Source organism: Butyrivibrio sp. MB2005, assembly GCF_000424285.1.
GTDB lineage: Bacteria > Bacillota > Clostridia > Lachnospirales > Lachnospiraceae > Butyrivibrio.
On record NZ_AUJP01000012.1, the window covers coordinates 115,343 to 173,013 of the forward strand.

51 protein-coding genes and 1 riboswitch (2 of these 52 running past the window's edge) are annotated in these 57,671 nt (G+C 43.6%); of the genes, 48 read left to right on the plus strand and 3 right to left on the minus strand.

Annotated features, from left to right (window positions below; translation table 11 throughout):
- The 18 genes from G610_RS0108270 to G610_RS0108355 form a co-directional block, all read left to right on the plus strand.
- Positions 1–2,847 carry the 3' portion of a ligand-binding sensor domain-containing diguanylate cyclase gene (locus tag G610_RS0108270; RefSeq protein ID WP_026524423.1) on the plus strand. 957 nt of this gene lie to the left of the window's left edge, so only the last 2,847 of its 3,804 coding nucleotides appear in the window; its start codon lies beyond the left edge, outside the window; it ends in the stop codon at positions 2,845–2,847.
- 101 nt (positions 2,848–2,948) lie between these two features.
- Positions 2,949–4,781, plus strand: a complete 1,833-nt coding sequence (gene aspS / locus G610_RS0108275; RefSeq protein WP_051197859.1) for an aspartate--tRNA ligase — start codon at positions 2,949–2,951, stop codon at positions 4,779–4,781.
- A 214-nt stretch (positions 4,782–4,995) separates the two neighbouring features.
- Entirely contained in the window at positions 4,996–5,274 is a 279-nt protein-coding gene (locus G610_RS0108280; protein WP_026524425.1) for an AtpZ/AtpI family protein, read from the plus strand.
- 23 nt (positions 5,275–5,297) lie between these two features.
- Positions 5,298–5,714, plus strand: a complete 417-nt coding sequence (locus G610_RS0108285; RefSeq protein ID WP_026524426.1) for an ATP synthase subunit I — start codon at positions 5,298–5,300, stop codon at positions 5,712–5,714.
- A 9-nt stretch (positions 5,715–5,723) separates the two neighbouring features.
- Positions 5,724–6,485, plus strand: a complete 762-nt coding sequence (locus G610_RS0108290) for a F0F1 ATP synthase subunit A (RefSeq protein WP_026495812.1) — start codon at positions 5,724–5,726, stop codon at positions 6,483–6,485.
- A gap of 102 nt (positions 6,486–6,587) precedes the next feature.
- Positions 6,588–6,869, plus strand: a complete 282-nt coding sequence (gene atpE / locus G610_RS0108295) for an ATP synthase F0 subunit C (protein ID WP_026495813.1) — start codon at positions 6,588–6,590, stop codon at positions 6,867–6,869.
- 50 nt (positions 6,870–6,919) lie between these two features.
- Entirely contained in the window at positions 6,920–7,423 is a 504-nt protein-coding gene (gene atpF / locus G610_RS0108300) for a F0F1 ATP synthase subunit B (RefSeq protein WP_026495814.1), read from the plus strand.
- Positions 7,420–7,959 (plus strand): ATP synthase F1 subunit delta, encoded by a 540-nt coding sequence (gene atpH / locus G610_RS0108305; protein WP_026524427.1) that lies wholly within the window; start codon positions 7,420–7,422, stop codon positions 7,957–7,959. The genes atpF and atpH overlap by 4 nt, the downstream gene beginning before the upstream one ends.
- Positions 7,960–7,989: 30 nt before the next feature.
- Complete coding sequence (gene atpA, locus G610_RS0108310; RefSeq protein WP_026524428.1) at positions 7,990–9,510, plus strand: F0F1 ATP synthase subunit alpha; 1,521 nt, start codon at positions 7,990–7,992, stop codon at positions 9,508–9,510.
- 20 nt (positions 9,511–9,530) lie between these two features.
- Positions 9,531–10,388, plus strand: coding sequence for an ATP synthase F1 subunit gamma (gene atpG / locus G610_RS0108315; protein ID WP_026524429.1), 858 nt, complete (start codon positions 9,531–9,533; stop codon positions 10,386–10,388).
- Positions 10,389–10,403: 15 nt separating this feature from the next.
- A complete protein-coding gene (atpD, locus tag G610_RS0108320; RefSeq protein WP_026495818.1) occupies positions 10,404–11,801 on the plus strand; it encodes a F0F1 ATP synthase subunit beta in 1,398 nt (465 codons plus the stop codon).
- 227 nt (positions 11,802–12,028) lie between these two features.
- Positions 12,029–12,430 (plus strand): ATP synthase F1 subunit epsilon, encoded by a 402-nt coding sequence (gene atpC, locus G610_RS0108325; protein WP_026495819.1) that lies wholly within the window; start codon positions 12,029–12,031, stop codon positions 12,428–12,430.
- Positions 12,431–12,606: 176 nt separating this feature from the next.
- The gene (locus G610_RS0108330; protein WP_051197860.1) at positions 12,607–13,968 is read left to right on the plus strand and encodes an MATE family efflux transporter; all 1,362 of its coding nucleotides are present in this window, start codon (positions 12,607–12,609) and stop codon (positions 13,966–13,968) included.
- A gap of 86 nt (positions 13,969–14,054) precedes the next feature.
- A complete protein-coding gene (locus G610_RS22120; RefSeq protein WP_026524431.1) occupies positions 14,055–15,707 on the plus strand; it encodes a BspA family leucine-rich repeat surface protein in 1,653 nt (550 codons plus the stop codon).
- Between the two features lie 235 nt (positions 15,708–15,942).
- Positions 15,943–16,578: a DUF4867 family protein gene (locus G610_RS0108340; RefSeq protein WP_026524432.1), complete on the plus strand. Its 636-nt coding sequence runs from the start codon at positions 15,943–15,945 to the stop codon at positions 16,576–16,578.
- A gap of 63 nt (positions 16,579–16,641) precedes the next feature.
- On the plus strand, positions 16,642–17,670 hold the full coding sequence (locus G610_RS0108345; protein WP_026524433.1) for a LacI family DNA-binding transcriptional regulator: 1,029 nt from the start codon (positions 16,642–16,644) through the stop codon (positions 17,668–17,670).
- Positions 17,671–17,956: 286 nt separating this feature from the next.
- Positions 17,957–19,435, plus strand: coding sequence for an L-fucose/L-arabinose isomerase family protein (locus G610_RS0108350; protein WP_026524434.1), 1,479 nt, complete (start codon positions 17,957–17,959; stop codon positions 19,433–19,435).
- Between the two features lie 480 nt (positions 19,436–19,915).
- Positions 19,916–20,887, plus strand: a complete 972-nt coding sequence (locus G610_RS0108355; protein WP_026524435.1) for an NAD(P)-dependent oxidoreductase — start codon at positions 19,916–19,918, stop codon at positions 20,885–20,887.
- A 101-nt stretch (positions 20,888–20,988) separates the two neighbouring features.
- Here G610_RS0108355 and G610_RS0108360 read toward each other — a convergent pair whose 3' ends face one another.
- Together G610_RS0108360 and G610_RS0108365 are read right to left on the minus strand one after the other, a co-directional pair.
- Positions 20,989–21,924 (minus strand): hypothetical protein, encoded by a 936-nt coding sequence (locus G610_RS0108360; RefSeq protein ID WP_155830990.1) that lies wholly within the window; start codon positions 21,922–21,924, stop codon positions 20,989–20,991.
- 122 nt (positions 21,925–22,046) lie between these two features.
- Complete coding sequence (locus G610_RS0108365; RefSeq protein WP_035797237.1) at positions 22,047–22,367, minus strand: helix-turn-helix domain-containing protein; 321 nt, start codon at positions 22,365–22,367, stop codon at positions 22,047–22,049.
- Between the two features lie 384 nt (positions 22,368–22,751).
- On the opposite strand from G610_RS0108365, the gene G610_RS20260 reads away from it, so the two are divergent.
- The 10 genes from G610_RS20260 to arcC all read left to right on the plus strand — a co-directional run bounded on the left by G610_RS20260 (position 22,752) and on the right by arcC (position 32,983).
- Positions 22,752–23,327, plus strand: coding sequence for a Uma2 family endonuclease (locus G610_RS20260; RefSeq protein ID WP_051197862.1), 576 nt, complete (start codon positions 22,752–22,754; stop codon positions 23,325–23,327).
- Between the two features lie 215 nt (positions 23,328–23,542).
- Positions 23,543–24,769 (plus strand): UTP--glucose-1-phosphate uridylyltransferase, encoded by a 1,227-nt coding sequence (locus G610_RS0108375; RefSeq protein WP_026524438.1) that lies wholly within the window; start codon positions 23,543–23,545, stop codon positions 24,767–24,769.
- 26 nt (positions 24,770–24,795) lie between these two features.
- On the plus strand, positions 24,796–25,812 hold the full coding sequence (gene galE / locus G610_RS0108380; RefSeq protein ID WP_026495829.1) for a UDP-glucose 4-epimerase GalE: 1,017 nt from the start codon (positions 24,796–24,798) through the stop codon (positions 25,810–25,812).
- Between the two features lie 9 nt (positions 25,813–25,821).
- A complete protein-coding gene (locus G610_RS0108385; protein ID WP_026495830.1) occupies positions 25,822–26,100 on the plus strand; it encodes a hypothetical protein in 279 nt (92 codons plus the stop codon).
- Between the two features lie 218 nt (positions 26,101–26,318).
- The gene (locus G610_RS20265) at positions 26,319–28,136 is read left to right on the plus strand and encodes a S1C family serine protease (protein ID WP_051197863.1); all 1,818 of its coding nucleotides are present in this window, start codon (positions 26,319–26,321) and stop codon (positions 28,134–28,136) included.
- Positions 28,137–28,298: 162 nt separating this feature from the next.
- Positions 28,299–28,688, plus strand: a complete 390-nt coding sequence (locus G610_RS0108400; RefSeq protein WP_026495831.1) for a hypothetical protein — start codon at positions 28,299–28,301, stop codon at positions 28,686–28,688.
- An 85-nt stretch (positions 28,689–28,773) separates the two neighbouring features.
- Positions 28,774–29,295, plus strand: coding sequence for a hypothetical protein (locus G610_RS0108405; protein WP_026495832.1), 522 nt, complete (start codon positions 28,774–28,776; stop codon positions 29,293–29,295).
- A 30-nt stretch (positions 29,296–29,325) separates the two neighbouring features.
- Positions 29,326–30,057 carry a DUF975 family protein gene (locus G610_RS0108410; protein WP_026495833.1) on the plus strand — a complete coding sequence of 244 codons (732 nt, stop codon included), beginning with the start codon at positions 29,326–29,328 and terminating at the stop codon, positions 30,055–30,057.
- Between the two features lie 23 nt (positions 30,058–30,080).
- Positions 30,081–31,997, plus strand: coding sequence for a glycoside hydrolase family 2 protein (locus tag G610_RS0108415; protein WP_026524440.1), 1,917 nt, complete (start codon positions 30,081–30,083; stop codon positions 31,995–31,997).
- A 50-nt stretch (positions 31,998–32,047) separates the two neighbouring features.
- On the plus strand, positions 32,048–32,983 hold the full coding sequence (arcC, locus tag G610_RS0108420) for a carbamate kinase (protein WP_026524441.1): 936 nt from the start codon (positions 32,048–32,050) through the stop codon (positions 32,981–32,983).
- Here the strand turns inward: arcC and clpX are convergent.
- Complete coding sequence (clpX, locus tag G610_RS0108425) at positions 32,973–34,418, minus strand: ATP-dependent Clp protease ATP-binding subunit ClpX (protein ID WP_026524442.1); 1,446 nt, start codon at positions 34,416–34,418, stop codon at positions 32,973–32,975. The genes arcC and clpX overlap by 11 nt on opposite strands.
- A gap of 146 nt (positions 34,419–34,564) precedes the next feature.
- Here clpX and G610_RS0108430 point away from each other — a divergent pair, with 146 nt between their 5' ends.
- The 20 genes from G610_RS0108430 to dusB form a co-directional block, all read left to right on the plus strand.
- Positions 34,565–35,920, plus strand: a complete 1,356-nt coding sequence (locus G610_RS0108430; RefSeq protein ID WP_026524443.1) for an MATE family efflux transporter — start codon at positions 34,565–34,567, stop codon at positions 35,918–35,920.
- A gap of 98 nt (positions 35,921–36,018) precedes the next feature.
- Positions 36,019–38,403 carry a Tex family protein gene (locus tag G610_RS0108435; RefSeq protein WP_026524444.1) on the plus strand — a complete coding sequence of 795 codons (2,385 nt, stop codon included), beginning with the start codon at positions 36,019–36,021 and terminating at the stop codon, positions 38,401–38,403.
- Positions 38,404–38,538: 135 nt separating this feature from the next.
- Positions 38,539–38,632, plus strand: a riboswitch (SAM riboswitch).
- Between the two features lie 150 nt (positions 38,633–38,782).
- Positions 38,783–39,979 carry a methionine adenosyltransferase gene (gene metK, locus G610_RS0108440; RefSeq protein ID WP_026524445.1) on the plus strand — a complete coding sequence of 399 codons (1,197 nt, stop codon included), beginning with the start codon at positions 38,783–38,785 and terminating at the stop codon, positions 39,977–39,979.
- 193 nt (positions 39,980–40,172) lie between these two features.
- Entirely contained in the window at positions 40,173–40,718 is a 546-nt protein-coding gene (locus G610_RS0108445) for an RNA polymerase sigma factor (RefSeq protein WP_026524446.1), read from the plus strand.
- Complete coding sequence (locus tag G610_RS0108450; RefSeq protein ID WP_026524447.1) at positions 40,715–41,086, plus strand: hypothetical protein; 372 nt, start codon at positions 40,715–40,717, stop codon at positions 41,084–41,086. The genes G610_RS0108445 and G610_RS0108450 overlap by 4 nt, the downstream gene beginning before the upstream one ends.
- A 20-nt stretch (positions 41,087–41,106) precedes the next feature.
- Positions 41,107–41,712, plus strand: a complete 606-nt coding sequence (locus G610_RS0108455) for a hypothetical protein (RefSeq protein WP_026524448.1) — start codon at positions 41,107–41,109, stop codon at positions 41,710–41,712.
- Positions 41,705–42,028 carry a LiaF transmembrane domain-containing protein gene (locus G610_RS20270; protein WP_051197868.1) on the plus strand — a complete coding sequence of 108 codons (324 nt, stop codon included), beginning with the start codon at positions 41,705–41,707 and terminating at the stop codon, positions 42,026–42,028. The genes G610_RS0108455 and G610_RS20270 overlap by 8 nt, the downstream gene beginning before the upstream one ends.
- Positions 42,029–42,286: 258 nt before the next feature.
- Positions 42,287–44,023, plus strand: coding sequence for an ABC transporter ATP-binding protein (locus tag G610_RS0108465; protein ID WP_026524449.1), 1,737 nt, complete (start codon positions 42,287–42,289; stop codon positions 44,021–44,023).
- 3 nt (positions 44,024–44,026) lie between these two features.
- Entirely contained in the window at positions 44,027–47,551 is a 3,525-nt protein-coding gene (locus G610_RS0108470; RefSeq protein ID WP_026524450.1) for a DNA polymerase III subunit alpha, read from the plus strand.
- Between the two features lie 105 nt (positions 47,552–47,656).
- The gene (pfkA, locus tag G610_RS0108475; protein ID WP_026495845.1) at positions 47,657–48,625 is read left to right on the plus strand and encodes a 6-phosphofructokinase; all 969 of its coding nucleotides are present in this window, start codon (positions 47,657–47,659) and stop codon (positions 48,623–48,625) included.
- A 106-nt stretch (positions 48,626–48,731) separates the two neighbouring features.
- Positions 48,732–49,703, plus strand: coding sequence for a GNAT family N-acetyltransferase (locus tag G610_RS0108480; RefSeq protein ID WP_026524451.1), 972 nt, complete (start codon positions 48,732–48,734; stop codon positions 49,701–49,703).
- A 57-nt stretch (positions 49,704–49,760) separates the two neighbouring features.
- The gene (gene nagA, locus G610_RS0108485; RefSeq protein ID WP_026524452.1) at positions 49,761–50,894 is read left to right on the plus strand and encodes an N-acetylglucosamine-6-phosphate deacetylase; all 1,134 of its coding nucleotides are present in this window, start codon (positions 49,761–49,763) and stop codon (positions 50,892–50,894) included.
- A 10-nt stretch (positions 50,895–50,904) separates the two neighbouring features.
- Entirely contained in the window at positions 50,905–51,705 is an 801-nt protein-coding gene (locus G610_RS0108490) for a TrmH family RNA methyltransferase (protein ID WP_026524453.1), read from the plus strand.
- Between the two features lie 3 nt (positions 51,706–51,708).
- A complete protein-coding gene (gene proC / locus G610_RS0108495; RefSeq protein ID WP_026524454.1) occupies positions 51,709–52,503 on the plus strand; it encodes a pyrroline-5-carboxylate reductase in 795 nt (264 codons plus the stop codon).
- Positions 52,504–52,589: 86 nt separating this feature from the next.
- Positions 52,590–53,729, plus strand: coding sequence for a cell wall hydrolase (locus G610_RS0108500; RefSeq protein WP_026524455.1), 1,140 nt, complete (start codon positions 52,590–52,592; stop codon positions 53,727–53,729).
- Positions 53,730–53,856: 127 nt separating this feature from the next.
- Positions 53,857–54,849 carry an ornithine carbamoyltransferase gene (gene argF, locus G610_RS0108505; RefSeq protein WP_026524456.1) on the plus strand — a complete coding sequence of 331 codons (993 nt, stop codon included), beginning with the start codon at positions 53,857–53,859 and terminating at the stop codon, positions 54,847–54,849.
- Positions 54,846–55,673 carry a biotin--[acetyl-CoA-carboxylase] ligase gene (locus tag G610_RS20275; protein WP_051197870.1) on the plus strand — a complete coding sequence of 276 codons (828 nt, stop codon included), beginning with the start codon at positions 54,846–54,848 and terminating at the stop codon, positions 55,671–55,673. Before argF ends, G610_RS20275 begins: the two co-directional genes overlap by 4 nt.
- Positions 55,674–55,727: 54 nt before the next feature.
- Positions 55,728–56,537 carry a type III pantothenate kinase gene (locus G610_RS0108515; protein ID WP_026524457.1) on the plus strand — a complete coding sequence of 270 codons (810 nt, stop codon included), beginning with the start codon at positions 55,728–55,730 and terminating at the stop codon, positions 56,535–56,537.
- Entirely contained in the window at positions 56,537–57,118 is a 582-nt protein-coding gene (locus G610_RS23475) for a DUF6145 family protein (RefSeq protein WP_242829627.1), read from the plus strand. The genes G610_RS0108515 and G610_RS23475 overlap by 1 nt, the downstream gene beginning before the upstream one ends.
- Positions 57,118–57,671 carry the 5' portion of a tRNA dihydrouridine synthase DusB gene (gene dusB / locus G610_RS0108525; protein ID WP_026524458.1) on the plus strand. 475 nt of this gene lie beyond the right edge of the window, so 554 of the gene's 1,029 nt are visible here — the first part of the coding sequence; the start codon lies at positions 57,118–57,120; its stop codon lies beyond the right edge, outside the window. Before G610_RS23475 ends, dusB begins: the two co-directional genes overlap by 1 nt.

Sequence of the window (57,671 nt, forward strand, 5' to 3'; positions counted from 1 at the left end):
AAAGAAGGCAATATCTATGTGGGTACAGCAGTAGAACTTTGCAAAATAACCAAGGATGGCAAAGTCAGTGATTTTACGAATGCCAAGCTCAATGGTGTAAGAAGCCTTAGTTGCAATGATAATGGGGTTATTGCAGGCGTAACTACAGGCGGAACATTGTTTTTTATAAGGGATGGAGAAATAGTATACAAAACGATCTATCCCGGCTTTGATGTTTACTATACTGAGGTTGCTGCGGGAAGGGGGAATACCTTTCTTGTAGGAACCAGTGACAATTATGCTGTTCTTGCCACCTTTAAAAATGATGAGGCAGAGTTCGGAAAAAAATTTACCATAAGTAATGGCGCATATTTCAATAAGCTTAAGTATTCGGAAAAGGATAACGGTTATTTTTATTGCTGTGAAAACGGCATTGGTTTTATTACAAACGAAGGAAGAGAGACAGATCTTTCTTTGGAGGAATTTGTAAGCTCGGCATCAGATGTAGTTATAGACTATCAGGGGGACATCTGGTTTGCTTCAGCTAAGCAGGGTATTGTGAGATATGCATGGAATCCTTTCCAGGATATGTTTACCAAGGCCAAGGTTCCGGCGGAAGTTGTTAACTGCGTGCATATAAAAAAGGGACTGATGTATGTTGGAACCAATTCAGGCCTTATCACCATCGATCTGAAGACCTATTATGCGGTTCCCATTGATCATCCTGAGCTTTTTGAGGACGTCAGGATCAGAGATATCCTTGAAGACGAAAAGGGCAATCTGTGGATTAGCACCTACGGAAAAAGCGGGCTTATTGAGCTTCGCGATGATGGCACGGTTAAGCTGTTTAATGAGAACACAGAAAACACAGAAGGTGGAAGATTCAGGACATCATTGGAACTGTCGGATGGAACAATAGTTGCTGCCACTACCACGGGGCTTAATTACATAAGAAATAACCGTGTTGAAAAGACCATGGGAGAGGAACAGGGTATTCAGGCTCAGATTCTCAGTATGGTTGAGATTGCTGACAAGGATATTCTGGCAGGAACCGACGGCGATGGAATATATATCATAAGGGACGGCGAGATAATAAATCATTACAAGGAGGAATCAGGACTTGATTCCCTTGTTGTCATGAAGATAATTCCCTGCGGAGAAGGCGAATATATCTATGTTACCAGTAATTCCCTTTATTATTACAAGGACAATGAAGTAAAGAAATTAAATAAATTCCCATACAGAAACAATTATGATGTGCATTTTACAGATGCCGGAGATGCCTGGGTTACATCCAGTGCCGGTATTTTCGTGGTGAATAAAGAGGACCTTTTAGAGAACGAAGAATACAACTATACACTGCTTAATAAGAGTAAGGGCTTGTATTCATCACTGACAGCCAATTCCAGAAACGCGGTCTACGGCGATTATCTCTATTTGTGCTGCTCAGACGGAGTGCGCAGAATTCCTGTAAAAATGGAAAATCTCTTTGATGATAATTACAAGATCACTATTGGAAAGGTACTGGCAGGAAGCGAAGAGATTAAGGAGAATGCAAAGGGAGAATATATAATTCCCGCTATATCCGGAAGAATACAGTTTGATGTTGCGGTTCTTAACTATACCCTTTCAAATCCGCTGCTTCACATTTACCTTGACGGAATACAGGATGATGGAATCACCTGCTCTCAGAAGGATATACAGTCTCTAAGTTACATGAATCTTCCTTACGGTGATTATGGTCTTCATGTTGAGGTCCTTGATACCACAGGAAGTGAGGTAATACGTGAGGAAGTCTTCAAGGTCAGGAAGGACTCACAGCTTTTTGAAAGACCATATTTCAAGATATATCTTTTCTCTGTTTGTGTGCTGTTTGTTATTTTTATCGTATGGCTTGTTGGAAATATCCGCGTAGGAATAAACAGCATTGAGAGATGGCAGAAGGAAGCCAAGATTGATCCCATGACGGGTTTCTTTAACAAGGGATATTCACAGCAGGAGCTTGAAAAAATAGTTGCTAAAAAGCGCGGAATCCTCATGATGATCGACCTTGATAATTTCAAGCTTGTAAATGACCTGCATGGACATGATATGGGCGATAAGGTTTTGACCAAGTTTGCAGAGCTGGTACGTTCATGCATACGAGAAGATGATTTTGCCGGAAGAATCGGCGGCGATGAGTTTGTGGTTTTCATTCATGGTGCATCGGATGAAGGTGCTGTTGCCGAGAAAGCCAGGTATTTAAACGAAGAAATTGTGCTTACGGGCAGGGAACTTATGGGAGAGGATTTCAATATTCCCATAAGTGTTTCCATTGGTGCGGTCCTCATTCCAGATGAGGGTACTGAGTATACAGAACTTTTCAGAAAAGCGGATAAGGCTCTTTACAGCGTGAAGCAAAACGGAAAGCATGGATATATGGTATACAAGAAAGCCGGCGTAAGCGCCATGGAGGGTGAAGAGATCACAGCTGCCGGCCTTGCGGGTCTTAGAATGATCCTTGGCGAAAGAGGCGAGCAAAAAGGTGCTTATCTTGTGGATTTTGAAAAGCTTCAGATGGTCTACAGACTGTTTGTGCGCATGTCCAAAAGAACCTTTGTAAATGTGTGGATAGTGCAGTTCGCAATCCTCAGAAAGGACGGAGGCTCTGTGGAAGAGTCCATAATGGAAAAATTCATAGAGGTACTGTCCCTTAACCTTAGAAGTAATGATGTGGTTGCGGCAAATGGCAAAAACAAAGTCATTATTATAATGACGGATACAAGTTCAAGGGATGGCATGACGCCTGTTGAGCGTATCGTTAATAAGTGGGATCAGATCCAGGGACACGATGATTATGTGCTCAGTTATGAAACAGAGGATATGTAAATACGCAAAAATTCCTTCCTATGTTTTATAAAAACTTGTATGACAAAATGAAAAGGTATAAAATATTTCAGTGATTTTATTTAGAAGGAGTTTTTGAGATTATGCAGTCACGTACAAATACATGTGGTGAACTCAGACTGTCTGATGCCGGCAAGCACGTTAAGCTTGTTGGTTGGATGGAGAATCTTCGCGAAGTAGGCGCGGAGCTGGGATTCATCGTTCTTAGAGATTTTTATGGCACAACCCAGATCGTCATCGAGAGCGAAGATATGATGAAGATCGCTAAGGGTATCAACAAGGAATCTACTATTTCCGTAGAAGGCGAGGTTAGGGAGAGAAGCTCCAAGAATCCCAAGCAGGCTACAGGTGAGATAGAGGTTGTTCCCGAGAAGATCGAGGTTCTTGGTCGTTGCCGTTACAACGAGCTTCCTTTTGAGATCAACAGAAGCCGTGAAGCTGACGAGTCAGCAAGACTTAAATATCGTTATCTTGACCTTAGAAATCCTGAGGTTAAAAAGAATATCATTCTTCGTAGCAACGTTATCGCTGCTCTTAGAAGCTCAATGATCGAGCATGATTTCATGGAGATAACAACACCAATCCTTACGGTATCTTCTCCCGAAGGCGCAAGAGACTATCTTGTACCTGCAAGAAAGCACCCCGGCAAGTTCTATGCACTTCCCCAGGCGCCGCAGCAGTTCAAGCAGCTCCTTATGACTTCAGGAATTGATCGTTATTTCCAGATCGCACCCTGCTTCCGTGATGAGGACGCAAGAGGAGACAGATGTCCCGGTGAGTTCTATCAGCTTGATATGGAGATGGCTTTTGCAACTCAGGAAGATGTATTCGAGATCTGTGAGGACGTTCTTCCTCCTATCTTTGCAAAATATGGTACATACGACAGAGCATCAGGTGCTCCTTTTGCACGTATCCCTTATCGTGAAGCCATGGAGAAATATGGCTCAGATAAGCCCGACCTTCGTATCGACCTGACTGTTCAGGATGCTACAGAGGTTCTTATGGATTGCGGATTTGGTCCTTTTGCAAGCACAGTTTCTGCTGAGGCAGCAGAGGCAAGTGAAGGTGCACTTAAGGCAGGAGATGCTACAGATGTAAGAATCAAGGCTGTTGTAATCTCTGACTTTAAGGAGAGCCGCAAGTTTATCGATAAGACAATCGGTGATGTAGAGGTTCAGGCAGGCGTTAAGCCTTACTGGTTCAGAATAGATGAGAACGGCGAAGTAGTTGGCGGTATCGCTAAGTTCGTTCAGGAAAATAAGGACGCTGTTATTTCTGCTCTTGGCCTTAAGGCAGGAGACCTTGTGGTTCTCAGCTCAGGTAAGCTCCTTCAGGCTCAGAAGACAGCAGGCGTTGTTGTTAAGACCTTTGGCGCAGCTGTTCCCGGACATATGGACAAAGAGCAGTACTCATTCTGCTGGATAGTAGACTTCCCTATGTACGAGATCGGTGAGGAGTCAGGCGAGCTTGAATTCTGCCACAATCCTTTCTCAATGCCTACAGGCGGAATGGAGACACTTCTTAAGGCAGAGCGCGGCGAGATCGATCCTCTTGATATCCTGGCTGATCAGTATGACCTTGTATGTAACGGTATCGAGCTTTCATCAGGTGCTGTCAGAAACCATGATCCTGAGATCATGATCAAGGCATTTGAGCTTGTTCGTCTCGGTGAAGAAGATGTTAAGGCTAAATTCCCTGCTATGTACAATGCATTCTGCTATGGCGCACCGCCGCACGCCGGAATTGCTCCCGGTGTAGACCGTATGATAATGCTTCTTTCAGGCGAGCCTACCATCAGAGAGGTAATACCTTTCCCTATGAACAAGAACGCTCAGGACGTTATGATGGGTGCTCCCGGAGAGGTTACAGAGAAGCAGCTTGAAGAGCTTCACATTAAGACAGTTGTCGAAGAATAATATATAATTCAGACTACTTTAGAGGTTCCGATTTTGGGACCTCTTTTTATACCCTTTTTCAAAAGTAAAATGTTTGTAAAATCGACCATAAAGAATTGTTTTTTCTGACTAATGCTTGTATTATTGAAATATATGTTGCGGTATTTCGCACTTTTATTAAAAATGTATTGCACTTTTGGGAAAACGCCCAAATTGTCTATAAGAAAAGGTCTCAATGATTAAGAAAACAACCGATTTATCCAAACTTTTCACACAGTTCGCTATGGTGGGTCAGCTGGGATTGTCACTTGTGACACCGCTTCTCATCTGTATTTTTGCGTGCTACATGCTGACAACTAAGGTTGGAGCACCCGGGTGGATTTATATCATCGGCTTCTTTTTCGGGCTTGGGGGATCTATGACGACGGCATATAAGGTCTATCTTGAGATCACCAAGAAAAACGAACCCAAGAAACGTCCGGAGAATGAAGTGTCATTCAATAAACATGTATAAGAAAGAGAGAAAAAAGTTTTGTTATGGTAGTTCAGGACGCAGTTAAGAAGGAGACTACTTTTATTGCTGTGGGGACAGCGGTAGTGAGCCTGCTTGTTATTGTAGTATTTTTTATTTTGCATCAATTGGTGCCTGGTTACGCACCTTTTGACTATACGGTCTTCTTAGGAGCGATCGGTGGCACGATCGTGGCTGTTGGCAACTTCTTCTGGATGGGGCTTACAGTGCAGAAGATCACGGGGATGAGCGAAGAGGAGACAGACAGAGCGCGAAGCACAATGGCGGTCAGCCTGCGTTATCGCACGATGCTGCAGCTTTTGTGGGTGGTATTGTCTATCTTCGTACCGGCCATCAATCTGGTTACCGGTGTGGCACCTCTTTTCGTTCCCAGTATTTTAATAAAAATTCGCGGGATTCTATCTGCGAGGAAAGGAAGGTGAAAATAAAGTATGAACTTTGAAGTAGCCGGCAGTAAGATCTTTTACACCATTCACACCGGCATACCGGTTCTCGGCGATTTTACCATCAATGAGACGCTGGTTGTAAGCTGGATTGTAATGGCGATCATAACGCTGCTGTGTATCTTCCTGACGAGAAACCTTCAGGTCGAGAATATTTCAAAGCGCCAGGCGATTGCAGAGATGATTGTTGAAGCAGCGCACAATCTGGTTCGGAGCAATACGGGCGGCACCAAGTTTGACTGGCTGATTCCGTTAGTATCCACGATATTTGCCACAAGTATCGTATCGAACCTCATTTGCCTTGTGGGTCTTCGAAGCCCCACAGCCGATCTTTCCACAGAAGCGGCATGGGCCATTGTCGTGTTTATTATCATCACTGCATGCAAGATCAAAGCGGGAGGATTCCTTGGTTATCTGAAGGGATTCACAACGCCTATAGCTGTAATGACACCGTTCAATATTTTGTCAGAGTTGGCAACACCTGTAAGTATGGCTTGCCGTCACTTTGGTAATATCCTTTCAGGTATAGTTATTGACGGACTTATCTACGCAGCTCTGGCAATTGCTTCATCCGCATTATTCGGACTTATACCCGGTGTAGTGGGTGATGTACTTTCAAATATTCCGATTCTGAGCGTCGGTCTCCCGGCAATCCTGGGCGTATATTTTGACTGGTTTACAGGATGTATGCAGGCGTTTATTTTCTCAATGCTGACGATAATGTATATCGCCAATGCAGCAGAGGGATAATTAAAAATCAAATCAAATAAATGGCCCCAAGCCTTCTCCCTGGGGAGAAAGTGGCACGAAGTGCCGGATGAGGGGTATATAAAAAACTAGGAGGATTTAAACATGAGTGATTTTCAGATTTTAGCAAAAGGTATTGCACTTGCAGGATGCGGTATTGGTGCAGGATGTGCACTGATCGCCGGTATCGGACCTGGTATTGGTGAAGGAAATGCCGTTTCTAAGGCTCTTGAAGCTATCGGTCGCCAGCCTGAGTGTAAGGGTGACGTAACAAGTACCATGCTTCTTGGTTGTGCTATCGCAGAGACAACCGGTATCTATGGTTTCGTTACTGGCCTTCTGCTTATCTTCGTAGCACCGGGCACATTCATGAACTATCTGAACTAATTACAGATCAGTAGTTACAGCCCCGAAGTAGAAAGTATGGAGGAACACGAATGGGCACACAGGACTTAGTTACAATCGTTCCGTGGAATTTCATAGCTCAGATCTGCAACCTCTTCATTCAGATGTGGCTTATCAAAAAATTCCTTTTCAAGCCTATAAATGAGGTCCTTGAAAAGAGAAGACAGCTCACAGAGAACGAGCTTAAGCAGGCAAGAGAAGCCAAAGAGAAGGCTGACACAATGAAGAAGGAATATGAGACCAGCTTATCCTCAGCTCAGGCAGAAGCAGCAGAGATCGTTGCAAATGCCACAAAAGAAGCTCAGGGCAAGGCTGACAGCATCGTAAAAGAAGCTGAGCAGCAGGCTAAAGGTATCATGGAAAGAGCAGAAGCTGATATCGAACAGGAAAAGAAGAAAGCCATCAATGAGGCTAAGGACACCATCGGCGGACTTGCAATGGATATTGCAGGCAAAGTCGTGGAGAAGGAAATCAACGAGAACGATCATAAGAAACTTATTGATGAATTCATTAACAATGTAGGGGAGGCGTCATGACCAAGGCTGGAGATTTATACGGACAGAGTCTGTATGATCTGGCGCTTTCGGAAAACCTTACGGATGATATCTTAAGTCAGATGGAATCGGTCAAAGAGATTTTCAAGGAGAATCCGGACTATGTAACTCTTTTATCAGAGCCTTCAGTTCCGAGAAAAGAGAGAATAAAGCTTGTAGATGAAGCTTTTGACGGACAGCTCCAGCCGTATCTGCTGAACTTTATAAAGATCCTTATTGAAAAAGGTCTTTTGAGACAGTTTTCGGCTTGTGTAAAGAGATTCAGAAGCAGCTATAACAAGGATCACGGAATCGCTGAGGCGACTGTGATCAGCGCTATAAAACTTGACGATAGTCAGGTGAGCGCACTTAAGTCAAAGCTTGAATCCATAAGCGGCAAGAAAATTCTTTTAACCCAGAAAACCGATGAAGCTGTTCTTGGAGGAATCCGGGTGGAGATCGAAGGAAAGCTCTATGACGGAACCGTTCAGGGCCGACTTGATGAACTCCGCAGAAAGGTCGACGAGACAGTCCTATAAGTAAGAATAAAACCCACGGAGGCTTTTAGAATGGAATTAAAACCAGAAAAAATATCCGAGGTGATTCGAAGCCAGATCAAAAACTATCAAAATGCGATCATTCAGAATGAGACCGGAACAGTTCTTACCGTTGGTGACGGTATTTCAAGAGTATCAGGACTCCTGAACTGTATGTCAGGAGAACTTCTTGAGTTCGAGAACGGCACATTCGGAATGGCTCAGAACCTCGAAGAGACAGTAGTATCTGCGGTTCTGTTCGGCGAAGATGTTGGTATCAGCGAAGGACAGACCGTTAAGCGTACCGGACGCGTTGTTTCCGTACCGGTAGGCGATGCAATGATAGGACGTGTTGTAAATGCTATCGGACAGCCGATCGATGGCGCAGGCCCTATCGAATCAGATGATTATAGACCTGTTGAAATTAAGGCACCCGGCATCATCGAGAGACAGCCCGTTAAAGAGCCGCTTCAGACCGGTATCAAGGCTATCGACTCCATGATTCCCATCGGACGCGGACAGCGTGAGCTGATTATCGGTGACCGTCAGACAGGTAAGACCACTATCGCTATAGATACGATCATCAACCAGAAGGGTAAGGATGTTATCTGTATCTACGTAGCTATCGGTCAGAAGAGATCAACAGTTACAGGCCTGGTTGCAGAATTGCAGAAAGCCGGCGCTATGGAGTACTCCATAGTTGTTGCTGCTACAGCATCAGAGCCCAGCCCGCTGCAGTACATCGCTCCTTACACAGGATGTACAATGGGTGAGTATTTTATGAACAAGGGTAAGCACGTGCTGGTTATCTATGATGACCTTTCCAAGCACGCAGTAGCATATCGTGCACTGTCACTGCTTATCCGCAGACCTCCGGGACGTGAGGCATATCCCGGTGACGTATTCTATCTGCACTCAAGACTTCTTGAGAGAGCAGCTAAGCTTTCCGATGAAAACGGCGGCGGCTCACTTACAGCCCTTCCTATCATCGAGACTCAGGCCGGTGACGTATCTGCTTACATTCCTACAAACGTTATCTCCATCACAGATGGTCAGATATTCCTTGAGACCGAGCTTTTCCACTCTGGTATCATGCCGGCGGTTAACCCCGGTATCTCAGTATCACGAGTAGGTGGTAATGCTCAGATCAAGGCCATGAAGAAGGTTGCCGGAACCCTGAAGCTTATCTATTCACAGTACAGAGAGCTGCAGAGCTTTGCTCAGTTCGGTTCTGACCTTGATGAAGACACCAAGTCACGTCTTGCACAGGGTGAAAGAATCGTTGAAGTACTGAAGCAGGATAAGAGTTCACCTGTTGCCGTAGAGAAGCAGGTAGCCATTCTGTACGCGGTTATCAACAACGTTCTTACAGAAGTTGCTGTTACTGATATAGCTGAGTACGAAGCAGGCCTCTTCGATTTCCTTGATTCAAATCCTGACGGAAGCGATGTTATGAAGACAATCCGCGAGACAGGAAAACTTGAATCAGATACCGAAGAAAAGCTTAAGAACGTACTTAAGGCTTATACCGATAATTTCCTTAGCAGGAAATAACAATCACGGAGGAATGATACATGGCTGCTAATATGAAAGCTGTGAAGCTCCGGATAAAAAGCGTACAGAGCACCATGCAGATCACAAAGGCGATGCAGCTGGTTGCAGCAAGTAAGCTGAGAAAAGCTAAGGAGAAGGCAGATAATTCCAAGCCCTACCTTGGAACCTTGCTGGACACCTTAAGAGACATCGCTGACGGTAACCAAGATTTCCAGTCACCTTATACCAAGGTGGGAAGCAATGATAAATGGTTATACGTTGTAATCGCAGGTGACAGAGGACTTGCAGGAGGATACAACTCCAACCTGTTTAAGTTCATGGAAAGCGAGACAAAGGGACGCGACATCGAGGTATTTCCCATTGGTAAGAAATCAGTGGAATACTTCAAACACAGAAATGTTCCGATCTTCACTGAGGAATTTTCAGAGGTTGCCAAGGTAACCATTTCTGACTGCTTCTCAGTGGCAAATCTTTTATGTAAAGCATATAAAGAAGAAAAATTCGGACATATTTTCCTGTGCTATACGGATTTCATATCCATGATGTCACAGGTACCAAAGGCCAGTCCGATACTGCCGCTTTCAGACCTTAAGGTTGAGGATGGAGAACCTAAAAAGTCGAAATCCCTGATTCTGTACGAACCGGATAGTGAGACTGTTTTCAATACAGTTGTTCCGGAGTATTTGGCGGGAGTGCTTTATTCGAGTATCAATATCTCTGTTGCGAGTGAACTTGCAGCGAGAAGAACTGCGATGGAAGCAGCTACCGACAACGCAGAAGAAATGATAGAAACACTTAGTTTGTACTATAACAGAGCACGACAGGCAAGCATCACGCAGGAAATCACGGAGATCGTTGCCGGTGCCGAAGAGCCGTAAAGGAGAAAACTCACAATGAGTGAAAAACATGTTGGAAAGGTAATACAGGTAACAGGACCTGTCCTTGACATTCGTTTTGGCGAGGGTGAGCTGCCGGATCTGCATAGTGCTATTGAAATTCAGAATGGAGATACAACTCTTGTTGCTGAGGTAGCACAGCAGATAGGTGATGATGTAGTTCGTTGTATTGCAATGAGCTCCACGGACGGACTTGTTCGTGGAACCGACGCTGTTGATACAGCGAATCCTATATCTGTTCCGGTAGGTGATGAATGCCTCGGACGAATTTTCAATCTTCTCGGTGAGCCGGTTGATAACCAGCCTGCACCGCAGACACAGGAGAGATGGCCTATTCACAGACCCGCTCCCTCCTTTGAGGACCAGGTTCCTGCAACTGAGATTTTTGAGACAGGTATCAAAGTAGTAGATTTAATCTGCCCTTATGCTAAGGGTGGTAAGATTGGTCTGTTCGGTGGTGCGGGAGTTGGAAAAACTGTCCTCATCATGGAGCTTATCAATAACGTAGCGAAGGCACACGGTGGTATCTCAGTATTCACCGGTGTTGGAGAGCGTACACGTGAAGGTAACGACCTTTACGGAGAAATGAAGGAAAGTGGAGTTATCAACAAGACTGCACTGGTTTACGGACAGATGAACGAGCCTCCGGGAGCACGTATGAGAGTTGCTCTTTCCGGACTGACAATGGCTGAGTATTATCGTGATGTAAAGAATCAGGACGTGCTTCTTTTCATCGATAATATCTTCCGTTTCACACAGGCCGGTTCAGAGGTTTCAGCGCTGCTTGGACGTATGCCTTCAGCCGTTGGTTATCAGCCTACACTGGCAACAGAAATGGGTGCTTTGCAGGAGCGTATCACTTCTACAAAGAAGGGCTCCATCACATCAGTTCAGGCCGTATACGTGCCTGCCGATGACCTTACAGACCCTGCACCTGCAACCACTTTCACACACTTGGACGCTACAACCGTTTTGTCCCGTGATATCGCTTCTAAGGGTATTTACCCCGCAGTTGATCCGCTTGATTCAACCAGCCGTATCCTTTCTCCCGACATAGTTGGAAAAGAACACTATGAGGTAGCAAAGGGTGTGCAGCAGGTTCTTCAGAGATACCGCGAACTGCAGGATATTATCGCAATCATGGGTATGGATGAGTTGTCTGATGAGGATAAGCAGACAGTATTCAGAGCACGTAAGGTTCAGAACTTCCTGTCACAGAGCTTCTCAGTTGCTGAGCAGTTCACAGGACTTCCGGGCAAATACGTTCCGCTTAAGGAGACTATCCGCGGATTCAAGATGATCCTTGATGGTGAATGTGACGATCTTCCTGAGTCAGCATTCCTGCTTGTTGGAACAATTGACGAAGTGTTCGAAAAAGCTAAGAAGAATTCATAAAATATAGCCTTCTCCATTTAATGGAGAAGATATCTGCAAAGCAGATGGATACTAATATTCTAGCCTTCTCCATTTAATGGAGAAGATATCTGCAAAGCAGAAGGATACTAATATTCTAGCCTTCTCCATTTAATGGAGAAGATATCTGTAAAGCAGAAGGATACTAATATTCTAGCCTTCTCCTTTTAAGGAGAAGGTGTCTGCGAAGCAGACGGATGAGGTAAAATATGGCTACTTATCATTTACAGGTCGTATCCCTGGATGGAATGGAATATGAGGGCGAGGTTGAGAAGATCATGCTCCGTACTGTAGATGGCGATGTTGAGATTCTTGCGAGACACACCAACTACTGCACAGGAATAGGCATGGGAACTGCTCATGTAACCTTAGCCGATGGCAAGGAACGCCGAGCTGCCTGCATAGGTGGAATGCTTTCTGTCATGGACGGTATGGTCCGCGTGCTTCCGACAACCTGGGAGTGGAGCGACGAGATAGATGTGGAACGTGCGCGTTCAGCAAAAGCAAGAGCCGAAGAAAGGCTTAAGGATGCGCAGCTCACCAAGGAAGCCAGAGTCCGCGCTGAAGCCAAGCTTTATCGTGCACTTGTGCGCCTTGGTTCCGCACAGTGATGAAATGACGGTCTTGCGATTTTGAGGGAGTAACATACTCGGGGGAGATGTGATCCTGTCAGATTAGTAAAGGTCGGAACATTAGACATTATGAGGCGCTGTGGTTTGCCTAGACGGCTTGCTGCAGCGCTTTTGTTGTATCAGGCATGAATTAAGAACTAAAGAGAATAAATTTAATGATTAAAATAAAAAAGGCCAGGAAAGGCTTCTATCATGAGTTATTCGTACTCGTGATTCCGATAGTAATACAGAATCTGATAGCATCTGCTGTAAGCATGGCAGATGTAGTTATGCTGGGAAGAGTTGATCAGACCTCAATTTCAGCGTCAAGTCTTGCGGGACAGGTAATGTTCCTTCTAAATGTAGTATTCTTTGGGCTGAATTCTGCGCTGACTATTCTTGCTGCCCAGTATTGGGGAAAAAGAGACACAAAGACCATATCCAGGATCCTTGGAATAGGACTTATTATATCGCTGGTTATAACTGTATCACTGGCACTAGCGGCCTTTTTCTTCCCTCGTTATGTCATAAGAGTTTGGACCAATGTGCCGGAGCTTATAGATGCAGGTGCTGTCTATCTAAGATATGTTGCGCCGTCATATATATTCCTTGGAATAGCGCAGCCTTATCTTACTATTCTGAAAAGCTGCGAGAGAGTAATGTTTTCAACCACACTCTCTGCGTCGACTCTTGTGCTGAATGTTATCCTCAATGCACTTTTGATATTCGGTCTTGGACCGTTTCCTGAGATGGGCATTGCAGGCGCAGCTCTTGCAACGACCATTTGCTGGGCTTACGGAGTAGCCGTATGTATTATTGATTTTTGCAGACAAAAGATACTTCCAAAGAATATCATCGATATGTTCAGGATACCAAGGGAACTGGTTTCCGATTTTGCAAAGTACTCACTTCCTGCATTTATAAATGATGCTATGTGGGGACTTGCCTTTAACATGAATTCAATCATCATGGGACATCTGGGCTCTGACATAGTTGCAGCTAACTCAGTTGTGTCGGTGGCCAGAGATCTGGTGACTGTTGTGGGTTTTGGAATTTCCGCAGCAGCATCCATCATGCTTGGAAAAGAGATTGGAGAAAACAGGCTGGAGGATGCCGGAAAAGATGCTTCATCAATAATGAAAGTAGCAGTCCTGTCAGGAATAATATCAGGATTTGCCTTATTTGCTATTAGCCCCGTTGTTCCGGGACTTGTGAAAATATCCGCAACTGCAGCGCATTATCTTAGAATAATGTTATACATAAATGTCTTTTATCAGATGGGACAGATCGTAAATACTGTGCTTATCGCATCCCTGTTCAGATGCGGTGGCGATTCAAAATATGGAATGGTACTTGATATAGCGTGTATGTGGGGCTTTGCAGTACCTCTTGGGCTTATAAGTGCATTTGTGCTTAAGCTGCCTCCTATAATAGTTTATGCTCTGATGTGTACAGACGAATTTGCTAAGATGCCCTTTGCTATCCGGCATTATATGAGCAAGAAATGGATCAGGAATATTACAAGAGAAATTAATTAAATCGTATTTCAAGTTGACGATATGGCATTAGGATTTTATGATTAAATAGTCTATGTTGTAGACAAGAAAAGTTTAAGGGGAAACAAATGAAAAAGGGGAAAAGTCTAATTATTTCTATCACAGCAATGCTGTGTCTGTTTTTTGTGGTTTTTGGCATGAAAACCACTGCTCATGCAAAAACCGGTGATCTGTATGAAGGAAACAAATTCAATGATACTATCAAAGAGTTTAATAACGAGAAAGTTGACTGGTTAACGGAAGATAAAGTCATTACAAAGATAGTATTTGCCAAAACTTCTGCTGTATCAACAAAAAACCTTGCGAGCAAAGTAGTTGGAGACGGCGTAACAGCATATTATAATGCAACCACAAAAACCTTATATATCTGCTCCGACGAGAAAATAAGATTCAACTTTTCTTGTGATGATATGTTTTTTAATATGCAGGCAGTAGAATCTATTGATTTCGGAAAAGACATCATAGATACGACCAATATGGTAAAAGCATATCAGATGTTCAGAGATTGTGTGAGCCTTAAAAAGCTTGACCTAAGAGAATTCAGAACACCAAAGCTCAAAGACATGAGTACGATGTTTCACTGTTGCATAAGCCTTGAAGAATTAAATCTCAGCAGCTTTGACACTTCAAAGGTTACCAATATGCACAGTACTTTCATGACGCTTTCCAGTATAAGGAGACTAGATCTTGGCAATTTTGATACATCAAATGTAACATCAATGACTCAGCTGTTTACATATGACTCTAATCTGGAAAGCCTTGACCTTTCAGGATTTGATACATCCAATGTAGATGATATGTACAGGATGTTCTGTTTATGCAGCAGCTTGAAATCAATAAATTTTGGTGAAAAGTTTAATACCGCAAAAGTCAAAGATTTCAATGAAATGTTCAACGCATGCACTGACCTGGAATATCTGGATCTCAGCACCTTTGATTTTTCATCGGTTGATTATAAGGATGCAAAAGGCTTCATAGTCGGTTGCAGCTCACTTGAGTGTATAGATGCTCCCCATGTATTACCTGCTGATTTTAACTATCGCTCAGAATACTTTTGGGGGTCGCTTTCGGATCTTGGAGAAGTTGCACTTGATAACAATAAGGACGGCGTTCCCGATGACAATAGAAGGTTCAACTGTTTCCTTGCAGCCAATGAAAGTAACAGATATCTTTTTGTAAAGCAGTTAGGAAAGCCCAAAAAGGAAGAGAAAAATACTCATGAAGAAGATGACAGCGATATGGGCGATGAAAAGCAGCTTCAGGTAAAAAATAAAACTTCGGCAAGCACCACAGGCAGTAAAAACTCTGCCAAGCTGCCCATGAAAATAACCATCGACAAAATAACCTATAGGATCGGAGTAGATGGTAAGGCAGAAGTAATCAAGATCGGAGCTACGAAAAAAGCAAGGATCAACTTCATCGAAGTGGACGGAGTGGCTTATCCGGTAGTTAAGATAGCAAATAATGCCTGCAAATCCAATAAGACCATTAAGGAAGTTACACTTGGAAAATGCATTAAGCGCATAGGAAAAAATGCATTCAAGAAATGCAAAAAGCTTAAGAAGGTAAACATATATGCCAATAAATCACTGAAGGTTCAGAAGAATGCATTCAAGAACCTGCCGAAAAAAGCAAGGATCAAGGTTAAGGGAGTTAAAGGCAAAACCAGAGATAAGATAAAAAAAGCAATTAAAAAGCAGACAAATGCTAATGTAATGTAAATAAATATACGGCAGCACATAGCCCTCGCAATTTTGCGGGGGCTATTGTTATCTTTGTATAAAATCCACCCCATGATATTTGTAGAATAATGATAATTGAAGTAATGCGTTATTTAACCTATAATGTGTGTACGTTCACGGAAAAGCAAAATGCGCAGTAATTTCTTCGCGCATTGGCTTTAATATCAGTAACAATCAACATTTCACAAATAAAAAGTAAAGCGGGGTAGGAAAGATGGTAATTAAAAGCGTTACAGACAAAGAATTCAAAGAATACGGCAGAGTAGTGGAAGGATACAGTGTAGCTGAGATCCTTAAGGCACTTGAGAACGACACACCCTGCCCGGATGACGTTGTTTACGTAGCAGAAGAGCCTAAGCTGATGGCAACTGCTGATACTAAGGATCTTGGCACAAGCCTTTTTGGCGGCATGCCTTTCCAGTTCGGATACTGCAACGGTCACAACACAAAGATGAACTGCATGGAGTATCACAGAGACAGCGAGTTTAACCTTGGTACAGAGGATTTCATCCTTCTTCTTGCAAAGCTCAGCGACATCGAAGACGGCAAGCTTGATTCTTCCAAGGTAGTAGCATTCAAGTGCCCTAAGGGCGTACTCGTTGAGGTTTATGCTTCAACTCTTCACTATGCTCCCTGCCATGCAGATGCTTCTAAGGGCTTCAAGGTACTTATCGCACTTCCTAAGGGAACAAACGTAGGAACCACAGAGACAGCAGGCAAGAACCTTGATGACAGAACACTTTTCGCTACAAACAAGTGGCTTCTTGCACACAAGGACGCATCAGAGATCGCAGACGGCGCATACGAAGGCATCACAGGCGAGAACATTGATATTGCAGGTCTTATCTGATCACTGAAAAAATAAAAGCTTCCCGGGTGGGAGGTGTCACGAAGTGACAGATGAGAGGTAATGATGGCAACTATAACAGAAATTGCTGAACTTGCCGGTGTATCTATAGGTACTGTTGACAGGGTTTTACACAACAGAGGCTATGTCAAGGCCGAGACCAGAGAACGTGTCGAGAAAGCCTGTGAGGAACTTCAATACGAACCTAACAGGGTGGCACAGGGCCTGGCGGTCAGGAAAAAGAAGCTTAAGTTTCTTTTCATGATCCCCAAGACGCAGTACAGCCCATTTTTTATACCGGTCAGAGAAAGCGCAGAGAAAAAGGGTAAATCTCTTGAGGCATACGCTGCAACTACGGATATCATCGAATATCCCGACAGCGCAGCTGAGGAAGCAGAGCTTATAAAGACGCTGAAAAAGAGCATAGGCGAATACGACGGAGTATGCATTACAGGAACGGTTTCGCCTATAAACGATCTTATCATCGCAGAGCAGAAAAAACGTGATATTCCGCTTGTTTTCTACAACAGCAGACTGGACGGCGTTGAGCATCTTGCTTACGTGGGATGCGACTATATAGCTTCTGGAAGACTGGCAGCAGGACTTACTGCCATGGCGGGAGGCGATGATGCGAAGATCTGCTTTTTCACAGAGTATGACAGCATAAAAGAGAGTGCTACGGAGCGTATCAGGGGCTTTTCAAACGAGATGAGCTCAAGGTATCCCGATATGGAACTCCTCGGAAGGTGGAGCATATCCCTGGACAGAGAGGAGAATAAGCGCTCGGTAAAAGAGATGTTTGTAAAGTATCCCGAGACCAATGTGGTCTACGTCATAAATCCCAGAGATTATGACATCTGCAGGCTCATAGCCGCAGAGGATACAGATCATAAGATAAGGATAATCACCAACGACCTTGTAGCGGTGCAGTATGAGATGTTCCACAAGGGCCTCATAACCGCAACAATTTGCCAGGAACCGGAGAAACAGGGCAAGCTTTCCCTGGAGATTCTCTTTAATTATCTGGCGTACGGCACAGTGCCCAAGAAGGTGAATTATACTGAGCTCAGCATACATATAGAACAGAATTTATAGAACCTCATCCGGTGCTTCGCACCACCTTCCCCTAAAAGGGGAAGGCATAAAGCCTTCTCCCCTTTGGGGAGAAGGTGTCAGCGAAGCTGACGGATGAGGGGACATAGTTACCATATTTTGTCTCTTAAATATGTGAAATATGTCGTGTTGACAAAGCAGGCTCCAAAACTTATGATTTAGTAGATGTGTGAACGTACACACATTTTTTTAAAAAAGTTACTTTTTCGCAGTTTTTATAAAACTGCAAAGCAATAAACACATTTAAAAAGGGTAGGAGGATAAAAGAATGAATAACATGCCCCAGGCTAAAATTGGTATCGTTGCAGTCAGCCGTGACTGTTTCCCGGCATCACTTGCAATCAATCGTAGAAAGGCACTTGTAGAGAGCTACACAAAGCTCTTCAACAAGGATGATATTTATGAGTGCCCTGTTTGTATCATCGAGAGCGAGACTCAGACACTTGAGGCTCTTGAGGATGTAAAGAAGGCTGGATGTAACGCACTTTGCGTATATCTTGGTAACTTTGGTCCTGAGATTTCAGAGACACTTCTCGCTGAGAAGTTTGGTGGTCCTGTAATGTTCTGTGCAGCTGCAGAGGAGTCACAGAATGACCTTATCGATGGTAGAGGAGATGCTTACTGCGGAATGCTTAACGCAAGCTACAACCTTCACCTTCGTAACGTAAAGGCATATATTCCTGAGTATCCTGTAGGAACAGCTGATGAGTGCGCTAAGATGATCAACGAGTTCGTTCCGATCGCAAGAGCACTTTATGGTCTTTCAGAGCTCAAGGTTATCAGCTTCGGTCCTCGTCCGATGAACTTCCTTGCTTGTAACGCTCCTATTCAGCAGATCTACAACATGGGTGCTGAGATTGAAGAGAACTCAGAGCTTGATCTTTTCGAGAGCTTCAACAAGCACGCTGGTGACGCTAGAATCGCTGACGTTGTTGCAGACATGGAGAAGGATCTTGGCGCAGGCAACAAGAAGCCTGAAATCCTTTCCAAGCTTGCTCAGTATGAGCTTACACTTCTTGACTGGATCGAGGAGCACAGAGGCGGTAAGAAGTATGTATGTATCGCTGGTAAGTGCTGGCCTGCATTCCAGACACAGTTTGGGTTCGTTCCCTGCTATGTAAACAGCCGTCTTACAGGCCGTGGAATTCCGGTATCATGTGAGGTTGATATCTATGGTGCAATCTCAGAGTTCATCGGAACATGCATCTCCGGCGACGCTGTTACACTTCTTGACATCAACAACTCTGTACCTGCTGATATGTACGAAGAGTCCATCAAGGGCAAGTTCGACTACAAGCACACAGATACATTCATGGGCTTCCACTGCGGAAACACATGCACAAGCAAGCTTTCAAGCTGCGAGATGAAGTTCCAGAGAATCATGGCTAGAAACCTTCCTGAGGAAGTTACACAGGGAACACTTGAAGGTGACATCATGCCTGGTGATATCACATTCTACAGACTGCAGAGCACATCTGATAACCACCTTAAGGCATACGTTGCACAGGGCGAGGTTCTTAACGTACCTACAAGATCATTCGGTGGTATCGGTGTATTCGCTATTCCTGAGATGGGAAGATTCTACAGACACATCCTTATCCAGCACAACTTCCCTCATCACGGAGCAGTTGCTTTCGGTCACTTCGGAAAGGCACTCTTCGAGGTATTCAAGTATGTTGGAGCAGAAGTAATCGGCTACAACCAACCTGCATCACTTCCTTATCCTACAGAGAATCCTTTCGCTTAATTGCGGGATAAATAATCTCTTATAAAAAGCCAAATAAAGCACCTCTCGAAACGGTATATCCTTTCGGGAGGTGTTTTTTCTTATGTATAACTTTATAAGTTGTATACAATATAGTTTGCGTTGTGGTAGAATCGAAGGAACATGAAACAGGCGGTAGTGTCAAATGATTTATGGAAGGTCGGTCAATCATTAGCTGCTTTTTAGTTTTTTACAGTTGCTGTTTTGAATTACGTGGGTATCGTGAAAAACAATATTTATCCACGTAAGAAAATCAGGAAATGGTGAAGTGGATTACGGGGGTGAATGGGAAAATGTGATTTATCCACGTAAGATTGGCGGAAAAAAGGCTCAGGATTACGGGGGTGCTTAGAGAAATGAGATTCATCCACGTAAGAATGGCGGTAAAATGGCTAAAAATTACGGGGATGAAAAAAGAAAAACAATATTTTCCCCGTAATAAAACAGTGAGAGGAGCAGATTATGAAAATAGTAGCGGCAGAAATAGACAGCGTCGGAAATGACATTGATTACAGCGAACTGGAAGGCCTTGGGGATGTGACCTTTTATAAGGATAAGATAACACCGGAGAATGCGGCGGAGCGCCTTACTGGGATAGAAATCCTTTGCATCAATAAGTCTAAGATAACCCCTGAGATATTAGATAAAGCGCCGGACTTAAAGCTTATATGCGAGTTTGCTACAGGCTTTGACAATGTGGATATAAAGGCTTGCTCAGAAAGAGGAATAAAGGTTGCTAACGTTGCAGGCTACTCTACAATGTCAGTTGCACAGCATACCTTTGCGCTCCTTTTGTATATCATGGAATCCTTGAAAGAATATGATGAGTTTGTAAAAAGCGGTGAGTTTGCTGCGCAGGAACACTTCTGCAAACTGGATGTTCCTTTTCATGAGATCGATGGTCTCACCTGGGGCATAATCGGAATGGGAAATATCGGAAGAAAAGTTGCTCAGATAGCTACAGCATTCGGAGCAAAGGTAATTTTCTATTCTGCATCCGGAAGATGTGAGCACACAGAGAAAGACGCTCAGTATGAGATGGTCAGCTTTGATGAACTGCTTAAGAGAAGCGATATCCTTTCTCTTCACTGTCCTCTTACAGACAATACCAGAAATATCATCGACAAGGCTGCCCTTAAAAAAATGAAACCGTCAGCCATTCTCATAAATGTTGCTAGAGGCCCTGTTGTTAATGAAGAGGACCTCACGGAAGCGCTTCTTACCGGCGAGATAGCCGCTGCAGGTCTTGATGTTCTCGCAGTGGAACCCATGAGAAAAGACAGTCCATTCCTTCAGATTCAGGACAGCAAAAAGCTCTTCATTACTCCTCACATGGCGTGGGCAAGCGTCGAAGCCAGAAGCAGATGCGTCAATGAAGTTGCCAAAAACATAGTGGCCTTTGGAAATGGCGAAGAGAGAAATATTGTGAATTAAGATATTTTGCTTACTGTATATAAGCACATAAAAAACTCCTGTAGTGGTCGGTTTTTATTAACCAATTACAGGAGTTTTATACTCTGAACTAGAATTTGAAATTACTTAGTAACCAGCTTAGAAGCAATCAATTCATCTGCTTCCTCGTCTGAAAATCCATACTTTCCTATGAGTTCCTCCTTTATGGAGTCTATAGGATTATTATTTCTGATGGCATAGGAAACCAGGATTTCAGCATCTTCTTTTTTAGTCTCAGTTTTGACTTCGGCTTCCCATTCTCTTTTCATAACAATCTCTCTATCCCAGGCTTTCATATAGTGTGAACTCACCTCCGATCTGCTTTTGACTTCAGATAATATGTTATCAAGTGAAATTACTCTCTCGTTATGATCTGATGGTAGTGTTCCATCTACTATGTATTTTAACATTTCCTCTAAGTCTTTTCCATAAGTCTGATCCTTGGTTATGACATTGTTGTTGCCGTAAGCATAGAGAAAAATGTTAAGTCGTCCATCATCATATTCTATGTGAGGATGTGTCTTCAAATGCATTTTGGCTGCATAATACATATCACCTGCAAGAAATGGATCATAGGACAAAATGGTCACAGAAACATAATCAGGAAGTTCTCTGTAGTCTGTACTTGAAGGAAGAGTGCGTTCATCCGACAAGGCAGAGTAATATCGCTGTCTTCTCGGAAGCGATAATCTATCGCTCTCTCGATCCTCAATTTCGAGATCATAAATTGTGACACTAAGATCGGATGATTCAGGTACAGGTTTTATCTGAGCATCAAATCGTATGCCGTGCAATCCCCAATCAATTCCAAGAAAAGTTTTTTGAGGTGTAACCTCGATGTCGGAAATCTCTTGGCCAAGTACCGTTGACAGTATGATTCCGGCAACGGTTTTAGCTCGTTCATTGTCCTCCATTACACTGTCAAAGAGGAAACCGTTAATGAGATTCATAGATCGAACAGCCTTCTGGGCCTCTTCAAGAGTGATGCGACGCAAGAGCGCCGTTTTGTTGTTTTTCATAGAATTCCTTTCTATACATGCTTCTCCGGGCTTGTAAAAAGGAAAGTGAAATCATATGGAGGATAATTTAGCAGATTAAGAAGGCGCAGTCAATAAAAAGCGTTTTTACAGGAATGGGATAATCATTCGTGTAAAAACGCATCAATCACAGTGTTGACAGCTTTCTTTTGGGTATCTGTCAGTACAAGATATTTAGAATTTAAGTCGGCCAGTTCTTCAGTAATCTGACCCTTTTCTAGCTGTTCTGAATCGCTGAAAAACTCAGCAAGGGTAATGCCAAAAACATCACACATGAGCTCAATTTTATCAAGACCGGGATATCTGTTATAGGAATACCAGGTAACAAAAGTGGTTTGAGGAATGCCGGTTAATTTGGCGAGTTTGTATACACTCATACCACGTGCTTCTCGAAGTTCCAAAATTCTGCCAAGGGCATCGAACATAGAAAAACCTCCCAATAGGTTTGCTTGCAAATATATTGCGCGATATTAAATATAACAATATCATTTCACTTTTGCGATAGCATTTTGTATTGTTTACGGGAATTATCACGAATTTAAAAGTTGTGATATTAGAATTTTAATACGCAAATGAGATATGAATAATTCGCAAAGAAGTAGATGTACATTTCAGATACGAATCAATCATAATGATTAGAATTGCTGCAAAATCACTTTACGGAAGGGGCGGACAGATTTGTCCGCCCTTTCTATTTACAAAAGTATATAAAAATATATAATAGTATTCAATAAGTATATAATAATATATAAAAGTATTGCATAATATGGGCGAAGTTGCAGAAACTCAATGCAATACGGGAGGTTTAAATGTCAGCAGTTTGCCGCAAAACAGTCATTGATTATTATGCATTGCCGGGTGAGATCAGGACAGAACTTATCGACGGTGATTTTTATGAGGTTCCAAGGAGAGGAACATTGCATCAGGATATCGCTTCATATCTTCATATCGTAATAGGAAGATATATTTTCGAGCAGGGGCTTGATTTGAAATTATATGAGGGATCGGTAAGCGTCATGGTGGCATGCGATGACTACAATATGGTAGAGCCGGACCTGATGATAGTATCCGATAAGAGCATGATAGGAGGCCTCGAGATATATGGGGCGCCGGATTTTATTGCGGAGATAGTTTCCGACGGTACCAGGAAAAGGGATCTGATATCCAAGGTGAAGCTGTATAAGGATTCCGGGGTGAAGGAGTACTGGGTCATAGACCCTGCAGCAGGGAATCTATATAAATATATATTTATGGAAGGAAAAGATGAGCCTGAAGTTTTTGACCTAGAGTGCTCAGTGACAGTCAGCATATTTGATAACAGGCTCAGTGTAGATTTGTCCGGGATAAGGGATATCATAGATGAACATAACAGGATTCCTGTTTGATGATGGCTTTGAGCAGGATTTTTTAAATAAAACCTGGTGATTATGGCAAGAAATACAGATTTTCAGAGAGTTTTTAAATTATTCATTTGTTTTTACTTGTGCTGTGAGATATCATATAATAGGTTTTCAAATAGAAATAACACTCTACAGATATACTTATATAGATAGGGCATAACCTTAGCCTGTAGACTGTAATAAGTAAAAGGAGAAAAAATATGACTTTAGAAGAAGCAAAGAAGAAACTGGAAGCAAACGGACAGATGCATGTCCTTAAGTACTATGATGAGCTGTCAGGTGCAGAACAGGAAGCTCTGCTCCGGCAGATCGACGAGACAGATTTCGAGGTACTTAAGAATGCCAAGAATCTTGGTAAGGGCTCAAAGAGAGGCAAATTTGAACCTCTTGCCTGCATGCAGCTTTCAGAGATTGAAAAGAGAAAAGATGAGTTTAATGCCATTGGTACAGAGGCTATCAAGCAGGGCAAGGTAGCAGCATGTCTTCTTGCCGGCGGTATGGGTACAAGACTTGGCTCTGATGATCCCAAGGGTATGTATAACATTGGTCTTACTAAGGAAGTATTTATCTTCCAGAGAATTATCGAGAACCTTCTTGATGTAGTTAATGCTACAGGTTCATGGATTCATCTTTTCATTATGACCAGTGAGAAGAACCATGAGAAGACAGTTAAGTTCCTCACTGAGAAGAACTTCTTTGGATATAATGCAGAAAAGGTTACCTTCTTCAAGCAGGATATGGCTCCTGCATCAGATTATGAAGGTAAGGTATATATGGAAGCGAAGGGACGTATTTCTACATCTCCTAACGGAAATGCAGGTTGGTTTTCTTCTATGATTAAGGCAGGTCTTGATAAGACTCTTCATGCTGAGGGCATTGAATGGGTTAACATCTTCGCAGTTGATAACGTACTTCAGAGAATCTGCGATCCCTGCTTCGTTGGTGCTACAATCGCCCAGAAGGCAGAGGTTGGCGCTAAGGTTGTTAAGAAGAACGCTCCCGATGAGGGCGTTGGCGTTATGTGTCTTGAGGATGGCAGACCTTCAATCGTTGAGTACTATGAGCTTACTCAGGAGATGATGGATGCTAAGGACGAGGCAGGAGAGCCTGCTTACAACTATGGTGTTATCCTTAACTACCTCTTCAACGTACCGGCACTTGAGCGTATTGCCAAGAACGAGCTTCCTCTTCACGTAGTTGAGAAGAAGATTCCTTATATAAATGAGAACGGAGAGCTTATTAAGCCCGAGACTCCTAACGGATGCAAGTTTGAGCAGCTGGTTCTTGATATGATCCACGAGCTTGCAAGCTGTGTTCCTTACGAGGTTGTTCGTGAGTATGAGTTCGCGCCTATCAAGAACAAGACAGGTAAGGATTCAGTTGAGTCTGCAAGAGAGCTCTGCAAGAAGAACGGAATTGAACTTTAATTGAGGGTATTTTGGGAGGACAAAGAATGGCTATTTTAGTAACAGGTGGTGCCGGATACATTGGCAGCCACACAGTAGTAGAACTTCAGAATGCTGGATATGATGTTGTTGTAATGGATAACCTTGCTAACGCAAGTGAGAAGGTTCTTGGCCGTGTTGAGGCTATCACAGGCAAGAAGGTTCCTTTTTACAAGGCAGATATCCGCGACAGAGAAGGCCTTGAAGAGATCTTCACAAAGGAAAAGATTGACAGCGTTATTCATTTTGCAGGTCTTAAGGCTGTTGGTGAGTCAGTTCAGAAGCCTTGGGAGTACTATGATAACAACATCACAGGAACACTTACCCTTGTTGATGTAATGAGAAAGCATGGATGCAAGAATATCATTTTCTCATCATCTGCAACAGTATATGGTAATCCTGCATTTATTCCGATTACTGAGGAGTGTCCTAAGGGACAGTGCACCAACCCTTATGGTTGGACCAAGTCAATGCTTGAGCAGGTTCTTACAGATATTCAGTTTGCTGATAAGGAGTGGAATGTAGTTCTTCTTAGATACTTCAACCCTATCGGAGCACACAAGAGCGGTACTATAGGTGAGAACCCCAATGGTATCCCCAACAACCTTATGCCTTACATCACACAGGTTGCTGTTGGTAGACTTCCGAAGCTCAACGTATTCGGTAATGACTACGATACACCCGATGGAACAGGTGTCCGCGATTACATTCATGTAGTAGACCTTGCTGTTGGCCACGTTAAGGCTCTTAAGAAGCTTGAGCCCGGCAGCGGACTTAACATCTACAACCTTGGAACAGGAGTTGGATATAGCGTTCTTGATATCGTTAAGAATTTCGAGGAAGCTAACGGTGTTAAGATTCCTTATGAGATTCAGCCCAGACGTGCAGGAGATATTGCTACATGCTACTCAAATGCAGATAAGGCTGAAAAAGAGCTCGGCTGGAAGGCAGAGAACGGAATCCGTGAGATGTGTGAAGACTCATGGAGATGGCAGAGCCAGAATCCTAACGGATATGAGGAATAATTGCAACCTATGTTTAGATTATGGATCAGGCTGATTAACGACAATCACCTTATAAAGGATATGACTGTTGAAGATAACACCATGGATACAAGGACCCATAAAGTGAAAAATGCATTGGAGAAGGCCTGCTATGAGTTTGACCTTAGTAAGCCTATATGGCTTAAGTCCACTGTGCATGATTTTCAGCTGCACAGCAAATGCAGATTTACAAAGGATGCATTTATTGAAGAAGTGCCATTCGATTACATGGAGATCCAGGTAATAGAGGAAGATGACTTCTATTATTGATGTCGCGAAATAGCGCATAAATACTGACAAAGCATATAAATATTTCCCGGAACTGAGATTGAACATTATGTTTAAATTTAGTTTTGGGAAATATTTTTTTGATACTTTTATCACAATTTCGTCACAATCTCTGCCTATACTGATAACATACAAGGAAAAGAAAAACAGCATGGATAACATAAAAACAACAATTTATCAAAGAAAAGAGGTAATGAACCATGTTTGATAATGAAAATACTAACGATCAGCAGATGGGCACAAATTCATCTGAGCCCACTAAAAACACAAGTTACGGCCAGAGCAATAATGGCAGTTTCTCAGGAAGTTCCTATAACGGAGCACCTTCCGGAAACTATAATTCAGGAAGCTATAACTCCGGCAACTATAATTCAGGCAGCTACAGCCAAGGAACCATGAACGGAAATTACAGTTCAGCTAATCCCGGAACACCGAATTATACAACAGGCGGTCAGGGAAGCTATAACGGCGGATCCTATGGCACATACCAGTATGGCAGCTATCAGCCGGCAGGCGGAGCACAGCCTCCAAGAAAAGGCGGAAAGGGTAAGAAAGCAGCCATCGTAATCGCAGCAACACTTATTCTTGCACTTGGACTTGGTGCCGGATATTACAGCATGACAAGGATCAGCGATAAGCTCATTGAAGCTAAGGACGATGAAGATGATGATGAGATCGCTGCAGCAAATGAGTCAGGTGAAGATGCAGACGCTTCCGAAGATGTTGATGAGGACGCAGCAGATGCTTCTGAGGAAGATGCTGATGTTATAGGTGATTCCGGAGACACAGGAATCGCTTCAACCGGTGTAGTATCAGATTCTGCGATCATTACAACAGATGTTACTCAGGTGGTTGCAAAGGCAATGCCTGCAATGGTATCCATCAATAACAACTACACTCAGTCAATGTCTTATTTTGGACAGAAGTACAGCCAGGAGCTTACAGCATCAGGATCAGGCTTCATAGTTGGTACAAATGATACAGAGCTTCTCATAGCAACAAACTATCATGTAATTGAAGGTGCAGACACACTTGAGGTTCAGTTTGTAAATGAGAAAACTGCAAATGCTGAGGTTAAAGGTACTGATGCAAATATGGATCTTGCTGTAATAGCAGTAAGACTTGAGGATCTTGAAAGTGATACAAAATCTGCTATAGCAATTGCTGAGCTTGGCGATTCAGACTCTCTTGTACTTGGAGAACCCGCTATTGCAATTGGTAATGCACTTGGATATGGTCAGTCAGTAACTACAGGTGTTATAAGCGCACTTAACCGTGTTATTGAGCTGGATGATTCTAAAGAAGGCACATTTATCCAGACCAATGCCGAGATCAATCCCGGTAACTCAGGCGGAGCACTTCTCAATATCAAAGGTGAGGTAGTAGGAATTAACTCCAACAAGATCGGCGGCGATACTGTAGAAGGTATGGGATATGCTATTCCGATATCTACAGCAAAGCCCATCATTGAGCAGCTCATGACAGAGAAGACACGTGCAAAGATTGCCGAGGATTCAAGAGGCTATATCGGTATATCCGGTGTCAGCGTAACATCTGAGGTTTCAGAGATGTATGGACTTCCTCTCGGAGTGTATGTAGCAGCTGTTACAGAAGACGGTGGCGCTAAGGCAGCCGGCATCGCAGAAGGCGACATCATCACCAAGTTTGATGGAAAAGAGATTTCATCAATGGCGGATCTTCAGAACAGACTTGCATATTATGAAGCAGGAGAGGTTGTAACAGTTACAATAGAAAGACAGTCATCCGGCGGATATCAGGAGCAGGAGGTTCAGGTAACACTTGGAACAAAGCAGACTGTAGAAGATGCAAACCAGAACGGAACTGAGGGTAAGACCTATGACGGAGAGCCCAAAGAGGATGCAATACCTGAGGATGGCCAGAATAATGAAGGTGGCCAGAACGGTGAAGGCGGTCAGAACGGTGAAGATGGCATGAACGGCGGAGATTTCGATATGTTTGAAAATCCCTTCGGCTTCCAGTTTAACTTTGGTAACTAATTGATAATTGAATCCCCAAAATAAGAAAATATCAGAATGCCCCACTACAGTGCATGTAGCGGGGCATTTGACTTAATTAAAATTTAATACACATTGAAGCGCATTTGATGTACACTTAAATTGAATTAATGCGATTAAATCGAAGCGGGAAGTAATTTTGAGATGATAGAAAGTTACGAATACAATAAAGAGCACAACACGATGAATCCGAGAGTTGCTTTTGCAACAGCTGCATTTATCATTAGTTTGATATCGGCAGCACTTTTACTCAGTGTATATTTTGCTATAATTCTGGGCGGAATCGCTATCGTGATGGCACTTCTATCAAGAGACTCTTCCGGAAAGCTCCTTCCTCAGGCCAGAAGGGCGATAATTTTTGGCTCGGTAGGGCTTATAGGCGGGTATTTTTTACTGGTTCAGGCAGTTATTTCCATGTTTGTGGATCCTGAAGTAAGGGCACTGGTTAACCAGTATTCACTTGCTATCAGTGGCGAGAGTTTCGATGATACTATTCAGGATTTGGAGAATAGTTTAGGAATTAAATTTGATTAAGTTTTGACGGAGATTGGCAGAGTGGGGGACTGCATAGGTACAGCTTTCTAGAGCCGCAGGATATATAGCGGAGGAAGGAGTGCTTATGAGTGGAATAGGTGCAATAGGATTTGGCGGCGGATACGTGCCGGGCTTTGGCTATCCCATGGGAATAGGCGGAGGAACCGGAGCTTCATCAGTGGGGGCTGAATCCAAGATTACTCTAAATCCCGGTGAAAGTGTTGAGAAGAGACCGGGGCTTAGATCTTCACCGGCAGAATGTGAGACCTGTAAAAACCGTAAATATCAGGACGGTTCTGATGAGATGGTCTCATTTAAATCGGCTGCCCATATTTCTCCTGAGGCTGCGCCTTCAAGGGTAAGAGCCCATGAGCAGGAGCATGTTTCCAATGCTTTTAAGAAGGCATCAGAGGGTGACGGTAAAGTCATTCAGGCTTCTGTAAAGCTTACTACTGCTGTGTGTCCTGAGTGTGGCAGGACATACGTTTCAGGCGGTTTGACCACAACACAGATTATGTATAAGAATGAGGACAATCCTTACCAGAAAAATAGGAAAGGTGCAGATGCGGCAGGTCTCGTAGGTGCCAATTTTGATGCAGGTGTTTAAAGCATTGGGATTGTCTGTGGAAAGGAATATATGAGACAACCCAAGAATGCAGACATGGTGAAGGCGACAGCAAGGGAGCGTCTTTACGGACAATATGGCACTACGATCGGTGCTGCTATTCTTTTTGCGGCGATTCAGCTGATAATTTCAAACATTGTAGTAGTAATGGTCAGCCCCAGTAATATTCTGACATATATCATTTATTTATTGTCCCTGTTTTTGGTGGACATCTTTTTGGGTGTCTTCTATTCGGGAATGGCATATCTTTACATGAACGTCATTTATGCTCAGCCGGTTTCTGCCAAGGATTTCTGGCACGGCTTTGCAAGTCATCCTGATAAGGCGCTTGTTTTGCAGATACCTTTTTCTGTGGCATACATGCTTCAGTCAGTACCGCTGTCTGTATGGCTTAATTTCTACAGAGAATCCGGAAATGTGATGATGAGAAATATCCTTATCGCCATAGCAGCGGTGGGATTAGTGCTGATGATAGCCTTCAATCTGGTATTTTCACAGGTATTTTACCTGCTTCAGGATTTCCCTGATAAATCCCCCGAGGACATTTTCAGAATCAGTGCAGACCTTATGAATGGCAACAAATTCAGACTCTTTAAGCTTTATTTGAGCTTTATTCCAATGATTATTCTTGGAATATTGACGTTCTTTATCCCGCTTTTGTGGGTTAATGCCTACATGGAGGCTTCACAGGCCGCGTTTTACCAGGACCTTATCGCGGTTTCTTCACAGAACAGCATGGAATAAAAATACGGAGATTGTATTAAAATATGGACTTAATTGATGCTATTAAAGCTATAGATAAAACCCATGAGGATGACGTTTTAAAAAGACTCACAACTGTTTGGGGAGATTCCTTAAAAGAAGACGAGGTTTTGCAGGAATACCCAAGACCCCAGTTTAAAAGAGAAAGCTACATCAACCTCAATGGAATTTGGGAGTATGCTTTTTCAAACAAAGAGATCATGCCTGCTGCAATGGAAGGGAAAATTCTTGTTCCATTTTCACCGGAGGCAATTCTTTCAGGCGTTGAGAGACAGTTACAGCCGGATGAGACTCTCTTATATAAAAAGGAACTTAAAGGAATCCGCATTCCTGATGCAGACTCCAGAGTTCTTCTTCATTTTGGTGCAGTTGATCAAAAAGCCATTGTTTTTGTAAACAACGTACCTGTCGGCGCGCATCTGGGCGGCTATTTACCATTTACAATCGATATCACGGATTCACTTGAGAAATCGGAGGATGATTCCCTTTCTCTTTTTGGCGTGCTTACCGTTTTTGTAACTGATGACAGTGATACTTCATATCACAGCAGAGGTAAGCAGACCTTAAAGCGCGGCGGTATGTATTATACAGCTCAGAGCGGAATCTGGCAGACTGTGTGGATTGAGGTTGTTCCAAAGCTTCATATCACAGCCTACAGAATTATTCCGGACAGGGATCTTGCCCATGTGAATATTAAGATTTTCACAAATGGAGAGACTAAGGTTAAGCTTAGCGTAAAAGCAGCGGATGGTGAGACTTTGATAGCTGAAGTTCAGGGGGATACCGTACCTGTAAGAGATGAGGGCAAACGTCATTCTCCTCACGAGCTTGGCAGATATTCACCGGATCTTGAGGATGGACACAGATCATCCCATGTTTACAGCTGCAGGATAAGCATTCCAAAGCCTCATCTGTGGAGTCCCGAGGATCCTTATCTTTATAATCTTGAAATAGAGGCAGAAAGCGATAAGGCAGAGTCATATTTTGCGATGCGCTCCTTTACAAGGCAGTTTGATGAGCAGGGTAATCCCAGATTTTTCCTGAATAATAAGCCTTACTTCTTAAACGGAGTTCTGGATCAGGGCTACTGGCCTGACGGACTTTATACGGCACCTTCTGATGAAGCGCTTATTTTTGATATTGTAGAGATGAAGAAGCTTGGTTTTAACATGCTTCGTAAACATATAAAAATTGAGGCTGCCAGATGGTACTACCACTGCGACAGACTTGGCATGGTGGTGTGGCAGGATATGGTCAGCGGAGGCTCATCCTACGCAAAGCCTGTTGTCAGCTACCTTCCGACGCTGTTTCCTGATGTGTTTGGCAGAATGCCGGATGGCCCCGTGAACTACAGGATGTTTTCAAGAGGCTCTGCGGATGGCAGAAAAGAGTGGACTCAGGAGATGGAGGATACCATCAAGACTCTTATAAATGTGCCAAGTATTGCAGTATGGGTTCTGTTTAACGAGGGCTGGGGACAGTTCAATGCTTCGGCAGCTACCATAAATGCCAGACAGTTTGAGGATGGAAGACTGATAGATCAGGCCAGCGGATGGTTTGATGAAAACGGCGGTGACTTCAGAAGTGTCCATAACTATTTCAGACCTCTTGAGGTTATCAAGGATAAGCACAAAAGAGCTTTTGTGATCTCCGAGTATGGCGGATATACCTGCTATATCAAGGGACACAGCAGTGTGGACAGGATTTACGGATATAAGAAATACGATTCTCCAGGCAGCTTTGCCAGGGCTTACAGAGACCTTATGAAGCTTGTTACAGAGAATCTGAAGGCAAAAGGCCTTGCCGGTGCTGTTTATACCCAGCTTTCCGATGTGGAGGAAGAGGTAAACGGAATTCTGACTTACGACAGAAGGCACAATAAATTAAAACTTGCCGGAAACCACAAAGCCACAAAGAGATAATATCTATGCTATAATTGACCTATTAAAAAACGCGGAGGAATAAACAGAGTATGGAAAACAAGAAGGCGGTTGTTTCACTTGGACATGAGGCACTTGGATATACCACTAACGAGCAGAAGGAAGCCGTTGGTGTTACAGCTAAAGCCCTTGCAGATCTTGCTCAGGCAGGATATCAGCTTAATATTACACACAGTAACGGACCTCAGGTCAGCATGATTCACAAGGCTATGACAGAGCTTCGTAGAATTTACATCGATTACACACCTGCACCTATGAGTGTCTGCAGTGCCATGAGCCAGGGTTATGTTGGATACGACCTTCAGAATTCCCTTAAGAGTGAGCTCACAAGCCGCGGTATATCTACTCCTGTCAGCACAATCCTCACACAGGTTACGGTAGATCCTTATGATGAGGCATTCTATGAACCTACCAAGTTTATCGGAAGATATATGTCCAGAGAGGACGCAGATAATGAGATAAAGAAGGGCAACTTCGTTCAGGAGGTTCCGGGAAAAGGCTTCCTTAGAATCGTTGCTGCTCCCAAGCCCATTGATATCGTAGAAATCGATACAATCAGAACACTGTCAGATGCAGGACAGATAGTTATCGCCTGCGGCGGTGGCGGAATACCTGTAATTCAGCAGGGCCACGTACTTAAGGGTGCATCAGCGGTTATCGAGAAGGATGCAATAGCAGGAAAGCTTGCTACAGACCTTAACGCAGACAAGCTCTTTATATTTACTTCTGTTCCCTGTGTTTATAAGGATTTTGAAAAGGATACTCAGACTCCTATAGAGAAAATGACTGTAAGTGATGCAGAGAGATACATTAGTGAAGGACAATTTGGGGAAACAAATATGCTACCCAAGATAGAGGCTGCCATAGAGTTCCTTAAGAGTAATCCGGAAGGAACTGTTCTTATAACATCTCTGTCTGAGGTAGCAAATGCATTAAAGGGTAAGGCAGGAACATGCATTACTGCATGACATCGTGCCTGATCTCGATTTGAGGACCGCCTTTACCGCGGATATAATCACCGGTAATTGTTACGTGTCCGATGTTTTCATCCTTTGGTATCTCATACATAATATCGAGCATGAATTCTTCTATTATGGCCCGGAGCGCACGCGCTCCGGTGTCTTTTTCTAAAGCCTTTTCGGCAATAGCTTCAAGAGCATCGTCATTAAAATCAAGTTTTACTTCATCAAGAGCAAGGAGCTTCTGATACTGCTTCAATATTGCATTCTTGGGCTCTTTCAGTATCTGGATCAGCATATCCTTGGACAAACCTTTAAGTGTGCAGATAATAGGAAGACGACCAAGGAATTCAGGGATCATTCCGAATTTCTTAAGATCATCGACAGTAACCTTGGTGATAAGGTCAGGGTCTTTATCCCACTTATCCTTAAGATCTGCATCAAAACCTATAGAAGTCTGTTTGTTCAGACGCTGCTTTATGATCTCGTCAAGATCCGGGAAAGCTCCGCCGCAGATAAAGAGGATATTTCTTGTATTAACTGTGGCCATGGGAACCATTGCGTTTTTGCTGCTGGCGCCTACAGGTACTTCAACATCTGCGCCTTCTAAGAGCTTCAGCATTCCCTGCTGAACGGATTCGCCGCTTACATCTCTTGAAGTGGTGTTCTTTTTCTTGGCAATCTTATCTATCTCATCTATGAAGATGATGCCCTGCTGAGCCTTGTCTATATCGTTGCCTGCTGCGGCAAGGAGCTTACTTACAACGGATTCGATATCATCACCGATGTAGCCGGCTTCTGTAAGGGATGTGGCATCTGTTATTGCAAGCGGTACATCCAAAAGTCTTGCAAGGGTTTTTACAAGATATGTCTTACCACTTCCTGTGGGACCGATCATGAGAATATTGGACTTCTCGATCTCTATGTCATCCATGGTTCCTGTGGTAACTCTCTTGTAGTGGTTGTATACCGCTACAGATATTATCTTTTTTGCCTGTTCCTGACCGATTACATAGTCATCAAGCTTTGCTTTTATCTTGTGAGGAGCAGGGATGTTCTCGATGCTAAGCTCAGGCTTTACTTCGGGCTCTTCCTTTTTCTTCTTGATCTTCTGGGAGTTGGGAATTCCGCCTGTTCCCTGGAAGTTGGAAAAGTCCATGAAACTAAGACCGGGCATACCTGTATGCTTATTAAGCTCGTTCATAAGAGTAGGATTATTCAAAAGGTTCTGATAATCAAACTGGCTGACTGTGTCCATGGTCTTGTGCATGCAGTCGTCGCATACGCAGATTCCGTTAGGAAGATGGAACATCTTGCCGGCCTTACTCTCGGGGCGTCTGCACATGAAGCAGACATCTTCATATTCGGGCTCCTTCTTATCGTTATTTTCTGTATTTGCGTTTCCGTTTATTTCGTCGATGTTGTTATTATTCTGATCACTCATAGCAGTTCTCCGTTTCTGTTTATACCAACTTAGATTATATGCGCAGCTTTCAGTATCTACAAGTGAAGAAAATATAAACTCCCGGGTTTAGCTTTTAACATTGAATTGTGCTAAACTTAAACAGAGAAGAAAGAAGGTATTTAGAAATGGCAAAAACTACAACTAAAGACATGACGGAGGGGTCAATCATCAGGCAGATAATAATGTTTTCTCTGCCTCTTATGTTTGGAAACATATTCCAAATGCTCTACAATACGGTGGATTCCATCGTAGTTGGCAATTTCGTAGGAAAAGAAGCACTGGCGGCGGTGGGATCAACCACGATGATCGTGAACATGCTGGTGTTTTTCTTTAACGGCTTTTCAATCGGAGCAGGTGTAGTAATCTCAAGGTATTTCGGAGCAAAAGAACACGACAGGCTCCATAAAGCTATTGAGACCACCATGGCGACAACATTTATATTCTGTGTTCTTTTCACAATAATAGGAACTCTCGGAGTCGTACCGATGCTGAAGTTCATGGCGACGCCGGATGATGTAATGAGCGATGCCACAATATATTTAAAGACTTATTTCCTTGGATTTGCGGGACTTCTTATCTATAACATGGGAAGCGGAATTCTCCGCGCAGTGGGCGATACTACAAGGCCGCTGATGTTTCTCATTCTGACAAGTATCATGAACATTATCCTGGATCTGTTTTTTGTAATAGGGTTAAAGGCGGGAATAGCAGGCGTTGCCTACGCTACAATAATCTCACAGGCAGTGTCCGCTGTCCTTATTCTTGTTTTGCTGACAAGTGCAAATGATGTGTACAAGTTCGTGTGGAAGGACATTACGCTGGATCCTGCAATACTAAAGATGATCTTTATGGTAGGACTTCCTGCGGGAATTCAGTCTGTCATCACAGCATTCTCGAATGTTTTTGTGCAGTCCTATGTCAATCACTTCGGATCGAGCTGTATGGCGGGATGGAGCAGCTACAACAAGCTTGATACCTTTATAATGCTCCCTATGAGCAGTATGGCCATGGCAGCAACAACATTTGTCAGCCAGAATATGGGAGCAGGCAAAAAAGAGAGAGCAGCAAGTGGCACAAGGACTACAGTTGTTCTGGCATCTGTGATAACCGCCATAATAGCACTGTTTTTGTATGTCTTTGCAGAACCTGCCATCAGGCTCTTTTCACAGGATACGTCCGTTGTTGAGTACGGCGCGCTTTTCATTCATGCCAATGTTTTTTTCCTTATTGCAAACTGTGTAAACCACACCCTTGCAGGAGCACTGAGGGGCAGAGGCGATTCCAAGGGACCTATGGTCATAATGATCCTGTGTTTTGTGGTGATCAGGCAGATTTATCTTTTCGTGGTCACAAGATATGTGGCAAATACTGCGCTGCTTGTGGGACTTGGATACCCTGTTGGATGGGTTAGCTGCTGCATAGTTGAGGTATTGTACTACAGAATAAAGTGGGCGAGAAAAATTGAAAAAGCAGTCGCTTAAATTTAACCGGAATTTATAGTATAGTAATACAATAGATTACTGTTTTTCTTCAGAAAAACGGGAATGCATTTCAATCTAGATCAAGGAGTACTACATAAATGGACATTTTACAGAAGATCACTGAGGAACTTGGCGTAAAGAAATGGCAGGTAGAGGCAGCAGTCGGACTTATCGACGAGGGCAACACAATACCTTTCATTTCCAGATATCGTAAGGAGGTAACAGGTTCACTTAATGACGAACAGCTCAGAACTCTTGGAGAGCGCCTTACATATTTAAGAGGCCTTGAGGAGAAAAAAGAGCAGGTTCTTGCCAGCATTGAGGAACAGGGCAAGCTCACAGATGAGCTTAAGGCAAAGATCATAGCTGCTGAGACCATGGTAGCTGTTGAGGATTTGTACAGACCTTACAGACCTAAGAGAAAGACCCGTGCTTCTGTTGCAAAAGAAAAGGGCTTAGACGGCCTTGCTGATATCATCCGTGCTCAGGAGACCACAAAGACTCTTGTGGAGGAGGCTACTCCTTACGTAAATCCTGAGAAGGAAGTTAAAAATATTCAGGAAGCCATTCAGGGTGCCATGGATATCATCGCTGAAGAGATTTCCGATGATGCCGATTATAGAAAATACATCCGTGAGGAGACCTGGAATCAGGGCTTTGTTACATCTACTGCCAAGGATGAAACGGCAGAGAGCGTATACGAGATGTACTACAACTTCGAGGAGCCTGTAAACAAGATTCTTGGACACAGAGTTCTTGCTCTTAACAGAGGAGAAGCTGAGAAATTCCTTACAGTTAAGATCACAGCTCCCGAGGAGCAGATTTTAAGATTCCTCGAGACCAAGACAATTACTAAGGATAATGCCGAGACAACACCTATTCTTAAGGCTGTTTGCAAGGATTCCTATGACAGACTTATCGCTCCCGCAATCGAGAGAGATATCAGAAACGAGCTTACTGAGAAGGCTGAAGACAGCGCTATCACCGTATTTGGTAAGAACCTTGAGCAGCTCCTTATGCAGCCTCCTATCGCAGGGAAAACAGTTCTTGGATGGGACCCTGCTTTCAGAACAGGCTGTAAGCTTGCAATTGTTGATGCCACAGGAAAAGTCCTTGATACCAAGGTTATCTATCCCACAGCACCTCAGAACAAAGTAGAAGAGGCAAAGGCAGAGCTTAAAAAGCTCATCAAAAAATACGACGTTGACCTTATTTCAGTCGGTAACGGAACTGCTTCAAGAGAATCAGAGCAGGTAATTGTTGAGCTTATAAAGGAACTTGATAAGCCTGTTCAGTACGTTATCGTAAATGAAGCAGGAGCTTCAGTATATTCGGCAAGTAAGCTTGCAACAGAGGAGTTCCCTCAGTTTGACGTAGGACAAAGAAGTGCTGCTTCCATCGCAAGAAGACTTCAGGATCCTCTTGCAGAGCTTGTTAAGATCGACCCTCAGAGCATAGGTGTTGGTCAGTATCAGCATGATATGAACCAGAAAAAGCTGGGCGAAGCTCTTTCAGGCGTGGTAGAAGACTGTGTTAACAAGGTAGGTGTTGATCTTAACACTGCATCAGCACCGCTACTTACATATATTTCAGGAATCAGCAAGGTAATCGCTAAAAACATCGTAGATTACAGAGAAGCCAACGGTAAGTTCGAGAGCAGAGATCAGCTCCTTAAGGTTCCAAAGCTCGGACCCAAGGCCTACGAGCAGTGCGCAGGATTCCTCAGAATCCACGACGGTAAAAATGCTCTTGATGACACCAGCGTGCATCCTGAGTCCTACGAAGCAGCAGAAAAGCTCATGGATAAGCTTGGACTTACCATGGAAGATGTCCGCGAAGCTCAGAAGAAGACAGCTAAGGATATAAGCGCTGCAAAGAAAAACGATGGCAAGGCTGATCAGAAGCCTGCCAAGAAGCAGAAAAAAGAGCAGAAGGTTTTCATAAAGAATACAAGCACAGCTATGGGTGCAGCCCTTGCGGCAGCTCTTAACGGAACAAGCCTTGGAGCAGACTCAGCTCCGTCATCAAAAGAGAAGGCAAATGACAACGGCGCAGCAAAGGTTAGCAAGGCAGCAGTTGGCGGAAGTCTTCTTAAGAAGGTTGGAGATAAGAAGAAGCTTGCAGAGGAGCTTGGCGTAGGTGAAATCACACTTACAGATATCCTCTCAGAGCTTGAGAAGCCTTCAAGAGATCCCAGAGAGAGCATGCCTGCTCCTATTCTTAGAAGCGATGTAATGGATATGAAGGACTTAAAGCCCGGAATGATCCTTAAGGGAACTGTAAGAAATATCGTAGACTTTGGTGCCTTTGTTGATATAGGTGTGCATCAGGACGGTCTCGTACATATTTCCCAGATCACAGACCGCTTCATCAAACATCCTCTTGATGCCGTAAGTGTCGGAGACATAGTAGATGTGCAGGTTATCGAGGTTGATCTTAAGAAGCAGAGAATCGGTCTTACTATGAAAATTAACAAAAAGTAAGAAACTTTCTTTATGCCTGATGGATTTATGAATGAGTTTTTCAGAAAAGAGAAATTTATTCAATAACCCTATTGCAAGAATGAGATTTATATAGTATTGTATCTCAAAGATATGAAAATTCCATATTGTAATTTTCTCTTATTCAGAGTGGTGGAGATACATAGGATCTGTGAAGCCACGGCAACCCCGGACAACCGGAAGGTGCCAACCTGAGCGTAGTGAGTAAGTGACCCTGTACCGCATTGCTTTATATTAGCGGTAGGATCTGCGAGCAATAAGAGGATTTGATTATCTGTTATCAGGTCCGCTTTGCTTCGCGCACAGCGGACTTTACTAATTAATTTTTTTCAGAGCGCAAATGCGCAGAAAGGATTTTTAAATGAGCGAAAAGTTTATTTTCACTTCCGAGTCAGTTACTGAGGGACATCCCGATAAAATCTGTGATAACATCTCTGATGCTATCCTTGATGCATGCCTTGCACAGGATCCCATGAGCCGTGTTGCTTGTGAGACAACAGCTTGCACAGGTTTTGCACTTATCACAGGTGAGATCACAACCAAGGCTGTTGTTGATTATGCAAAGATCGCAAGAGACACTATCGTAGAGATCGGTTATGACAGCTCAGAGAAGGGCTTTGATGGTAACACATGCGCAGTTATGGTTGCTCTTGACCAGCAGTCAGCTGATATCGCAATGGGTGTTGATAAGGCTATCGAGGCTAGAGAGAACAAGATGACTGACGAGGAGATCGAGGCAATCGGTGCCGGCGATCAGGGTATGATGTTCGGTTATGCTACAAACGAGACAGAGGAGCTTATGCCTTACGCTATCTCACTTGCTCACAAGCTTACAAGAAAGCTTACAGAGGTTCGTAAGAACGGAACTCTTCCTTATCTTAGAGCAGACGGTAAGAGCCAGGTTTCTGTTGAGTATGATGAGAACGGCAAGCCCGTTAGACTTGAGGCTATCGTTGTTTCTACTCAGCATGATGAGAAGGTTACTCAGGAGCAAATCCACGAGGATATCAGAAAGTATGTTATCGATGCAGTTGTAGACAGCGCTATGGTTGATGACAACACCAAGATCTATATCAATCCTACAGGCCGTTTCGTAATCGGCGGACCTCAGGGTGATGCCGGTCTTACAGGACGTAAGATCATCGTTGATACTTACGGCGGAGCTGCTCGTCACGGCGGCGGTGCTTTCTCCGGTAAGGACTGCACAAAGGTTGACCGTTCAGGTGCTTACGCAGCACGTTATGTTGCTAAGAACATCGTTGCTGCAGGTCTTGCTGATAAGTGTGAGGTTCAGCTTTCATACGCTATCGGTGTTGCACAGCCTACATCAGTTCTTGTTGATACATTTGGCACAGGTAAGGTTTCAAACGAGGCTCTTGTAAACGCAGTTCGTGATACATTCGACCTTCGTCCTGCAGGAATCATCAAGATGCTCGACCTTCGTCGTCCTATCTACAAGCAGACAGCTGCTTATGGACACTTTGGCCGCAACGACCTCAACCTTCCTTGGGAGAAGACAGATAAGGTTGACGAGCTTAAGAGCAAGGTTAACGCATAAGTCGTTTAATAAGGCTTCTATAATATAGTAGTTGATTTTATGACACCCACTACGCTGAGATATCAGTGCAGTGGGTGTTTTTGTATTGTTTGAAAATCTATAGAAAAATCTTTTGAAAAAATTTTGTAATCCTGAAGATTTTTTGAATCTGTCCCCGTTATATAATATGAGAGATGAAAAAAGCTGAAGGGAGGTGGAAAAAATAGACGCACAGGAAAAGTTAATACTTTGGATGCAGCAGTACAAAAATCTTATTTTTTCCATCTGCCTTAGAATGACCGGAGATTATTTTACTGCTGAAGACATAGCTCAGGAAACCTTCTTGTCGGCATATACGCACATGGATAAGTTTGATGGAACAAATGAGAAGGCCTGGCTATCGAGAATCGCTGCCAATAAATGTACGGATTATCTAAGAAGTGCAGCAAACAGGGCGGTTCCCACAGCAGAAGAAGAGATGCCTGAACCCAAAGCAGGACCCGGAATTACAAGCTCATCAATCAGCAAAAATCCTTCTGATATTTACGAAGCAGAGGATGTGATAAACAGTTTTACAAGATACTGTGAAGACCTTCCGGAGGGTTACAGCGACATTGCAAAGGAGCATTTTATAGGTGGGAGAACAGCAAAAGAGATTGCAGAGGAAAAGGGTTCGAATCTTAAAACAGTACAGACAAGGATTTACAGAGCCCGGGAGATGCTAAAGAAAAACTGTGGAAAGGAGTGGCTTGAAGCATGAATGAAGATTTTAATTATTTAAGCGATGAAGAATTAGAAAAGCTCATATCTTCGACGGAAGAATCAAGCATGGTGCAGGCTCCTCCGGATTTTGAGGAATCGGTGCTGAAGGTAATCTCCTTTCAGGTCAGGAAAAGAGAGTACGCCAGGTTCAGATTTCAGGTATGTATGGCTATGGCTGCTGCGATTCTTTTTATGTTTTTGATACCGGCCATATCAAACAGCAGTGGTTTTAACACTATCAGGGAAATGTCCGAGCAGAGCGGTGAAGAAAATGCTGGCAATGAAAAGACAGGCTATGTATCGGAGCTACTTAATAAGCATTTGTTTAGTGAAGCAGTTTCTTCTTTTGAAATAGGAAATAATTGATTGAGGATGGAGGAATAAATATGAGACCAGTACAAAAGAGAGGTTTTTTCAATTTTTTATGTGCGTTTTTGCCCGGTGCATCTGAGATGTACATGGGATTTACCAAAATGGGATTTAGCATGATGAGCGTTTTTATGATCAGCTTTGGGCTTATTGCCTTTTTTGATCTTAGTGATCTGTTTCTTGTGGTGCCGCTTCTTATGTGGTTTTACGGATTTTTCCATGCGAGAAATCTGACCACCTGCAGACCGGAACTGTTCATAAATCTTGAGGATGACTATTTCTGGAACGAGCTTGTGGATGGAAAAGGACTTAAGATAAGCTCCGGAACCGCCCGCACAATAGGTGCATGGGTATTGATACTTGGTGGCATGGCTGTAATTTGGGATCTTGTATGGAATCCTATAAGTGAATACCTGGAGGAAGCACTTTCCATGGCAAATAGTCGCGGTGCTGCGTACATTCTGCATCTTTTATATTCATTCCCTAAGCTGGTTGTCGCAGTTGTCATCGTAATTGTGGGAATAAAGCTGATAATTGGAAAAAAGAAGACCTTATATCTTACAGATAACTCTATGCAGATAAGTCAGCCGATACCACAGGAAGGAGAGAGAAAGGATGCCTGAGAATAGTTATAATTCTTATGTAAGGATTCACCGTGTAGGAACTATCACAACAGGGCTGTGCTTTGTGGGCTTTGGTATTCTCTTCATTTTGCATACGGCCTTTAATCTTTTCACCTATGAATGGATTCTTACTATGTGGCCCTTAATACTGATTGCTTTAGGAATAGAAATTCTTTTATCAAATAAGTATTATCAAAATTTCGTTTATGATAAAGCCGGGGCTTTTATGATAATCATTATGGGATTATTCTCAATGATGATGGCCTTTGCGGATATGTGCATGAAGGCAGGCTGGGGACATATATATGTCGAGTGAGACATATGAAGTAAGATATAGAAATTTTTAAATAGAATTACAGATAAATAATTCATGAGAAAAACCTTCCGGTTATGGACTGAAGATAAGTAGTATGTCAGCCCTTAACAGGAGGTTTTTTATTTTAAAAGACGTAACAGTTAGTGGGGAAAACATGGTATATTTGATAGGTGACAGTGAGTTTTTACATAACTAAATTTGCGTTAAGATACAGCAGCAAACATGGTTTTGACTTGAAATAAAGAGGTAGTTAACAGCATGGATTTACTTAAAAAATTTGTACCATATTATAAACCTTATATTGGCGTATTCTTGCTGGATCTGGTGGCAGCATCTATTTTGTCGCTTATAGATCTGGTTTTTCCGCAGCTCCTAAGGGTGCTTAGGGAGACTCTTTTCCTTGATACTCCGGAGAAAATCGTGGCAGGAGTAATAAAGCTGGCAATCGGGCTTCTTATTATGTACACGGTAAGATCACTTTGTAAGCATTATGTAACCTATCAGGGACACATGATGGGAGCAAGGATGGAGTCCGGCATGAGAAGAGATCTCTTTGATCAGTTTGAGAGATTTTCTTTTTCATATTATGACAAAAACAACACCGGCGAGATGATGAGTAAGCTGGTGTCTGACCTTTTTGACATCTCGGAGCTGGCACACCACGGCCCTGAAAATATCTTTATATCTGTAGTGAAGCTTGCAGGTTCCTTCATTATTCTCATGACAATGAATGTGCAGATGACCCTTATACTTGCGGTCATCGTGGTATGTATGGCTGTTTTCTCTTTCAGACAAAACGGCATCATGAGAAGGACCTTCTTTGATAACAGGAAAAAGATAGCAGGCATCAACTCTTCACTTCAGGACACCCTTGGCGGAATCCGCGTGGTTAAGTCCTTTACGGGAGAGGATATCGAGAAAGCAAAATTCGATGAGAGCAACGAAGCATTCCTTGAATCAAAGAAAGCCAACTACCTGACGATGGCGCTTTTCCAGTCAGGCAACAATTTCTTTGAAGGTCTGATGTACATTGCGGTAATAGTTTTCGGTGGTCTTTTCATTGCAAAGGGAACTTTGTCCGTGGAGGACCTGGCGGTTTATGCCCTATATATTAATGTATTTATTGCTCCTGTTAACGTGCTCATTGAGTTTACAGAGCAGCTTCAGAAGGGGGCAGCAGGCTTCCAGAGATTCAGGGAAGTTATGGATGTGATACCTGAGATTCAGGATAAGCCTGATGCGAAGGAAATCACCGAGTGCAAAGGAACCGTTGATTACGAGAATGTCTCTTTTTCATATGATGAGGATGAAGAGAGGGTTCTCAGTCACATAAATCTTCACGTGGATGCAGGCAAAAAAGTGGCCATAGTCGGCCCTTCGGGCGGCGGAAAGTCCACACTTTGCTCGCTTCTTCCAAGATTTTACGATGTAGATAAGGGAGCTGTAAAAATTGATGGCAATGACGTAAGAGACCTTACACAGAAATCTCTTCGAGGTGTCATTGGTATTGTACAGCAAGACGTGTATCTTTTTAATGGAACAATAAGAGAGAATATCGCCTATGGCAGACAGGGCGCAAGCTTTGAGGAAATAAAAGAAGCTGCAAAGAAGGCCGATCTTGACGAGTTTATCTCATCTCTTCCTAATGGATATGACACCAGAGTAGGGGAGAGAGGTACGAGACTCTCAGGCGGACAGAAGCAGAGAATATCAATTGCCAGAGTTTTCCTAAAGAACCCGCCTATCCTGATTCTGGATGAAGCTACGAGTGCTCTGGACAATGAGTCAGAGAAATACATACAGCAGTCACTTGATAAGCTTTCGGCAGGAAGAACCACCATTACCATAGCTCACAGACTTTCTACTATTAGAAATGCTGATGAGATCATAGTCCTTGATTCTGATGGAATACAGGAAAAAGGCGATCATAAGACTCTTCTTGAAAAGAACGGAATCTATGCAAAGTATTATAAGATGCAGGTAGGAGAGGCGTAATACATGTCATTTGCACATTTGCACGTCCATACAGAGTATTCACTTCTGGATGGATCTAACAAGATAAAAGAATATGTAAAAAGGATAAAGGAGCTTGGCATGACGGCCGGAGCCATCACGGATCACGGTGTCATGTACGGCGTTATCGATTTTTATAAAGCTGCGCTGGATGCAGGGATAAAGCCCATCATCGGGTGCGAGGTTTATGTGGCTCCCGGTTCCCGTTTTGAGAAGGAAGCAGGTGTTAGTGAGAACAGATACTACCATCTGGTGCTTCTTGCGGAGAACAACAAGGGCTATGAGAATCTGTCGCATATTGTCAGCAGAGGTTTTACAGAAGGTTATTATTATAAGCCCCGCGTTGACCTTGAAGTTTTGCAGGAGTTTCATGAGGGAATTATCTGCCTTTCTGCCTGCCTTGCTGGTGAGATTCCCAAGGCGATTTCAAGAGGCGATATAGAGGAAGCAAGGGCAGCAGCCAGAAGATATGATGAGATTTTCGGCCACGGCAACTTTTTCCTTGAGCTTCAGGACCATGGTATTTCTGAGCAGCAGAGGGTGAACCCTGTCCTTATGGCCCTTAGTAAAGAGCTGGATATTCCCCTTGTTGCCACAAACGACTGCCACTACACCTATGCTGATGATGCAGAGGCCCACGACCTTTTGCTTTGCATTCAGACAGGTAAAAAGGTTAGCGATGAAGACAGAATGCGCTATGAAGGAGGTCAGTACTACGTCAAGAGTGAAGACGAGATGCGACTTCTTTTCCAGTATGCCCAGGATGCCATTGATAATACGCAAAAGATTGCCGACAGATGTAACGTGGAGATCGAGTTTGGCGTAACAAAGCTGCCTCACTATGATGTCCCTGAAGGCTATGATTCCTGGACTTATTTAAATAAGCTTTGTATTGATGGACTTAATGAGAGATATCCCGAGGATGACGGAACCATCAGGAAGCAGCTTGATTATGAGCTTTCCGTAATCCAGAAAATGGGATACGTGGATTATTTCCTTATTGTATGGGATTATATCAACTACTGCAGAGAGAATGATATAGCAGTTGGTCCGGGACGTGGATCGGCAGCAGGCTCTGTTGTTTCATATTGTATGCACATCACAAATATCGATCCTGTTAAGTATGATCTCCTCTTTGAGAGATTCCTTAACCCCGAGCGTGTATCCATGCCTGATATAGACGTGGACTTCGAGTACGAACGCAGACAGGAAGTTATAGACTACGTTACCGAGAAATATGGCGCAGACAAGGTAATTCAGATCATTACCTTCGGTACGCTGCAGCCCAAGGGTGTTATCAGGGACGTGGCAAGAGTGCTTGATCTTCCATACAGTACAGGTGATAACCTTGCCAAGATGATTCCCACAGAGCTTGGTATGACCCTTGAAAAGGCTTTGTCCATGAATGCTGAGCTAAGAGGACTTTATGATACAGACCCTCAGGTTCACCATCTTATCGATATGTGTAAGAAGCTTGAAGGACTGCCAAGACATACATCGATTCATGCAGCGGGCGTTGTTATATGTTCTGCTCCGGCAGAGGATCTTGTGCCTCTCTCAAGATCTGCGGAAGGTAATATCACAACCCAGTTCACCATGACCACCATCGAGGAGCTTGGACTTCTCAAGATGGATTTCCTGGGACTAAGGACCCTTACTGTAATCAAGGATGCCGCAAGATTTGCCAATGAAACCAATGGTGCAAAGAAGGGTGATCCAAATTACATTGATATAGACAGTCTTGATTATAACGATGCTCAGGTTTTTGATGCTATAGGAAGCGGACATTGTGAAGGCGTGTTCCAGCTTGAAAGTGCGGGAATGACCTCCTTCATGAAGGAGCTTAAGCCTCAGAACTTTGAGGATATTGTAGCGGGTATCTCTTTGTATCGTCCCGGTCCCATGGACTTTATTCCGAAATATATCGCAGGAAAACAGGACGCAAATAATATTACATATTCGACGGATCTTCTTGAGCCCATTCTTTCGCCTACCTACGGCTGTATCGTATATCAGGAGCAGGTTATGCAGATAGTGCAGAAGCTTGGCGGATATACCCTGGGAAGAGCGGACCTTGTTCGAAGAGCCATGAGTAAGAAAAAACAGCACGTCATGGAGGTTGAGAGGGAAAACTTCGTAAACGGTAATTCTGAGGAAGGCGTTCCCGGCTGCGTTTCCAAGGGAATTGACGCGGATGTTGCAAATCAGATTTACGATTCCATGATGGACTTTGCGAAGTACGCCTTCAACAAGTCTCATGCAGCCTGCTACGCAGTTGTTGCCATGCAGACAGCCTGGCTTAAATACTACTATCCTGTGGAATTCATGGCAGCGCTTATGACATCTGTAATTGATAACCAGGCAAAGGTATCCTATTACATCATGACCTGCAGAAATATGGGTATAGATGTCCTTCCGCCTGATGTTAACGAAGGATTTTCCGGATTCTCCGTTGCAAGGTTCGAAGATAACGATGAGAGTAAGGATGAGCGATACAGAGGAAAAGCCATAAGATACGCTCTTACATCCATAAAGGGTGTAGGCAGACCTATTATAGAGGGCATAGTAAGAGAGCGTGAGATGGGCGGCAAATTCAGAAATCTTGACGACTTCCTTAAGCGCATGATGGATGTGGGCGAAGTCAATAAGCGCGCCGTTGAGAATTTCATAAAGGCAGGTGCTCTGGATAGTCTTGGCGGCACAAGAAAACAGTTCATGCATGTATATGCAAGGATGATGGACCAGCTCCACGACCGCAATAAGAACAGTTTTGCAGGACAGATGTCCCTGTTTGACTTAGCTCCCAAGGAAGTAAAGGAGCAGTTTGAGATAAAGCTTCCAGATGTTGGTGAGTATCCTAAGGATATGATCCTGGAATTCGAGAAGGAGGTCCTTGGAATCTACGTATCGGGCCATCCTCTTGAAGAATATGAGGCTATGTGGAAAAAGCACATTACTGCCACAACCACGGATTTTTATATCAATGAAGATACCGGAATGCCCACGATTCTCGATGGTCAGACAGTTACCATAGGAGGCATGATCGCAGATAAAACCACGAAATATACCAAGAACGATCAGCTGATGGCCTTCATAACCCTTGAAGACCTGGTTGGAAGCGTGGAAGTCATCGTATTTCCCAAGACATACGAGGGCAATGCCGGCAGACTTAATCAGGATGCGAAGGTTTTCATACAGGGAAGAGTATCTGCAGAAGAGGATAAAGAGGCTAAGCTTATAGCTTCAAAAATCACTTTGTTTGACGAACTTCCAAGAACCGTGTGGATCCAGTTTGCGGACATGGGAGACTATGAAGGTAAGAAAGATGCCCTGGATGACCTTATCGATGCAAGGAAAAAGGTACCGGGCGCCAGAGACAGCATTGCCATATACCTGAAAGATACAAAGCAGATCAAAAAGCTGCCATCTTCAAGCAATATCAGAGCCGATGAAGAGACAATTGAGAACCTGAACGGAATATTTGGTGAAGCAAACGTAAAGATTGTCTAAATTCTTAGGTTTAGAGCCCTTCAGATATTGCAGTTGAAAAAAATTTGCGATAATATAATAAACGTAAAAAGAGAATATTTTTTAGGTAAAGAGGTAATACCGATTATGGCAAAAGAGATAAAAACAATTGGAGTTCTTACCAGTGGTGGTGACGCTCCGGGAATGAACGCAGCAATTCGTGCAGTTGTAAGAAAGGCCCTTGCAAACGGTCTTAAGGTTAAGGGTATTAAGAAGGGCTATCAGGGACTTCTTAATGAAGAAATCTATGACATGGACCGCAGAAGCGTAGCTGATATTATTCAGCGAGGCGGTACAATCCTTGGAACTGCTAGATGTATGGAGTTCACAACTGAAGCTGGTCAGAAGAAAGGTGCCGAGATCTGCAGAAAGCACGGTATCGATGGCATGGTAGTTATCGGTGGTGACGGTTCCTACAGAGGTGCTCAGAAGCTTTCAGCGCAGGGAATCAACACAATTGGTATTCCCGGTACTATCGACCTTGATATAGCTTGTACAGATTATACTATCGGTTTTGATACCGCTATAAATACAGCGATGGACGCTATTGATAAGATCAGAGATACATCTTCTTCACACGAGCGTGTAAGTATCGTTGAGGTTATGGGACGTCACGCAGGTTACATCGCACTTTGGTGCGCAATCGCTAACGGTGCTGATGATATCCTTCTTCCTGAGAAGTACGACTTCAATGAGCAGAGAATCATCGACAATATCATTGATAACCGTAAGAAGGGTAAGACACATCACATTATCCTTAACGCAGAGGGTATCGGACACTCAGCTTCCATGGCACGTCGTATCGAGGCTGCTACAGGACTTGAGACCAGAGCTTCTATCCTTGGTTACATGCAGCGTGGTGGTAGCCCGACCTGTAAAGACCGTGTATATGCTTCCATGATGGGATGCTATGCAGCTGATATTCTTACAGCAGGCAAGACAAACCGCGTAGTTGCTTACAGAAACGGTCAGTTTGTTGACTACGATATCGATGAGGCTCTTGCAATGAAGAAGTCTATCAACGAATATCAGTATGAGATCAGTAAGATTCTCTAATCTACATTTGCTTATTGCTCCCTTCGGAATTTTCCGGAGGGAGTTTTCTATATCATAGGTTACACAATTAAGGCACAAGTAATCCAAGCGCAAAGGGGGAAAGCCAATGGATGAAAAAAGAAGTACTTTAAACGGCAGACTTAGAGCAATTGAAAGTAACGATGATTCTAATATTCTAAAGCTTTACAGAAAAAGTTTTCCAAAGGAATTCCAGTGGTTCTCGGATGAGAGAATACTCGATAATACAGTAAGAGATGCAGATTATTGTGTTGAAGCTTCTTTTATCTATGAGGTAGAAGATGGCGGCGTAGCTAAGGCTGCCGGAATTATCATAACAAAGCTGTCTCAGTATTATGAGAAGGAAGTATTATCCGATACCATGTGGATCACCATGCTGGCAGTCCGTGAGGAATACAGAGGCTGCGGTGTCGGCTCAGTGCTTCTTGACGCCGCTGTCAAAAAGGCGAAGGAGCTTGGCATTAAGGAAGTTGTGCTTGGCATGGAGTTTCGAAATCTCTTTTCCGGAATCCCGGCTCCCGATGATGCAAAGAAGGAATTCTTTAAAAAGGCAGGATTTACTCTTGGGGAAAAGGACCACTATGATATGTCTGCCAATATGCAGGAGAACTTTGTGCCGGATGAATTTGATGATTCAAAGTGCGAGGGATATCACGTAAAGAGAATGGAAGCGCAGGATGCTGATAAGGTTCTGGACTTCTTACTTAGAGAATTTCCTGACAGATGGCATTTTGAGATAGATCAGTATATTAAAACAGGCGGTGATTTAAAGCAGGTATTTCTTTTGATACAGGAAAGCGACGGAGATGTTGTGGGCTTTTCCATGACCCATGACTACGGGGATGCTGACAGAAACGGCGGACTTGGACCTATAGGAATAGGAAGCTCTGTAAGAGGCAAAAAGCTCGGAGGGCTTATCCTCACAAAGGCTCTTATCGGCCTAAGGGAGCAGGGGGTTCGTGATACCTGCATTGACTGGACGGGAATCGTGGATTTTTATGGCAAATACGGTTTTCATAAGGAAAGAGTATACAGAGCGGGGAGCATGAATCTAGTCTAAAATATGACGGGTTTATGGCTGCGCTGCCGGCGCAACTACAATAGAGGTGTTTAGAGTATGAAAATTGAAGGCGGACTTGTTTTTGACGAGAATTACAGTTTTACGAAGAAGGATATTTTTACAGATGGTGAGTTTTTTTCTGAAAAATCATCTGACGATGAGGTGATGGATGCAAGCGGCTGCTACGTGATTCCGGGGCTTGTGGATATTCACGTACATGGCTGCATGGGCAGCGATTTTTGCGATGCTACCGCAGAGTCTATAGAGGATTTCCTTAAATTCGAGGCATCCTGCGGAGTTACGGCTATATGCCCTACCACCATGACAGTTCCCAAGGAAAAGCTTTTGAGAGTCGCAGATGCCACGAAAGAATACATGGATACGAGGAAAGCTGCAGCTAAGGATGCGGGACATTTTATCGGAATAAATATGGAGGGACCCTTTATTTCTCCTGAAAAGAAGGGATCTCAGGAGCTTTCCGATATCTGCGATCCTGATGCAGACTTTGTAAGGCAGATGAATGACAGAAGCGGCGGCATGATAAAGCTTGTGGATATTGCACCGGAAAGGCCGGGGGCTTTTGACTTTATAAAGGAACTTAAGGACGAATTCATTATATCCGTTGCTCATACTGACTGCGACTATGATACTGCGCTTGAAGCAATGAAGCTTGGAGCTCACCATGTGACGCACCTCTATAATGCCATGAGACCTTATCTTCACAGGGCTCCGGGACCTGTTGGAGCCGCAATCGATGATAAGGAGTGCATGTCAGAGCTTATAACTGACGGAGTTCACCATCATGGCAGCGTCGACAGGAACACTTTTACACTGCTTGGTGCGGACAGAGTCGTTCTTATCAGCGACAGCATGAGAGCCACAGGACTTCCTGACGGAACTTATGAGCTTGGCGGTCACGAGGTTTTTGTAAAGGGAAAGAAGGCGCTTTTATCTGATGGAACAATAGCAGCCAGCGTCACCAATCTCTTTGACTGCATGATGACAGCGGCAGATGAGATTGGAATTCCTTTTGAGATAGCAGTCAGGTGTGCTACTATTAATCCAGCAAAATCAGTTAAGGCTGATGATATGATAGGAAGCATTGAAACCGGTAAATATGCAGATTTTCTCCTGATAGACAAGGACAGCCATACGCTTAAGCAAGTTGTCTTAAGGGGCAGGAGATTATGATGGTAAGGATATGATTACAAGTACAAACAACGCAAGAGTTAAGAAAATAGCAGAATACTGCAAGAAGGCAAAGGCAAGGAGAGAAGACGGCGTCTTCGTAGTAGAAGGCATCCGCATGGTCAGAGAAGTGCCGATAGACCTTCTTAGAGAGCTGTATGTCACACCGGAATTTATGAAAAACATATCCGATGATGACAGATATATTATAGAAGAAATAGGCTCATCTGACAGTGCTGTCATAGAAGAGGTGTCAGAGGATGTCATGGAAAAGATGGCAGATACCAAGACTCCCCAGGGCGTTCTTGCGGTTGTAAGACAGGCGCAGTGGGAATTGTCCGACATGCTTAAGGACAAGCCCATGCTTCTTATACTTGAGAATATTCAGGATCCCGGGAACCTTGGCACCATGTTCAGGACCGGCGAAGGCGCCGGAGTAACGGGCATAATAATGAGCTCTGATATGGCAGATGTATATAATCCCAAGGTTGTCAGATCCACAATGGGAGCTATTTTCAGAATGCCCTTTATTTATGTGGACTCTATTCCTGAAACAGTTAAAGCCCTTGAAAAAGAGCACGGTGTTATCACCTACGCAGCTCACCTTAAGGGAACAAAGAATTATGATGAGATAGATTATCATGGCCCATGTGCTTTTATGATAGGTAATGAAGGGAATGGTCTTACAAAGGAGGCAGCTGATGCAGCCTCAGAATATGTGCTCATTCCCATGCTTGGCAAAGTTGAATCTATGAATGCAGCTGTATCAGCGGCAGTGCTTACTTTTGAAGCAGCAAGACAAAGGAGGAATTAAAGTATGACAATCGGAGTAATAGGACTTGGAAACATGGCAAAGGCCCTTATTGGCGGAATCATTTCAAAGGGCATCTTTGATCCTCAGGATATCATCGGGGCTGATCCCTTAGAAGCAGCAAGAGAGAAGGCTGAGAAGAAGTTTCAGATTCAGGTTAAGGACAACAATGCAGATGTGGCAAGAGAAGCGGATGTGATCCTTCTTGCGGTAAAACCTCAGTTTCTTAAGGTTGCCATCGCTGACATCATGGATGAGATCGATGAGAATAAGCTTATTATCAGCATCGCTGCAGGTAAGTCTCTTGAGTGGATATCCAAAGAGTTTGAGAAGGAAGTAAAGATCATCAGAGTAATGCCCAACACTCCCGCACTTGTAGGCGAGGGATGCGCTGCAATCTGTCCCAACAGCCTTTGCAATGACGCTGATCTTAACCTGGCGCTTGATATTTTCAGAAGCTGCGGCACAGCCAATGTGGTTCCTGAAAACATGATGGATGTTGTTACAGGTGTCAGCGGCTCTTCACCTGCCTATGTATTTCTTTTCATAGAGGCAATGGCAGATGCTGCAGTGCTTGGAGGAATGCCCAGGAAGCAGGCCTATGAGTTCGCAGCCCAGGCAGTACTTGGAAGTGCCAAGATGGTCCTTGAGACAGGTAAGCACCCGGGTGAACTTAAGGACATGGTATGCTCCCCTGCAGGAACAACCATCGAAGCTGTAAAAGTGATGGAAGAATCAGGCTTTAGAGGCATTGTAATGGACGCTGTGGAAGCAGCAATACTGAGGAGTAAAGAGCTCTAAATTTGACAACAATGCTTCGGTTTGTTACAATATGAAAAGTTTTGCAGTAACAATTACGTAACAAACTTAAAAAGGAAGCAAAAAATATGAAGAAGTTGAACGCGTTAATGCAGGGAATTTTCGCATTTACACTGGCGATCCTATTATTCGGAACTTCCACTGGCATAACGGCAGAGGCTAGAACATTAAACGCCTTGAATAAGAACGATGTGGGTATCGGTAATATTTTGAACCCCACCGATGTTACAGAAATCTCAGAAGAGGATGTTGCAAAAGCACAGGATGTTGCATCCGCAATTAACAGTCAGCCCGAAGAAGCTGATGAAGAGGAAGAAGACGAAGAGGAGGACGACTCCAGACTCGTTATGGCAAACGTATCACAGGTAATGAACATCAGAGTATCACCTGAAGATGATGCAGAGAAGCTCGGAGTTCTTTACAAGGACTGTGGTGGTAAGATTATAGAACAGAAGGACGGTTGGACCAAGCTTGAATCAGGAGATCTGGTTGGCTGGGCCAAGGACGATTATCTCATCTTTGGAGAAGAGGCAGAAGAGCTTGCACAGGATGTTGGTGTACAGCTCGTATCCAGTAAAGAAGATGCTCTCAGAATCCGTAAGGAAGCTGACGAGGATGCAGAGGTTCTGGGTGTTATTACAAATCATGGATTTGTAGAGATGATAGAGGATCTTGGAAACGGTTGGATCAGCGTAGATTATAACGATGAAACAGGTTATGTTCAGGCTGAATATGTAGAGACCGATTTCAGAATCGATGAAGGCGAGACCATGGCTGCGATCAAGGCCCGCGAGGAAGCAGAAGCTAAGCGTAAGGCTGAAGAAGCAGCTAAGAAGGCTAAGCTCACAAAGAATACCGGTGCTGTTGCAGCAGGCGCTGATGAGGCAAGACTTCTTGCAGCACTTATTTACTGCGAAGCAGGTAACCAGCCCTATGAAGGAAAGGTTGCTGTAGGTGCGGTAGTTATGAACCGTGTTAAGAGTGGTGCTTATGCAAACACCATCTCAGGTGTAATTTATGCATCAGGTCAGTTTACTCCTGCACTTAATGGTTCAGTTGACAGAGTATATGCAGGTAACGTTCCGGATAGTTGTATCCAGGCAGCCAATGCAGCTCTTGCGGGTGAGACCAATGTAGGCGGATGCACACACTTCAGACGTGCCGGCGGACATGACGGAATTGTTATCGGAGCTCATGTATTCTGGTAAGTTTGAAAATAACAAAATAAATTGATACAATATAGCCTGACCGTGGCAGATATGCTGCGATCGGGCTTAATCTATTTTGTGACATAATGTTTTTTGGCTTGTATACCGAGGGAGGTACATAATGGCAATCAATTTACAGGGAAGAGATTTTTTGAAACTGCTGGATTTTACACCGGAAGAGATTGAGTACATGCTGGATCTTGCAGCTGAACTTAAGGAGAAAAAACAAAAGGGGATTCTTCATGATGAGCTCAGAGGCAGAAATGTTGCTCTGATATTTGAGAAAACAAGTACTCGTACCCGCTGTGCATTTGAAGTTGCCGCACATGACCTTGGTATGGGAACCACATATCTTGACCCTACGGGCTCACAGATTGGTAAGAAGGAGAGCATCGCAGACACAGCCCGCGTGCTTTCAAGCATGTACGACGGAATAGAATACAGAGGCTTTGGACAGGAGATAGTTGACGAGCTTGCGAAGTATTCCAAGGTTCCTGTATGGAACGGACTTACCAATGAGTTCCATCCCACACAGATGCTTGCAGATCTCCTTACAATCAGGGAGCATTTTGGACATCTTAAGGGTATAAAAATGGTATACATGGGTGATGCCAGATATAACACAGGTAATTCACTTATGGTTGCCTGCGCTAAGATGGGAATGCACTTTGTTTCATGTGCTCCAAGGAAATACTGGCAGAGCAAAGAGCTTATCGATACCTGTAAGGATATAGCAAAAGAGACGGGTGCTGTCATTGAGAATACTGAGGATGTTATGGCTGCTACAAAAGGCGCAGATGTAATAGCAACCGATGTATGGGTGTCAATGGGCGAGCCTGCAGATATCTGGAAAGAGAGAATAACTGATCTTAAGCCCTATGCCGTAACCTCAGAGGTTATGGAAAATGCCGGCGAAAAGGCAGTATTTATGCATTGTCTTCCTGCATTCCATGATCTTGGTACAGGAATCGGAAGAGAGATAAAGGAACAATTCGGACTTGATGAGATGGAGGTTACAAACGAAGTCTTTGAGTCCGAGCAGTCAATAGTTTTTCAAGAGGCAGAAAATCGTATGCATACCATAAAGGCAGTAATGTATGCAACGGTCGTTAGAAAATGATGGATAAAAGAACAATAGAAGCTGCGCTTACAACGGATTATGTGGGAAGAGACCTGGAGTTTTATCCTGTGATCGATTCCACCAACAATGTAGCCAAGGCAGCAGGTGATGAAGGAAGAGCCTCCGGTTTTCTTGCTGTAGCAGACAGGCAGGATGCTGGCAGAGGCAGCAGAGGCAGGAGCTGGATAAGTCCTGCAGGTCACAATATTTTCATGAGCCTTATGGTGAGACCAAAGATTCCTATGGATAAGGTATCAGGTCTTACGCTTGTTATGGCGCTGTCTGTATCTGAGGCTATAGATGAAGCCATGAAGGCTGCAGGTGTAAGTGATGATGTAAGAACAGGCATCAAATGGCCAAACGACATCGTATTAAACAAAAGGAAGATCTGCGGTATACTTACAGAGCTTCACATGATGCCGGGTAGCGAAGAGTACTTCGTAGTGATAGGCTGCGGCATAAACGTTAATCAGCCGGCTGACCTTTTTGCGGAAGAAATCCGTGATATGGCAGGCTCCGTTTTTTCAGAGACAGGAAAAGAGCTGGACAGATCAAAGCTTATAGCTTTTTGTATGAAGTGCTTCGAAGAGAATTATGCAAAGTACGAGGAGAGGTGTGACCTGTCACTCCTTAAGGATGACTACGAGAGGAGACTGCTTAATATAAACAGCAAAGTCAAAATCCTTGATCCTAAGGGAGAATATGAAGCGGTTGCTCTTGGAATAAACAAAGAGGGTGCTCTTTTAATAAAGAATGAGAAGGGCGAAAGCGAAGAGATAATCGCAGGAGAAGTAAGCGTGAGAGGCCTTTACGGATATGTATAGGAGCTCTTGCAGATAGATTTTTATTAAGAGAAAAATAGCAGATGGGAGATAGCTATGTTACTGGCAGTTGATGTTGGAAATACTAATATTGCATTTGGTGTTTTAAAGGGACAAAAGATAGTTGCTTCTTTTCGTATGATGTCGCAGACGGCGCATACATCTGATGAGTATGGCAATAACCTTATAGCGATGCTTCGAAATAACGGCATAGACAGAGCAGAGATTCAGGGAATAATCGTATCTAGCGTAGTTCCGAATGTGATGCACGCCCTCGTTAATGCCATGGTGAAGTACCTTGGAAAGCAGCCTTATATCGTGGGGCCCGGCATCAAAACAGGTATCAAGATCGTGACAAAGAACCCCGGAGAGGTTGGACCTGACCTTGTTGTTGGTGCTGTTGCTGCTTATGAGATGTACGGCGGACCTGTGATAGTTATAGATTTTGGAACAGCTACCACTTATGTTTATATCGATGAAAAGGCTGAGTTTTCAGTGGGCGTAGTAAGTCCCGGAATCAGGATTTCAGCGAAGGCTCTTTGGCAGGATACAGCGAAGCTCCCTGAGATAGAGATCAAAAAGCCTGACAGTATCCTTGCTCAGGAGACCATAAGCTCCATGCAGGCAGGACTTGTGTATGGTCAGATCGGCCAGACCAAATACATAATCAGCGAAATGAAAAGAGAGCTTGGAAGAGACGATATAAAGGTTGTTGCAACAGGTGGACTTGGAAGACTGATTTCAGAAGAGGTGGAAGAGATAGATGTTTACGAACCCAATCTTTTGATCCACGGACTTCGAATTATTTATGAAAAGAATAAGCGCAACAAGCCGCACAATGAAAAATTCACAGAGGCAGAAGAGTAATGAGTAACAAAGATTTTGAAGAAAAAGAAACAAGAGAAGTTTACAGTGATTCTGAGAGCGTAGGCGATGAGAATAAACCTCATTCAGAGACACTTGATGGTAAAAGGCCCGAGGGCAGAAGACTTATCATAAATAAAGAGACCGGCAAGATCACCAATGCAGAAACAGGCGAAGAGGTATCAGATATCCAGGTGGTGACTGAAGACGGCTCTCTTGGCAGCGTATCAGCAGGAGGAAGGATCATCCTCTGCGGAGCAAATGCGTATGAGATGAAGTATTATTTTAACCCACTTTTTAAGAAGATTCCCGAGAGCATTCAGAAGGAGCTGCACATTATATCTGTGCTTTTTACTCAGGAAGCAGGTGGTGTTTTCACAATCGAGTTTGAGGATGACGGAACCATTACAATGGAGACCACAAGAGATGAAGATGATATCACCTATGATGAGATAAGCGCAGGACTTCTTATTGGTGAAGTCAGAAGACAGAGACAGGATCTCTTTGAGGCACTTCAGATGTACTACAGAGCCATGATCCTTCATGAGGATGTCAGCGCTATCTTAAGTGAGGATGATGAGTAATGCAAAGACACTTTAATGCTTTTCGGGATAAAAGTGTAAAATATAATGATTATCTTCATCCGCTTTTGATAGGTGATGTGGAACTGAAAAACAATATAATCTTAGGTCCCATGGCAGGGGTATCGGACCTTCCTTTCAGGCTTTTGTGCAACGAGATGGGCGCAGGACTTGTCTGCATGGAAATGGTAAGCGGCAAAGCCATAACCTACAATAATAAAAACACAGGTATGATGATGGAGATTCATCCATCAGAGCGTCCCGTATCGCTGCAGCTTTTTGGAAGTGAGCCCGAGATAATGGCGGAGGCCACAAGGATAATCTCAAACAGGCCCTACGACATCCTTGATGTAAACATGGGATGCCCGGTGCCCAAGGTTGTATCCAACGGCGAAGGCTCTGCACTTATGAAAAATCCCGAGCTTATAGAGAAAATTGTGGCGGCAATGGTAAACGAAACAGACAGACCTGTGACCGTTAAAATAAGAAAAGGTTTTACGGAATCAAGCGTCAACGCAGTTGAATGTGCATTGGCAGCAGAGGAAGGCGGCGCATC

Excerpts from the sequence above, each read along its gene's own strand:
- aspS (WP_051197859.1), top strand. The coding sequence starts at position 2,949 with ATGCAGTCACGTACAAATACATGTGGTGAACTCAGACTGTCTGATGCC.
- G610_RS0108280 (WP_026524425.1), top strand. The coding sequence starts at position 4,996 with ATGATTAAGAAAACAACCGATTTATCCAAACTTTTCACACAGTTCGCT.
- G610_RS0108285 (WP_026524426.1), top strand. The coding sequence starts at position 5,298 with ATGGTAGTTCAGGACGCAGTTAAGAAGGAGACTACTTTTATTGCTGTG.
- G610_RS0108290 (WP_026495812.1), top strand. The coding sequence starts at position 5,724 with ATGAACTTTGAAGTAGCCGGCAGTAAGATCTTTTACACCATTCACACC.
- atpE (WP_026495813.1), top strand. The coding sequence starts at position 6,588 with ATGAGTGATTTTCAGATTTTAGCAAAAGGTATTGCACTTGCAGGATGC.
- atpF (WP_026495814.1), top strand. The coding sequence starts at position 6,920 with ATGGGCACACAGGACTTAGTTACAATCGTTCCGTGGAATTTCATAGCT.
- atpH (WP_026524427.1), top strand. The coding sequence starts at position 7,420 with ATGACCAAGGCTGGAGATTTATACGGACAGAGTCTGTATGATCTGGCG.
- atpA (WP_026524428.1), top strand. The coding sequence starts at position 7,990 with ATGGAATTAAAACCAGAAAAAATATCCGAGGTGATTCGAAGCCAGATC.
- atpG (WP_026524429.1), top strand. The coding sequence starts at position 9,531 with ATGGCTGCTAATATGAAAGCTGTGAAGCTCCGGATAAAAAGCGTACAG.
- atpD (WP_026495818.1), top strand. The coding sequence starts at position 10,404 with ATGAGTGAAAAACATGTTGGAAAGGTAATACAGGTAACAGGACCTGTC.
- atpC (WP_026495819.1), top strand. The coding sequence starts at position 12,029 with ATGGCTACTTATCATTTACAGGTCGTATCCCTGGATGGAATGGAATAT.
- G610_RS0108330 (WP_051197860.1), top strand. The coding sequence starts at position 12,607 with ATGATTAAAATAAAAAAGGCCAGGAAAGGCTTCTATCATGAGTTATTC.
- G610_RS22120 (WP_026524431.1), top strand. The coding sequence starts at position 14,055 with ATGAAAAAGGGGAAAAGTCTAATTATTTCTATCACAGCAATGCTGTGT.
- G610_RS0108340 (WP_026524432.1), top strand. The coding sequence starts at position 15,943 with ATGGTAATTAAAAGCGTTACAGACAAAGAATTCAAAGAATACGGCAGA.
- G610_RS0108345 (WP_026524433.1), top strand. The coding sequence starts at position 16,642 with ATGGCAACTATAACAGAAATTGCTGAACTTGCCGGTGTATCTATAGGT.
- G610_RS0108350 (WP_026524434.1), top strand. The coding sequence starts at position 17,957 with ATGAATAACATGCCCCAGGCTAAAATTGGTATCGTTGCAGTCAGCCGT.
- G610_RS0108355 (WP_026524435.1), top strand. The coding sequence starts at position 19,916 with ATGAAAATAGTAGCGGCAGAAATAGACAGCGTCGGAAATGACATTGAT.
- G610_RS0108360 (WP_155830990.1), bottom strand. The coding sequence starts at position 21,924 with ATGAAAAACAACAAAACGGCGCTCTTGCGTCGCATCACTCTTGAAGAG.
- G610_RS0108365 (WP_035797237.1), bottom strand. The coding sequence starts at position 22,367 with ATGTTCGATGCCCTTGGCAGAATTTTGGAACTTCGAGAAGCACGTGGT.
- G610_RS20260 (WP_051197862.1), top strand. The coding sequence starts at position 22,752 with ATGTCAGCAGTTTGCCGCAAAACAGTCATTGATTATTATGCATTGCCG.
- G610_RS0108375 (WP_026524438.1), top strand. The coding sequence starts at position 23,543 with ATGACTTTAGAAGAAGCAAAGAAGAAACTGGAAGCAAACGGACAGATG.
- galE (WP_026495829.1), top strand. The coding sequence starts at position 24,796 with ATGGCTATTTTAGTAACAGGTGGTGCCGGATACATTGGCAGCCACACA.
- G610_RS0108385 (WP_026495830.1), top strand. The coding sequence starts at position 25,822 with ATGTTTAGATTATGGATCAGGCTGATTAACGACAATCACCTTATAAAG.
- G610_RS20265 (WP_051197863.1), top strand. The coding sequence starts at position 26,319 with ATGTTTGATAATGAAAATACTAACGATCAGCAGATGGGCACAAATTCA.
- G610_RS0108400 (WP_026495831.1), top strand. The coding sequence starts at position 28,299 with ATGATAGAAAGTTACGAATACAATAAAGAGCACAACACGATGAATCCG.
- G610_RS0108405 (WP_026495832.1), top strand. The coding sequence starts at position 28,774 with ATGAGTGGAATAGGTGCAATAGGATTTGGCGGCGGATACGTGCCGGGC.
- G610_RS0108410 (WP_026495833.1), top strand. The coding sequence starts at position 29,326 with ATGAGACAACCCAAGAATGCAGACATGGTGAAGGCGACAGCAAGGGAG.
- G610_RS0108415 (WP_026524440.1), top strand. The coding sequence starts at position 30,081 with ATGGACTTAATTGATGCTATTAAAGCTATAGATAAAACCCATGAGGAT.
- arcC (WP_026524441.1), top strand. The coding sequence starts at position 32,048 with ATGGAAAACAAGAAGGCGGTTGTTTCACTTGGACATGAGGCACTTGGA.
- clpX (WP_026524442.1), bottom strand. The coding sequence starts at position 34,418 with ATGAGTGATCAGAATAATAACAACATCGACGAAATAAACGGAAACGCA.
- G610_RS0108430 (WP_026524443.1), top strand. The coding sequence starts at position 34,565 with ATGGCAAAAACTACAACTAAAGACATGACGGAGGGGTCAATCATCAGG.
- G610_RS0108435 (WP_026524444.1), top strand. The coding sequence starts at position 36,019 with ATGGACATTTTACAGAAGATCACTGAGGAACTTGGCGTAAAGAAATGG.
- metK (WP_026524445.1), top strand. The coding sequence starts at position 38,783 with ATGAGCGAAAAGTTTATTTTCACTTCCGAGTCAGTTACTGAGGGACAT.
- G610_RS0108450 (WP_026524447.1), top strand. The coding sequence starts at position 40,715 with ATGAATGAAGATTTTAATTATTTAAGCGATGAAGAATTAGAAAAGCTC.
- G610_RS0108455 (WP_026524448.1), top strand. The coding sequence starts at position 41,107 with ATGAGACCAGTACAAAAGAGAGGTTTTTTCAATTTTTTATGTGCGTTT.
- G610_RS20270 (WP_051197868.1), top strand. The coding sequence starts at position 41,705 with ATGCCTGAGAATAGTTATAATTCTTATGTAAGGATTCACCGTGTAGGA.
- G610_RS0108465 (WP_026524449.1), top strand. The coding sequence starts at position 42,287 with ATGGATTTACTTAAAAAATTTGTACCATATTATAAACCTTATATTGGC.
- G610_RS0108470 (WP_026524450.1), top strand. The coding sequence starts at position 44,027 with ATGTCATTTGCACATTTGCACGTCCATACAGAGTATTCACTTCTGGAT.
- pfkA (WP_026495845.1), top strand. The coding sequence starts at position 47,657 with ATGGCAAAAGAGATAAAAACAATTGGAGTTCTTACCAGTGGTGGTGAC.
- G610_RS0108480 (WP_026524451.1), top strand. The coding sequence starts at position 48,732 with ATGGATGAAAAAAGAAGTACTTTAAACGGCAGACTTAGAGCAATTGAA.
- nagA (WP_026524452.1), top strand. The coding sequence starts at position 49,761 with ATGAAAATTGAAGGCGGACTTGTTTTTGACGAGAATTACAGTTTTACG.
- G610_RS0108490 (WP_026524453.1), top strand. The coding sequence starts at position 50,905 with ATGATTACAAGTACAAACAACGCAAGAGTTAAGAAAATAGCAGAATAC.
- proC (WP_026524454.1), top strand. The coding sequence starts at position 51,709 with ATGACAATCGGAGTAATAGGACTTGGAAACATGGCAAAGGCCCTTATT.
- G610_RS0108500 (WP_026524455.1), top strand. The coding sequence starts at position 52,590 with ATGAAGAAGTTGAACGCGTTAATGCAGGGAATTTTCGCATTTACACTG.
- G610_RS20275 (WP_051197870.1), top strand. The coding sequence starts at position 54,846 with ATGATGGATAAAAGAACAATAGAAGCTGCGCTTACAACGGATTATGTG.
- G610_RS0108515 (WP_026524457.1), top strand. The coding sequence starts at position 55,728 with ATGTTACTGGCAGTTGATGTTGGAAATACTAATATTGCATTTGGTGTT.
- G610_RS23475 (WP_242829627.1), top strand. The coding sequence starts at position 56,537 with ATGAGTAACAAAGATTTTGAAGAAAAAGAAACAAGAGAAGTTTACAGT.